Here is a 56,110-nt window from a genome sequence, read left to right as displayed (position 1 = left end):
ATTTGGGCCCGGGGTCAGCGAGCGACGTAGGGCGTCACCAGCACCCGGCTCTCGAAGAGCCCCTTGGCCATGAACCCGCAGCACGCGACGGCGAGGATGGCGACCACAATTGCGACGAAGGTTCGGCGTGCGGCGGCCCGGACGTGCGGCCTGACGCGACGGCGACGGCCCGCATTCCTCTGGCCCCAAGCATGGCGTTCCACGCGAACCGCCCCGTTCCGGCCGACGGGCATCGCGGGCTTGCCCCCGCGACGTTCCGAGGCCTGGGGATACCATGTCGGCGGTCAAGGCCGGAAGGGCCGGCGCTGCCAGCCCCCGGGAGATAAAAAGACAGTACCGCGCGAGGCGAACTCAGACTAGAACGGCCTCGGAAACCAAGAAGCCCACAGGTTGGAACCTGTGGGCTTCACACGGGCCGGAGCCCATGGGTTGCTGACGGCGCACCGTTCAGCGTTGACGGATCGGATATGAGTGCATGGGGCTGGATAGTCAAGCGGAAAAATCGAGGATCCGGGCCGCACTCTACATCGACGGTTTCAATTTATATCATTCCGTCAACGACTTAGGAGAGCCCTTCCTGAAGTGGTGCAACTTCTGGAAGCTGGGGGAGTCGATCATCCCGCGGCAGTCGGAGGAGCTCGTCCGCGTCGTGTTCTGCACGGCCTATTACCCGGGCGACCACAGCAAGAAAATACGCCACGAACGCCTGGTCCGGGCGCTCAAGCTGGTCGGCGTCGAGACCGTCCTCGGCCACTTCAGCCATGAAGACGCCAAGTGCCGGGACTGCGGCTCCATTTGGCAGAAGCCGACCGAGAAGGCCACGGACATCAATCTCGCGCTCAGCGTCTACGACGATGCCGTACAGGACGTCATGGATACTGCATATCTCCTGACCGCCGATACGGACCAAGCGGCGACAGCCAAGCTGTTCGCCAAGCGCTTTCCCGGCAAGAAGCTCGTCAGCGTCAGCCCCCCCGGCCGGACCCACTCGCAGCACATCCTGTCGCACACCCCGCACAAGATCGCGCTCAACCGAGAGCATATCGAGAGGGCGCTGTTTCCGGGGCTCGTCACCGCGGAGGGGCAGGCCTCCGTCATGCGCCCGCACGAGTACGACCCGCCGGCCGGCTACGTGATGTGGGACCAGCGTCCGAAGCCCGCGCCCAAGTCGGGGGCGAAAGCGGCCGCGCCGGCGGCGGCGATGCCCGAGCGCTGAACCCGCCGCGGCCTCAGGCCGGTTCCCCGCCCCGGTACCGCGCGAACGTCGACCGTCCGTCCTTCCCGAACAGGACGACGTCGTAGGTCTCGGGCTGCATGTCCTCGACCTCCATGCCGGGCGAACCGACCGGCATGCCCGGCACGGCCAGACCCGTTCCCTCGGGCCTCTCTGCGAGGAGCCGCTTGATCACCCCGGCCGGGACGTGCCCCTCGATCACGTAGCCGCCGACCTGGGCGGTGTGGCAGGAGAAAAGCTCGCGAGGCACGCCCAGACGGATCTTGAGCGGGTTCACCGGGCCCTCGGTCACCGTGACGGCGAAGCCGGCCTTACGCAGGTGGGTGACCCACCTCTCGCAGCAGCCGCAGCTCGGGTCCTTGTTCACCGCGACCGTCGGCAGCCCCTCCGCCAAGGCGCCCCGTCCGAGCGCCAGCCCCGCCGCCAAGCCCACGAGCACGGCACGTCGGGATGGAATCGCATCGTTCCTCATCGTCATCTCCCGTTCCCTCTTACTCGGCCGCCTGAGGCAGCCGCATCGCCTCAGCGTTCGTCCCCTCGCGGACCGCGCCGGCCGGGGGCAGCCCACGCCCCTTCACCAAGGCGTAGACTGCCGGGATCACGACCAGCGTCAGGACGGTCGAGGAGACCATGCCGCCGATCATCGGCACCGCGATGCGCTGCATGACCTCGGAGCCCGAGCCGGTGCTCCAGAGGATGGGCATCAGGCCCGCCATGATGGCGACGACCGTCATCATCTTGGGCCGCACCCGCTCGACCGCGCCGACCATGATGGCCCGACGCAGGTCCGGGCGCGCGAGAGGGCGTCCCTCGCGCCCGCACTGGGCGCGGACCTCGTCGAGGGCGTGGTCGAGGTAGACCAGCATGATCACCCCGGTCTCGGCAGCGACGCCGGCCAGGGCGATGAAGCCGACCACCACCGCGACCGACAGGTTGAAGCCCATCCACCAGAGCAGCCAGACCCCGCCGACCAGGGCGAAGGGCAGCGACAGCATCACGATGAGCGTCTCGGTCAGGCGCCGGAAGTTCAGGTAGAGCAGCAGGAACACGATCAGCAGCGTCAGCGGCACCACGACCGCGAGGCGCGCCTCCGCCCGCTCTAGGTACTCGTACTGCCCGCTCCACTGCAGGGTCGTGCCCTGGGGCAACTTGACCTCGTCGGTGGCTGCCTTGCGTGCCTCGGCCACGTAGCCGCCGAGATCGCGGCCGGCGATGTCCACGAATATGTAGACCGCGAGCTGGCCGTTCTCGGTGCGGATCGAGGTCGGGCCCCGCGTCAGCTCGACCTTGGCGACCTCGCGCAGGGGGACCGTGCCCCCGGCCAGCAGCGGTACCTGCACCTCGTCGGCGATGGCCCTGGGATCCGAGCGGAAGGCGCGGGGGTAGCGCACGTTCACGGTGTAGCGCTCGCGGCCCTCGACCGTGTTCGTCACGGACTGGCCGCCGAGCGCCGAGGCGACGACGTCCTGTACGTCTCCGACCATCAGGCCGTAGCGTCCGAGCGCCTCGCGATCTGGGGTGATGTCGAGGAAGTAGCCGCCGATGACCCGCTCGGCATAGGCGCTCGACGTTCCTGGCACGGCTCGGATCACCCCCTCGACTTGACGGGCGACCCCCTCCATGGCCTTCAAGTCGGTCCCGAGCACCTTCACCCCGACCGGCGTGCGGATGCCGGTCGAGAGCATGTCGATCCGGGCGCGGATCGGCTGCGTCCAGGCATTCGACACGCCCGGGAACTGGAGCGCCGCGTCCATTTCCGCCTTGAGGCTGGAGAGGGTTACGCCGGAGCGCCACTCCGCCTTCGGCTTCAGCGTAATGACCGTCTCGAACATCTCCATCGGCGCCGGGTCGGTGGCCGTGTTGGCGCGACCCGCCTTGCCGTAGACCGAGGCCACTTCGGGGAAGCTCTTGATGATCCGATCCTGGGTCGCCAGGAGCTCGCCGGCCTTCGTCACCGAGATCCCGGGCAGGGTCGTCGGCATGTAGAGCAGGCTGCCCTCGTCGAGGTCGGGCATGAACTCCGACCCGAGCTGCCGGGCCGGCCATGCGGTCGCCGCCAGCACGCCCAGGGCGAGGAGGATGGTGAGCACCCGGGCCCGCAGCACGCCGGCGATGAGCGGCCGGTACAGCCAGATGAGGAGCCGGTTCAGCGGGTTGCGGTGCTCGGGCACGATGCGCCCGCGCACGAACAGCGCCATCAGGGCCGGCACCAGGGTGACCGAGAGGAGCGCCGCGGCCGCCATGGCGAAGGTCTTGGTGAAGGCGAGCGGCCCGAACAGCCGCCCCTCCTGGCTCTCCAGGGTGAAGATCGGCAGGAAGGAGACCGTGATGACCAAGAGCGAGAAGAACAGGGAGGGACCCACCTCCGCCGCCGCCTCGACCAGGACCTCGACACGCGGCTTTCCCGGGGGCGCCCGCTCCAAGTGCTTGTGGGCGTTCTCGATCATGACGATGGCGGCGTCGATCATGGCGCCGACCGCGATGGCGATGCCGCCGAGCGACATGACGTTGGCTCCGATTCCGAGCGCCCTCATGCCGGCGAAGGCCATCAGGATGCCGACCGGCAGCATCAGGATGGCGACCAGGGCGCTGCGCACGTGCAGGAGGAACACCACGCAGACGAGCGAGACCACGATGCTCTCCTCGACCAACGTGTGCCGCAGGGTGTCGATGGCCGCGTCGATGAGTTGCGAGCGGTCGTAGACCGGCAGGATCTCGGTGCCGGCCGGCAGGCTTTTCGCCACCTCGGCGAGCTTCGCCTTCACCCCCTCGATCACGTTGAGGGCGTTGGCGCCGAAACGCTGCAGGACGATGCCGCCGGCGACCTCGCCCTCGCCGTTCATCTCGGTGATGCCGCGGCGCTCGTCCGGCCCGAGTTCGACCCGGGCTACGTCCCGGACCCGCAGCGGCGTGCCGCCCGAGGTCTTCAGCACGATGTTCTCGATGTCGGCGACGCTGCGGATGTAGCCGCGGCCGCGCACCATGAACTCGAACTCGGACAGCTCGACCGTGCGGCCGCCCACGTCGGCGTTGCTCGCTCGGATGGCGTCCCGGAGCTTGTTGAGGCTAATGCCCTGCGCGCGCAGCCGGTTTGGGTCGACCACCACGTTGTACTGCTTCACGAACCCGCCGACGCCCGCGATCTCGGCGACCCCCTCGGCGCGCGAGGCCCCGAAGCGGACGACCCAGTCCTGGATCGAGCGAAGCTCCGCGAGCGTCCGCTCCTTGGCGACCACCACGTACTGGTAGACCCAGCCCACCCCCGTCGCGTCGGGCCCCAGCGTCGGCGTCACCCCCGCGGGAAGCCGGCTCGCCGCCCCGTTGAGGTACTCCAGCACACGCGAGCGGCCCCAGTACGGGTCGGTGCCGTCCTCGAAGATCACGTAGACGAAGGAGACCCCGAAGAACGAGAAGCCGCGGACCACCTTCGCCTTCGGCACCGTCAGCATGGCGGTGGTCAGCGGGTAGGTGACCTGGTCCTCCACGACCTGAGGCGCCTGCCCCGGATACTCGGTGTAGACGATGGCCTGCACGTCCGAGAGGTCGGGGATGGCGTCCAGCGGCAGGGTCCGCAGCGCCAAGACGCCGGTCGCGACCGCGAACACGGTCCCGATCAGCACCAGGACGAGGTTGCGGGCCGACCAGCCGATGAGGCGGGCGATCATGGCGTCGCCCCCGTGCCCGCCGCCTGCCGATCGTCCTTCGGCGCGGTCAGGGACTGCAGCGCGGCCTTCAGGTTGCTCTCGGCGTCGATCAGGAAGTTCGCCGCCGTGACCACCCGGTCACCGGCCGAGACGCCCTCGCGGATTTCCGTGTAGCCCCGGCCGCGCAGGCCGATCTTCACCGGCTTCGGCTCGAAGCGCCCTTCGCCGTGGTCGAGGAGCACGACCTGGCGCTCGCCGGTGTCGATGACGGCGTCGTCGGGCACCGCCACCACCGGCTTGGCGTCGCCGGTCGCGATCTCGACGTCGGCGTACATCGACGGGCGCAGCGCTCCGTCGGGGTTCGGCAACTCGATGCGCAGCCGGGCGGTCCGGGTTTCCGCCATCAGGTGCGGGTAGATCCGCGTCACGGTCCCGGAGAAGGTCCGCTCGGGGAAGGCCCGGACCCGCACCGTGGCCTTCTGCCCCTCCGCCACCGCGGCGAGGTCGCGCTCCGGCACGTCGGCGAGCACCCAGACGCGGGTGTGGTCGACGATGCGGAACAGGACGTCGCCGGACTTGGCCTTCATCCCGTCCGAGACGTTGCGCTCGACCACGACGCCGTCCCGCGGCGAGGACCAGACGATGGAGGGCGGCACCTTATGGGTGCGCTCGATCTCGTCGATCACCTCCGGCGGGATGGCGAGGTTCTCCAGGCGCCGCCGGCCGCCCTCGTAGCCGATGGAGGTCAGGTACTGGGCCGCGACCGCGTTGATCTCGGGCGCGAACAGGCGCAGCAGCGGCTGGCCTTTGTGGACGTGGTCGCCGGTGGTGACCGGCTCGACCTTCTCGATGTAGGCGTCGGTGCGCATGGCGATGACGGAGATGCGGCGCTCGTCCTCCTCGACGCTGCCTGGCGCCCGAACCGGCAACGACAGGACGCGGCGCTCGGCGACCTCGGTCCGCACGCCGGTGCGCTGGACCTTGCCCGGCGAAATCTTCACGCCGCCGCCCTCGTCCTCGCCCGCGTAGACGGGGATGTAGTTCATCCCCATCGAGTCCTTCTTCGGAACCGGCGAGGTGTCCGGCAGCCCCATCGGGTTGCGGTAATACAGGACGCGGCGATTGCCGGGACCGGCCGCGCCGGCCGCCATCCCACCCTGGCCCATGTCGTGGCCGGTCATGTCTTTACCGGTCACCTCGGCGGGCATGGCTCCGGCCTCGGCATCCTCGCCGTCGAACCGCACGTCCTCGCTGGCGTGGACCGCCCGGAACTCCCGCCCGTCCCCTGTCGCCATCGGCGCGAGCGAATAGGCCGGCTTCCCGTCCGGGTCCCGGTAATAGACGACCGGGCCGGACGCGGCGGCGAGACGGGCCGCAGGCGGCCCCGCCGCGGACGGCATCCAGCGCGCGAACCCGTCCCGCGCCCGGTCGACGAACGCGACCGGCAGTCTCGATGCCGCCCGCGCCGCGAGGTCGGACACGGACGGGCCGTCGCGCCCGACCCAGAGCCCGGTGCCCCAGGCCGCGAGCGCGGCGAGGGACCCGGCGAACCATGCCGACCGGCTCATTTGGTGGCCTGGACGATCAGCTTGTCCTCGACCGTCCCGGTCTCGCCCTGGACCTTCGCGGCCAGCGACAGGCGCCAGCGGCCCTGCATCCCGAGATGGGCCTTGAAGCGGTAGATGCCGGGTTCGGTCGAGGGGACCTGCTCGACCTTGGTGGCCATCTCCTCCATGGCGTCGGGGGCCATGTCGAGGCGCTTGGCGAAGATCACCGCGTCGGGCACCGGCTTGCCGGTGCGCCTGTCGAGGAGCCGGACCGCGAGGACCGCGTCGCCGACCTTCGCCTCCTCCTGGACGAGTTGGAACTGGTAGTCCTTGACGTCGGCGAGCGCCGGCAGGGCCGGGGTCGACAGGGCGACGCCGAGCAGCGCGGCCGCGACGGCGCGCGCGAGGGAATTCCTGGTCACTGGGATGTCTCCTGAACACGATGTGAAGGGCCGCGCGGGGCGCGCGTCACCGTGCCGGCGCACGCGGCGCCGGCGTCATCGGTTCAGGCTCGGGGAGGCTCCGGTAGCGGCGGCGCCCGCACGCTGGCGAGCGCCGCGGCGCCGGGCCAGGTCGGGGATGTGCGGGTCGCGCCCGGGACCGGGACGGCGACAGACGCGGGAAGGAGCGAGGCCGCGGTGGCGAGGCACAGCGCCATCAGCGGGCAGCCCTTGCCGCAATCGGGCTTGGCGGCCTTCTCGTGCGGGCAGCAGGGCATGTCGTCCATGGCCATGCCACCCGCGTCATGACCCATGTCCATGTCGGGCATGGCGCGGTGGTCGACGTGGGCCGATGGCACTGCGAAGGCGTGCATACCCGCGGTCGCCGCGGGGACGGCGACAGGCGTCAGGGCGAAGCCGAGGACCGCGAGAAGCGGCAACAGTCGCCGGAGGGCGAGCCAGAAGGTCACCGGACGATGATGCCAAAATCCGGGCCTCGATGAAAGCCCCCCATCGACCGGGCGGGCAAGATCCGGCGCTTCGCAGGCGCGCGTGAAGTCCGCACGGGGTGGAAGCCGCGCGAAAACGAGGCCACGTCCCGCACACGGGAAACGATTTTCCGCCACCGCCCTTTCCGGCCCGCCAAGAGACCGTTCAGATGCCGGCGCAGCATGAATTCCGGCACCGTCCAAAGCGCGCGTCGGGGCCGCCGGCGGCCGGCAAGTCCGCGCGGAGCGACGATGAACCCAGTTCCGGTCTGTCGTGATCCCGGACGTCCGCCCGCGCGATTCCTTCGGGACACGACCTTCCATCCGCGGCGGGCGCGGTGCAGGCTGGAGGGGATGGGCCCGGGAGAGATGCATGGACGAGGTCGACGAGCGCCGGCTCGCCGCCATCATGGTCGCCGATGTCGTCGGCTATAGCCGCCTCATGGGCGCCGACGAGGCGGGCACGCTGCGCCGGCTCAGGGGCCTGCGCCGGGAACTGCTCGATCCGCGCATCGAGGCGTTCCGGGGCCGCGTCGTGAAGTCGACCGGCGACGGCCTGATCGCCGAGTTCCCCAGCCCGGTCCGGGCAGTGTCCTGCGCCGTCGCGATCCAGCGGGCGATGCTGACGCGCGAGGCCGGCGTGTCCGACGACCACGCGTTCAGGCTGCGCATCGGCATCAACGTCGGCGACGTGGTCGCCGAGCCGGACGGCGACCTCTACGGCGACGGCGTCAACGTGGCGGCTCGGCTCGAACCCTTGGCGGAGCCGGGCGGGATCTGCATCTCGCACACGGTTCACGATCAGGTACGGGACAAGCTCGGCTACCCATTCGAGGATCGGGGCAAGCAGGCGTTGAAGAACATCGCCCGGCCGGTCGGCGTGTTCGCGCTGCCCGCCGCGGCCATACTGTCGATGCCGGCCGAGGAGGACGGCGAGGCCGAACCTGCGGTCCGGGTCCGGCCCGCGGCGCGCCGGTCGTCGAGACGTCCCGCGCTCGCCGGCGGGCTGCTCATCCTCGCCGCCCTCGGCGGCCTCGGGCTTTGGTCCTGGATGACGCCACGCGAGACCGGACAGCTCCCGCCGACGGCCCTTGCCGACGGTCGTGTCCGCGCGGACTGGATGCCGGCCGCGGAGATCCGCCAGAAGCTTTTGGACACGGGCTACACGTCGGTCACGGAGCTCAAACCCGATGACGGGCTGTGGGACGGCAAGGGGATCAAAAACGGCATGGAGGTGAGGTTCCATGTCGATCCGCGGACGGGGGCGATGCTGTCCGAGAGGGCGGATGACTGAGACGCGGCAGTCTGTTGGGGGCGCCACTCCGGTCCCAGGGGTGGCCCTCACCGACCCGTGGCCGGCTAGGGCGGTGCGCCGTAGCGGAACGTCGAGGTGCCCCCGGACCGCTCGGTGAATGCGCCCTCCCCATGGTCGGCCCGCGCCGTCGTCACGGTGCCATGCAGGATGCCCGCTCCGGTGCAGTCGACGCTCACCGGCACGGGCGCATGCTTGAGATCCAACGTGAAGCTGCCGCTGCACGCGACGTACCCCGTCGCGTCGCGCGTGAAGAAGCTGACACGCAGGAGGCGGACCGACGCGTGGCCGGTCAGGACGCTGCCGTCGACGCGTTGGATCCGGAAAGGCAGGGAGTCGAAGCCGACCGTGCTGCCGCCCTCGTCCGAGCCAAGCTGGATGCCCGGTAGCGTTCCTCCCCCACATCCCGATAGGAACGGCAGCAGGATGCTTGCGCAGCCGAGGAGCGCGCGCCGCCCCATCGAAACCTCGTTCGCCATACCGCCCTCCACGTACGCCCGGCGCCTGGACCCGCGCATCGCCCGCTCCGCCTGACGGTCCCGGGTTGCGGCGTCGCCCATCGCCGGTGCCTTCCGCATCTCTCGGCGGTCACCGTACGTCCTCAAGCGGCTGGAGGGTCAAGAGACCGCGGCGCCTTCCGGCCGGAGCCATAACGCGTAGCGGATGCCGTGATGCGTTACGCGTTCCCGGCGGAGTCGCGTACCTCACACGCCGCGACCGGGGCCGACGCCGTCCGGGCCATCCCCTTCCCCGCAGGGAACAAACCCGGTCCAGGGCGCATGAATCCCGAACTTGGCCGGCAACCTGACGGGGGCTTCCATGCGCGCCCGCGCCCGTACCCGCAACGAGAAGCCCGTCACGCCCGCGAAGCCGGCCCCCGGGACGCCTCGCGGCCCGAAACCCGCCGCGGCCCCGCGGGCCAGGGCGGAGAAGCCCGAGGTCCGGATCTTCGTCTCGTACTCGCACCGCGACGCCGAGGCCCGCAGGAGGCTCGGCATCCACCTCGCGCCCCTGGAGCGGGACAGCGTGAGGACCTGGTTCGACGGCGACCTGGACGCGGGCGACAAGCTCGATACCGGCATCGCCCGGGCGCTGCGCGACGCCCACGTCTTCGTCGGCCTGCTCAGCCCCGACTACCTGGCCAGCAACTATTGCTGGAAGATCGAGTACCGCCGCGCCATGAGCCGCCGCGCCCGCGGCACCATGCGCGTGGTCGCCGTGGTCGTGCGCCCCTGCGACTGGAAGTCGACCCCGGCCGCCGGCTTCAAGCTCCTGCCCGAGGACGGGCGCGACGTGACCCGGTGGCGCAGCGCGGACGGGGCCTACCTCGACGTCGCCCAGGGCATCCGGCGCGTCGTCGCGGCGGTTCGCAGGGACATGGCCGCAGCCCCGGCCCGCCCCGTGCGGACGAAACGCGCCGCCCCGAAGACCAGACTGGCTGCCCCGACCAAGGCTGCATCCGCCGTCAAGACGGAAGCTCCACGGGCCGTCACCCGAAGTCCGCGCGGGGCGGCGCTAAAAAAACCCGTGCGCAAGCCGGGCAAGGCCTGACGGGCGCAAGGCCGGTCCGACCCGGCGCGCCCGAGGACGGTTCCCGGCCGATCAGGCCCAGCTCAGCCGAACGGTCGTCCCGTCCACCTCAACCTCCAGGCCGGTGAGGTCCCGAAGCGCCTGCGCCAGCCCTTCGAGGGCTGCGTGGCCCGAGCCGTGCAGCGCCAGTTCCAACGCGCCTTCCCGGCATCCGGCAACCCCGACGGCCTCGTCGACGAGCCGACCGAGATGCGTCCGGGCGAAGTCGGCCCCCGCCTCCCGGCCGTACAGCCTCGCGTCGCGGACCAAGTCGTCGATGCGCGAGCTCCGCCGCCTCTGCATGAGGCGGTTTCCCAGCGCCTCCGCGTGCGCGCCCCTGACCTTGGCCTCGATTTCCGCAGGGGTCACGTCATCGCCTCCGGGCGAGCGGGCAACGGCGCGGCGCGTCACCCGTTCCGCACCGCCCCGGACATCGCGCTCTCGCCGTCCCAGGGCTCCTCCCCGAGCACGGCGGCGAACCGCTCGCCCGAGAGTTCCGCGAACGGCCTGCCCTCGTCGATCCGCCCGCGCAGCTTGAACCGGAGACGCCCGGGCGTGATCCGCTGGAACCGCTCCGAAGCCGCGATCCATTCGGGGTCCATCCGCCTCAGGATCTCGTCCGCCGTCAGCGGCCCCGCCTTCGAGAGCAGGACATGGACCTCGCGCACGAACCGGCGCCAGAACCGGCGCTTGCCCATCTCCCGGACCTCGTCCGCGAGCGCCGGCGCCGCCGGCTCGCCGGGCACCGGTTCGGGCTGCGGCTCCGCCAGACCGAACCGGCCGTCGATCTCGGCCAGCCCCTCGCCAGCCTCCGCCATCCGGAGCAGGTGGTATCGCAGCCATCCCGGCGTCAGCGGCAGGCCCACGCTTTCCCCCTGCCGCCGCAGCTCGGCTGGCAGCGACCGGTAGATCGCGTGGGCCGGCATGGGCCCGCGCTCACGCATCGCCGCCTCGACCGCGTCGCGCACCTGCGCCCAGAACGCGTCCGCTTCCCGGGCGAGCTTTTTCCCCATGAGCGCGTCGACGAAGCCGCGGGCGGCGGCCGCCTGCTGCGCGGCGGGCGCGGCGATCGCCGGAGGGGCGTCTCCGTCCTGGCCGGTCGCGACGTCGGCGGCGCGCAGAAGGGCCAACTCGGACCGCAGCGCCGCGACCTGGTCCTCAAGGTGGTCGACCTGCGCGGCGGCCTCCGCGAGGATTTCCTCGTGCGCCTGCCGGCGGCGCTCGACCTCGGCGAAGTCCGAAAGCCGCTCCCGCGTGGCCTCCACCCGCGCCTGCTCAAGCAGGTCCCGCGCAAGCGCGGCGAGCCGCTGCTCGAAGGCTTCCGGCAAGTCCGCCTGCTCGATGACCGGATGATAGTTCTCGTCGGCCTTCCACTTGGCGAGCGGCCGGGCGATGTCGCCGAAGGAGCCGCCGCCGAGCTCCCTCCTGACAGAGCGGACGGAGACCCGCTCCTTCAGGCTCCCGGGCGGGGCCGACCGCGCGCGTATCCGTGACGCCGCCACCCTCACGTCGTTCTCAGTGACCATGCCCGCCATCCCGACCGCTGCCGGCATGATGGACGCGAGCGATGAAGGAATGGTCGTCGCGCCCGACGTTCCGTGGCCACGGGTGGACGCCGCCGGCCACGATGGCCCGTGCCACCCTGCCGCCGGAAGCCGCAGAGTTCCGCAACCCCCACGCGCGCTCGCCGTTTCGGACCCGTTGCAGGTAACGCGTAGCGCGACGCGTTACCTGTATCCACCGCCTCAAAGCACGCGGCTTCCGACCGAACTCGGCGCGCACGGCGCCGGAGCACCTGCACGGGGGCTTCCGGAAGCAACCAGGCCTTAACCTTGGGGCCAGCAAACCTCTAGTGACTAGAGATTTTGCTGGTCTAATTGACCGGGGCTGCGGTAGTATTCGTCCGTGCCAAGAAGCACGGACTCACTCACGGAGACTTCCCGTGATCGCAGCGTTCTTTGCCGACGATACGTCGGCCAGCCAAGCGGCCCTCCTCGCAAGCAGCGCCCTCGACCGCCGCGTCGACGACGATGACGCCCCGCCGAGCCTCGTGGCCGGCGGCGGCCGGATCGTCGAGGCGCTCCCGAGCTCCCTCGACGCCGCACGGGCCGATGGTCGCCACCTCATGGTCGCGCTGCCGCTGGCGCACCTCGGCGACCGCGCCGTCAGGAGCCGGGTCGACGTCGCGGTGGTCTCGTTCGGGCCGAGGCCGTTGGCGGCGTCCGCGGCGCTGCGCGCGATGGCGGCGGACGCGCTGCCCGACCTTCCCCCGCCCTGGCTGCTCGCCTGTTGCGGCAGCGCCCGTCCGGCCGGCCTGCGCGCGCTGCCGGTGACGCTGAAGGCCCTCCGGCGGGACAAGGCCGCCCGGCTGCTCGCCGGCGAGCCCTGCGCCGACCTGAGGTCCCATTCCGCCGGCCTCGCCGCCGCCTTGTACCTCGTCGCGGCGGACCCGCACGCGCCGCGCCTCGATCCGGGCTGCCTCAACGCGCTGTTCGACGCGGTGGGAACCGCCGCCGACCTGACGCTCCGGACGGCCCTGCTGGAACTGGCCGACGACCTCGACGGCGAAGCGAGCGAGGTCGCCGGGCCATCCGCGCGCAGGATGACGGTCCCGCGGCCGATCGCCCGGCGCAGGCCGCGGGCGTCCGGCCTGCGCAGGTTCGGAACCGCCAAGCCCCACATCGCGCCCCGCCAGACGGCGGGCTGCGCGTGCGCCACCCTTGCCTGATGGAGCCCGCCATGACCGTCCGCACCAAGCATGCCCGGAACGAAACGCCCGCCGCCCGTCCGAGGCCGGGTCCCGGACCGGGCCGCCGCGCGCGCAAACGCTCCGCCGCCCGGAAGGCCCTCGACCGGACGATGGGGCGCCTGGGTGCGCCCGCCAGCCCGGCGAGCGCGACCGGCGCGATCCAGGCCGGCTGGGACGAGCCCCCGCTCCCGCTGCTGCTCGACGGCGACTTCGACCACGACGGCGACGACGGGGCCCTGGCCCTCGCCCTGCGCCTGCACCAGGCCGTCCGCGACGAAGAGGATGGCTGGGCGCTATCGTGAGCGACCCGAACGCCACCTCGACCTTGGTGCGCTGTCGCCGCGACAAGACGATATCCACAGGTTACTGTGGATATTAACCATTTCTGCGCAAGACTACTTGCAACTGCTCTAAATATGTTGCATTGGTCATAGGTTTTGCGCTAATATTCGCTTCCTCAACAATGCATGTCTGACGCGACCGACCGGCGACCGCTTCGCCGTGCGGTCGCGTCCGTGCCTTTCACGGAGGCTCTCGTGATCAGCGCCACCTTCGGATGCTCCGGGCGCACGGACGCCACGCATGCCGCCCTCATCCTCGCCGATGCCCACGCCGCGCTCGGCGAGGCGGTGACCCTCGTTCGCATCACCTTGCCCGGCGAAGCGCACCTCCCCGAGCGCCGTTACCGCCTCGACGAGGTCACGGTGGCGGAGCACGATGCCGCGACGGCCCGCGACGCCGATCCCCTGGTCGCCGGTGGGATCGCCGCCGCGGCCGGCCGTCACGTGATCCTCGACCTGCCCGGGCGGTGCCTCGCGGATCCCGCGCTGCGCGCCCGCGTCGACGCGCCCGTGATCGTCGTCGGCCCGACCCCGCTCGACGAGTACATCGCGGCCCGGGCCCTGGCCGACGACGGCGCCGCCCCGGCATGGCTGCTCGGCTGCGGCCGAGGCGGCGGCGGCGCGGCGGCCTCGGCCTTCGCCGCCGCGATGGGCCGCCTGGCGATCGAGGCCGCGGCCGGGCGACCGCGCGTGCTGCCCGCCATCCTGCCGGCGCTGAGCCGCGCGGAGGCGACCCGCGTCATCGAGGGCGACCGGTCCGCGAGGACCCTGGCGGCCGGCCTAACGCTGCTGGCCGCCTTGCGCATCGTCGCCCGGTCCCCCCATGCGGACGCGGTCGATCCGGAGGCGTACGCGGCCGCGCTCGGCTTGGAATTCGCGGCGGCACGACAGCCCGACCAGCGTGAGGCCGGCGACCGGCTGCACGATCTCGCCGACGAGCTCCAGGGCATCCGGGACGGGATCAAGCCCACGGCCGCCGATCTCGCCGACGTGCCGCGCCTGGAGGAGTGGCGGACCGCGACCCGCGAGGTCCGGATCCTCACCGGTCGCGTCTACGGGCACCCCGACATCCCGGATGGCAGGAGGATCACGACGTCCGACCTTTATGCCTCCGACATGGCGACGTGGGCGAGGACGACGTCGCGCTACTACAGGCTGAGCGCGCCCGCATCGGGCCGCGGCGTGCCGACCTAAGGCCGGACCCGACCGCCCCGAGCCCCGACCCCTCTCATCCCTTCCCGTCCGCCCGGCCGCGCGCCGGATCGCGGAGCCATGTCCAGTCCGGAGGCGAGCGGATGCAGGGGAGCGGAGGCGGAAACGCGAGGCGGGCCGGGGCCGCCGGATCCCGTCCGAAGGCCTGTCCGGCGCTGGGCGTCTGGCGGCGATGCGACCCGGGCGACATCGCGCCCGCGACCGTCGCGGAGGTCGAGCGGTCGGTCGCCGGGGCCGCGCTGCTCCTGCATCACCCGCGCTGGCCGGAGGCCCTGCGCGGGGACCCGGCCGCGACGGTGGCCGCGGCGGTCGACGTCCTTCGCCGCCACCCGCCCGGCACGGCCGCGGCCGACCTCGCCATGAGCGGCCTGCTCGTCCACGCCGCGCGCGGCGACGCCGCCGCGGCCCTCGTGCTCGCCCACGGCCTGGCCGCTCTCGCGCGCCGGCATCCCCGGCCGGGCGCGCTGCTCGACCGGGCCGCGCGCTGGGCGCCCCGCTGGCCCGGCCGGCCCCGCGGGCGCCCGATGCCGCCCGAACGCGGATGAGCCCGGCTCGCCCGCGCCCCGCCGAACAGGAGGTGCAAGGATTGCGTATCTGGACCTTTTCGGACCTTCACCGTCGCGCCCATGCGAGACCCTGGACGCCGGCGGCCATCCCGGACGCGGACGTCGCCGTCGTGGCCGGCGACGTCGGGGAAGGCCTCGCCGACACGGTCGCATGGCTCGCCGCCGCCATCCGCCCCGCCATGCCGGTCGTGCTGGTGCCGGGAAACCATGAATACTACGGCGGCGCCATCGATGCGGAGCTCGCCCACGGGCGGCGGGCCGCGGCGCGCCAGGGCATCGACCTCCTGGAGAACGACACCGTCACGCTCGGCGGCTGCACGTTCTCGGGCTGCTCCCTCTGGACGGACTACGCCCTCGACGGCCTCCCCGCGCGCGCCGCCGCCATGGACGCCGCGCGGATGGGGCTGATGGACCATCGCCTGATCGCCTGGTCCCACCAGCCGCGTTTCAGGCCGTTCCGGCCCGAGGAGGCCCTGGCCCTGCACCACGCGTCGCGCCGCTTCCTTGAGCGCGCGCTGCTGGAGCGCGACCCGCACCCCCGGCGGCGCGGCCCGCACGTGGTGGTCACGCATCACGCGCCCAGCGCCGGCTCGGTCGCGCCGGCCTATGCCGGCCACCGCCTCAACCCGGCCTTCGCCTCGGACCTCGACGCGCTCATCCGCGCGGGTCGGCCCGACCTCTGGGTGCACGGGCATGTCCACACGCCGTTCGACTACCGCCTCGGCGCGACCCGGGTGGTCTGCAACCCGCACGGCTACCCGGGGGAGAATCCCGGTTTCGACCCCGGGATGGTGATCGAGCTCTGAACCGGGCCCAGCCCCGGGCGCCGAAGACGAACGCCGAAGACGAACGCCGACCTGCACGACGGGGAGCCCATGATCGCCGATCTCACCTACTTCCGCGACGACGCCGAGGACGGCGAGGCCGTCCTCGGCCGCCGGGGGCGGCGCGCCCCGTCCATCGACACCCTGGCCCTCTTCGCCCTGGAGGAGGCCATCCCGGCGGCCGACCGTCGCCGCATCGCCCGCGCCACGTCCTTCGCCCTCGTGATCGAGGTCCCCTCGGCGGAGTGGGTCGAGCCGGTCCGCTCGGCCTGCACGACGCTGGGGAACTGGGGGGCGACCAACTTCGCCCGCACCGGCGCCTCGCGGACCGAGGATCGCGCCGACCGCGGCAACGACATTGTGGCGCGGCGCCTGGCCGAGGGCGGGCGGGTGCTCGGGGTCTCGCAGGCCTGCGACCGGTACCTGCCGTCGGCGCTCGTCGGCGCCGCGGACGGGCGCTACCGGATCGCCGTGCCGTCGAACGGGGTCGTCGCGCGCGTGATCCGCGCCGCGACCGGGCAGCGCCCGCCCGCCATGCCGCCGTCCATCGCCGCCGGCCTCGGGATCTGGGACCTCTGCGCCGCGATCCGCGCCGGATCGGCGCGCGCCTGCGTCGAGCGCCTCGCCGCCGCGGCCGAGGCGCGGTCCACGGTCGACGGCCAGGTCGCCGACGCGGTGCCGTTCCCGTCCCTGAGGGGCTATGGCCCGTCCCACGCCTGGGGCATGCGCCTGCTCGAAGAACTCGAAGCCTGGCGCGAAGGCCGCATCGGGTCCTTCGCGGCCATCGACCGTAACGTGGTCCTGGCATCAAATCCCGGATTAGGTAAATCGACTTACGTGCGGTCGTTGGCGAAGTCCGCGCGACTTCCGCTCCTGGTCAGTTCCGTTTCGTCGTGGTTTTCTCAGTCGAACGGATACTTGGATGGCGTAGTAAAGCACATAGATCTGACGTTCGAAGAGGCTTATTCTCGGGCCCCTTCTCTTCTATTCTTAGATGAAATCGATAGTATTCCAAGTAGATCTTCAATGGACGGAAGAAATTCTGCGTGGTGGACCCCCGTGGTCACGCACATGCTTTTGAAAATCGATGAATGCTGCGCGCGCGAGGGTGCGGGCGTCTGCATCATCGGCGCGACGAACCACCCGGAGAACCTGGACGCCGCCCTGGTGCGCCCGGGGCGGTTGGGACCGGTCATCCGCATCTCGCCCCCCGCGGCGCCCGAGCTCGCCGCCATCGTCCGGCAGCATCTCGGCGCCGACCTGCCCGACCTGGACCTGTCCGTCGTCGCCGAGCTGGGCCTCGGCGCCACCGGGGCGCAGGTCGTCGGCTGGGTCAAGGAGGCGCGTGCCAGGGCCCGCGCGGCGAAGCGCCCGTTGGAGGCGGACGACCTGTTGGACGCGGTCGCGCCGCCCGACACCCGGACGGCCGGGGAAAAAATGCGGAGCGCCCTGCACGAGGCGGCCCACGCGGTCGGCGCCGAGGTCCTGGGGATCGCGCATGTCGAGCAGGTGGACCTGATCCTGCGCGAGACCGCCGCGGGCGGCACCAGCATGCGCACGCGCCTCGGCCCCTTGCCCACGCGCGACGACCTGGAGCGGATGGTGACCGGCCTCCTGTGCGGCCGCGCGGCCGAGACCGTGTTCCTCGGCGAGGCGAGCGCCGGTTCCGGCGGCGACGCGACCTCGGATCTCGCGCGCGCCACCGCCTTCGTCGCGGGCATCCACGGCTCGTTCGGGCTCGGGGGCGGCATCGCCTATCGCGGCCCGATGGAGTCGGTCGCCCGCAGCCTCGCCGGCGAACCGGCGCTGCGCGCGGCCGTCGAGGCCGATCTCGCCCGGCTCCTGGGGGACGCGGAGCGCCTCGTCGCCGAATACCAGGACGTGGTGCAGGCCGTCGCCGAGGCGCTGCTCGAACGCCGCGTGCTCGGCGGCGACGCGCTGCGCCGGCTCATCGCCGAGGCGCGGCCCGGTCGTGCCAGGCAGCCGGGGGACGGCCGATGACCCGTCACGCCGATCCCCGGGCCCTCGGACGGGACGCCGTCCCGGCGCCGGAGCCCCGGGGCGCCGCGCCGCCGCGCCCGCCCCGGTACCGCCTCTGGGTGATGTCGGACCTCGTCGTCGACCGCCATCCCTTAACCCTGCCCGATCCCCTCCCGGATTTCGACGCGCTCGTGGTGGCCGGCGACGTCTCCGACGACCTCCGGGCGTCGGTCGCGTGGCTGGCGCAAAGCCTCGACGGCCGGCAGGGCTCCCGGCCCGTCGTGATGGTGCCGGGCAATCGCGAGTTCTGGGGCGGCCGGGACGGCGACGGCGACATCGCGGGGATCCTCGCGCGCGGCCGCGAGCTGGCGAGCCGGGCCGGGATCGCGCTCCTGTCGGACGACGGCCTGCGCGTCGACGACGGTCGCGGGACGGGCCTGTACCTCCTCGGGGCCACCCTCTGGACCGATTGGGCCCTGCACGGATCCCGGAGGGCGACCCTCGCCCGCGGCCACGCCCGGCATCACCTCGGCGACTGCCGCCGCATCCGGCGCGCCGGCGCGCTCCCCTACCTGCCCCACGACGCGGGCGGCGCGCACGCGCGGTCGCGGGCGTTCATCGAGGACGCGCTCGGGTCCGTCGTCGCGCAGGCAACCGGGTTCCGGCCGTCGCCGGTCGCGCTGGTCCAGGACGCGCGCCCCGGCGACCGCGCGGTGGTCGTGACCCACCACGCCCCGTCCGCGCGCACCCTGCCGCCCGAGGTCCTGCCCGAACTCGCCGACGAATGGGTCGGGGCCTCGCTCGCCTCAGACCTGGAGGGGCTCATGTCCGGCTGGGGCGCGCCGACGCTCTGGATCCACGGCAGCGTGCCCGGTCCGGTGGACGTGACGGTGGGGCCGACGCGGATCGTCGCCAACCCGAGGATCTCCGGCTGGGAATGCGGCCGGGCTCCCTTCGACCCGACATTCATCGTGGAGGTGTGAGATGACACTCGACCCTCGCCGGGGCGTGCCCTCGCCCGGCCTGCCGCCGCGCGCGATCGCCGGGGCCGCCCCCGCTCGGCGCATGCCACAGGCCGCTGGCCGGCCGGCCGCGCCGGCGCGGCCCTCGCGAATCCTCTGCCTGGACGTCGAGACCGTGCCGGATGCGGAGCTGGTTCCCGAGGACTTCCCCAAAGACCGCTTTCCCAAACCCGCCTGGCACAGGGTGGTGGCCATCTCCTTCGCCGAGGCGCGCATCGAGGTCGGCGCCGACGGCTCCGAGCGCTACATCCTAGAGTGTTGCCGCAGCGGAGGCGAGGCGGATTGGAGCGAGGAGAGGTTGCTCCGCGGCTTCTGGCGCCACTTCGCGGAGGGTGATTTCAGGTTGGTTTCCTGGAATGGCCGCGCCTTCGACTTGCCGGTCCTTCTGCTGCGCGCATTCCTCTACGGCATCCCGACCGGCGCCTACTTCCTGCGCGGCGACCGCTGGGCCGGCTACGCCAACCGCTACGCCCCGGACTACCACAGCGACGTCATGGAGTTGCTGTCGTCCTACGGTGCCGCGACGCGGATGGGCCTCGACGAGATGGCGGTGGCCATGGGCTTGCCGGGAAAGGCCGGGGAGCACGGCTCGAACGTCGAGGCGATGATTTCGGAGGGTCGGATCGAGCGCGTCAGGGATTATTGCGAGACCGACGTGTTGAATACCTTGGCGCTCTACTGCAGATGGTCTTTGCTGTGCGGAAGGTCCGACGTCGACGGGCACGACGCGAGCCTGTCCGGAATGGTCGAATACCTCTCCGCCGAGAGGGAGGCGCGCCCCCATCTCGGGGCGTTCCTCGACCGCTGGCACGGTTCCGCGCGGCCCGCTCCAATGATGCTCAAGGGGAGCTCGTCCATCCGGACCGCCGGGGATGCGCGGGAGGCCGTGATCGAGGTGCGGCCGTAGGGGCGCCATCCAGGCCCCGCCCGCTCCACCCGCTTCGGCACGGCGGCCCGGTCGCCGGGATGGACAACGCGCGCGGTGGTTTCGCGCCGGACCCCACGGCCAGGGCCATGGTCCGGGGGAACAGCCGCCGGTCGCCATGGGAACGCCATGGCTTTGCGCTTGACTCCTTGGCCCTGGCCTCTATGAAAGCAGGGTGGATGCTCAAGGAGGCGTCATGGGGACCTTCCCCGACCCTGTCGCGGAGAGGATTGAGGCCTGCGACCGCACCGACGCGGCGCTGGAGACCGTTCTGTCAGAGATCCTGAAGTTGCGGGCCGTCCTCGCGGCGCTCCGCGTGGATCTGGTCGCCCAGCGCTCCGGCGAGGTCACTGGCCCGGTCCCCGAACGACCGCAGGGTCGGCCCTCCCGCAAGGCCGGCTCGGTCGCGGCAAAGCAGGCTCCGCGCCTGCGGAGCCGGGTCGCCCAGATCATCGTCGATGCGCTGGTGGCGGCGGGCGATGCAGGCCTTTCCGGGATGGAGCTCAACAAGATCGTCGCCGAGCAAGGCTTTTCGAAAGACAGTAGCGAAAAAGCGAAGGTTTCCATCAAGCGCTTGAAGCTCGCCCGGCATGACCGGATCGCGACACACTGGTACGCCGCCGGAAAAGGGCCGAAGCGCATCCCCGGGGAAGGATAAGAACATGAGCGGCGCGTCGAGGATCTTCCGATGGAAGGGAAAGGAGAACCCCTGATATGCCTGCGAGCGGCGCCGATTATTGGCGCATGACCCACCATGAGAAAAGGCCCGCGCTGCAAGCAACGCGAGCCTTTTAGGCCTCACCAGCCAAAACAAGCCCTCGCCTCGACGAAAGGTGAGAGGGCCTCATCAAGACCACCAAGAACGGAGTCCGCGCCGCTTACCAGGCGGTGCGGACATCAAGGGAGCCGGGTCACCCCATCCCCATCCATTCTCGTCCAAACAAGGTTCGCCTCGAAGTTTCCCTCGAAAACTTTCCACGTTCGGCCACCAGACGACACTGGTCACGACCAGTGCGCCGGAATCTGTTCGTTAGCACCCGGCGGCCGTAGGCGCAAGCGGGGCAGCGGACTTTTTCCCATCCGTCTCGGCGGGTCGTGGATCCTTCCACAGCCGCGAGAGCCATCATGAGAATGCCCCACCCCTATCGGGTCCGCGCGCACTTGGCGCGCCCCGACCCTGTCCAGCTGCAGTTCGATTTCGGGGACCCCGGCCCCGGGGCGGCCCAGCCGCCCCGCCCCGTCATCGACGATCCCCATCCTGCGGAGTCGGACCCGACCGAGTGCCCTGAGCGCGATCCGACGATGGCCGCCGAGGACCGCCAGCTGTCGCTGTTCTGAAGGCCCTCCGCGGATCCATCCCCCGTCGAGCCGAGCCGGCGGGACGAGAGGCCAGGGCCGTTCGCGACCACGCCCCCGGTACGAGGGATGGGGTCCCGGCGCGGTTCCGGGCGATCTCTCCATGAGGACGCCCCGACCGATCCGGGGCGATCGCGGTGAAGGACAGTTCGTCAGTCGTCGGGTCTGGCGCACTGCCTTCGACCAACCGCGTCGTGTGATCTCCGAACGCGAACCTAGCCCGACAGTGCCAGCGCCACAAGCCGACCGGAACCCTGTTCCGGCGGGACGGGAGAACTTTGTCATGGACCGTTCAACGACTTCTTGGACCTCTCACGGGGACGGCGCACCCGACGGCTCGGGCCACCGCCCGGATGAGCCCGGTGCGCCCACGCCCGGCCGCGGGACCGACCCTGCGCCGAACCCGCCGCGGCGGAGGATCCGCACGCCGCGCCCGAAGCGGGCCGCGACGAGGCCGTGCGTCGACTGCTCCGGCGCGGACGCGGTCGCCGACGCGTTCGAGACGCTCCTCGGCTTCGAGCCGCTCGACGTCCTGGTCGTCGGCGAGGACGGCGCCGCCCGCCGTGCCTGGATCGGCGTGAGCATCGATTGCGCCACCGGCGCCGTCGTCGACGCCCATCTCGAATTCCACCGCTGAGGGAGACCGCGGCCATGCAGATCCAGACCGCCGTCACGACCCCCGTCGTCCCGCCCCTCCTCGGCGAGCCGGGCCTCCTCAAGCGCATCGACCTCCCCGCCGTCCCGTCCGGGCCGGGGACCAAGGCCGGGCCCGGCACCTCGTTCGCGGTGCCCGCGGACCTCGGACTGGGCTCCTCGCCCCGGTCGCTCCCGCCGGTCCGGCCGCCCCGCGGCTGGGTCCCCGACGTGCTGCGTCACGAGAAGCTCCCCGGCGGCATGACGGTCACCACGGCGGCCTTGGAGACCGCCGGGCTGACGATGCTCCTGTGCGATCCGGACACGCGGCTCGTCGTGCCGTTCGGGCATGTGCTCGGCTACCGCGAGGTCGCCGCCGACGGCGCCGTCCTGGAGGGACGCCACCGCCCGGAGGCGGTGGTGCGCCGCCGGGACGGCGCCGTCGTCGCCTACACCTTCATCCACAGCTGGGAGCGGGACGCGGCAGCTCCGGACTGGCCGAGGACGAAGGCCGCCATCCGCGCGGGCTATCGCCGCCTCGGCGTCGGCTTCCGCGTGCTGACCGAGCACCCGCTGTTCGCCCGGACGCTCCGGGAGAACCGCGCCCGCATGCTGCGCGAGCGGGCCGGGTGCCAGGATCCCGACGTGGCGCGCGTGCGGGAATCGCTGGCCGGGCATGGGCTGCCGACCACCGTGGCACGCTTCCACCGCCGGGCGCGGCCCTTCCCCGCGCGCCGCCTCGACCGGACCCTCGGCTGCGTCATCGAGCTCGCGCTCGCCGGTGACGTCGCACTCGACCTCAGGAACCCCCTGGGACCCGAGACGCGGATCGGCAGGGGGGACCGCGCATGAGCGCCGCGACCGCCCCGTCCGGGGAACCCCTGCGCCTGAAGTCCTCCGCGCAGCCGGCGAATTTGGGCCTGTTCCCAGGCGCCCCCGTCGTCCGGGAGGTGAAGAAGCGCAACTACCTGTGCGCGGTCGATGGCGACGGCGGCGACCACAAGGCGCTCGGCGACGCCCCGTTCCGCTCGCTTCTGGAACGTGATCTTCGGACCCTCCTCGGGGCCAACCCCGACATCGCGCACTACGCGGTCGAGCCGCACGAACTCACCTTTTTCATCCCGGACGGTCGAGGCGGCCAGGAGAAGCACGTCTACGTCCCGGACGTGGTGTGCTGCTATCGAGCCGGCCCGGTGGTCGTGATCGACGCCAAGGCCCTGTTCATCGCCACGCGGCCGGGCTGGACACGGCGGCAGCCGCACATCGAGGAGGCCTACCGCATCGACCACGGCGTCGCTTTCCTGACCCTGGACGAGGCCGAGATCCGGGCCGAGCCCCGGCTCTCGAACGCCCAGATCATGGAGCGGCACCGCTACATCGTCCCGGACGCCGTCGCCCTGCTGCGCGTCCGCGACGCCTTCGTGGCGCTCGGCCTGCCGACCACGATCGCGGCCGTGGTCAGGGCCGCCCGGCTGAACGACCGGCCGGGCGAGTGCCGCGCCTACACCGCCGTGATGAACCTGGCGCTGGCGGGCGAGGTCGCGCTCGACCTCGCCCGGCCGCTCTCCTTCCAGGCCGAGATCCGCGAGGTGGTGCCGTGAACGCGCCGTTTTCCGTCCCCTCCGTCCAAACCGCCCATGGGCAGGCGGCGACGCTGCGCTTCGACCTGCGCACCAAGGACATCCTCAACCTCAACGGGCGGACCCACGAGTTCGAGCGCCGCCTCGACGGGCGGCTGCAGTTCCTGCGCGTCGAGGACAAGGACGTGCTGTTCCTCACCGACGAGCAACTCGCCTTCCTGTCGGCGAGGGGCGAGGCGCGGCTCGTCGCCGGCAATTTCAAGTACGGCAAGCCGAGAGGCCCGCTGCCGAACCGCCTCAAGCTCACGAAGGAGCAGGTCGCCGAGGCGGCCCGGAAGCTCGATTACGTGAACGCCTGCATCCGGGGCTTCGTCGAGGGCGAGGCGCGGCCCCGCGCGCCCTGGGAGTTCCGACGCTCGAAGCCGGCGCTCGACCCCGTTATCGTGCGGGTGGCGCTGAGCAAGGGCGAGAAGGCGCCGCACTTCACCACGGTGCTCAACTGGTTCGACCTCTGGATGACGCTCGGCGACATCCACGGCAAGGCGTGCCTCGTCGACCGGCACCAGCACAAGGGCAACCGGCGCCGGCCGTTCGGGCATGTGGGCGAGGTCGCGCTGGAGCGCGGCGTCTGGCGCTGGCTCAGCCCGAACATGACCACGGAGGTGGCCTACGCCAAGGTCGTCACCTCGGTCGGGGCCTACAAGCGCACCCTCTCGCGCCATCTCTCGCCGGAGGAACTCGACCAGATCCGGGTCCCGTCGATCCGCACGTTCCAGCGCCGTTGCAAGGACGTCGACAAGTACGTCCGGGATTACTACCGCAAGGGTCCCGAGTACGCCGCGAAGATGCACCGCACCTATGAGGTGCAGCCGCTTCCGGACCGGCCGTACCAGGACGTCGAGGTCGACCACTGCGTACTCGACATCCTGCTCGTCGACGACGACAGCGACGTCGTCCTCGGCCGGCCAGACCTGATTATTTTCCGCTGTCGCAAGACGGGGATGATCGTCGGGGCGTCGCTCGGCTACGAGGCCCCGAGCTTCGCGAGCTTCGTCGCCGGCCTGCGGCACGCGATGTACCCGAAGGACATGTCGCCGTTCCCGGCCGTGCGGATGCCGTGGCCGTGCTTCGGCCGGATCGAAAACCTCTGGGTCGACAATGCTTTGCATTTTATCGGCAAGGACATCGAGGCCGCCGCGCGCGAGCTGAAGATGAACAAGCCGCGGTTCAAGCCGAAGTGCCCCTGGCTCAAGGGCGCCCTCGAACGATTCTTCGGCTACCTCAACACGGGTCTGATCCACCTGCTCCCGGGCACGACGCTGTCCAACACGGTCAAGAGGCGCGAGCCCGACCCGGAGACCCTGGACTGCGCCAAGATCCGGAAATCGGAGTTCGAGGCGCTGCTGATGTTCTTCATCTGCGACGTCCACAACGTCCACAGGTCGAAGGGCCTGGGCCTGCTGCGCGGCATCGGCGACATCCCGCTCCGGGTCTGGAACGAGGAGGCGGCCCGCCATCCCAGCGGCCCGCTCCCGCCAGTCGACCTGTTCGTCGCCCTGTGCGGCGAGTGGGAGGACCGCACGATCCAGAACGACGGGATCGTCTGGGACCACGTCAAGTACGAATGCCCGGAGCTGATCACGCTCATCACCAACCCGGGGCACCGGAACGCGCGGGAGGACGGCGCGGGCACGCGCTACCGGTGCGTCCGCGACCCGAGCGACATCGGCCGGATCTACGTGATCGACCCGTACGACCGGGACGGGCGCATCATCACGGTGCCGGCGACCCGGGCCCATCGCGCCTACGCCGAGGGGCGCCACCGGCACGTCCACGACCTCGCCGTCGAGAATGCCAGGCGCATGGTCAAGGGCGCGTTCGATTTCGATGCGATGGCCCGGGCGCTCGACCTCCTCGGGGACGCGGCCGCCGCAGCGCGGGCGAAACCGGAGCGCAAGGCCATCCATCGCGGCCTCGCCCGTTTCCTCGACGGCGAGCGCAAGCGGCGCTTCCGCAGCGAGGTGCGCACGGGCACGCCGGCGCTTCCCGCCACCACCGCGGGGCACCTCGATCCCCTGGCCATCGCGCGCCGTCCGAAGGCCGCGACGGCGCCGGAGCCAGGGCCCGATCCCGCTGGGTCGCCCCCGGCCCCGAGGCTCCTCGCCGCCGGCGGGCACCGCGATGCGTCGGTCCCGGCGCCGCCACAGGGCGCCATGGCGTCGGCGGACGGTGCCCCCGGCCCGATGCCGCCTGCCCCGGTCCGGGACGAGCCCGAGGAGGCCTCGTCGGCCATCGTGCCGGCACCGGCGCCGGAGGCCCCCATTCCCGCGTCCGGGGCCCCCGGGCCCGACGACGATCTCGACGAGGAACTCGCGGCCCTCAGGGCCGACAGGAAGTGGAGTACGGGCGATGAGTGAGACCCTCCGGGACGACGAGCGGCTTCGCCGCGCCGAGCGCGCGGCGAAGCCGGCTGCCGAGCGGCAGCTCATCATGAAGAACCTCTTCGTGGGGCACGACCGCTTCGAGACCGCGACCGAGGCGGTCGCGCGGTTCCATCTGCCCGTGAAGGACGGCCTGCCGGACACCGGGTCGCTGTTCGTCCTCGCCGGCGATCCGCGGACGGGCAAGAGCTATGCCCTGAAGCGATATGCCCGCGGATTCCCGGCCGACCTGACCGGCTCCGAGGGAATCGTGCGGCGGGTGGCGTACGTCGACCTGCCTGTCGGCTGCAACAAGGCCGGCTTCGTGACCGCCCTCGCGGGAGTGCTGAACGCCGGCGACGTCACCCGAATGAAGGTCGACGCATTGTTCGGCAACGTGCTGAACGCCTTGGTCAAGCAGAAGGTCGAGCTGGTCCTCCTCGACGAGGTCCAGGAAGCCTTCACCACCGCACGACCAGGCGCGCTGAAGGACTGCCTGGGACTCGTCCGCAAGATCCTCAACCTCGGGACGCTCAACGTCGCCGCCGCAGGGCTCGTCGAGACCTACGGGATCATGGCGGCGGACAAGCAGCTGGAGGGGCGGGGCGGCCTGCCGCACCACATCATGCTGCCCTACTCCTGGGACAGCAAGGAGGAGCGCGCCCTCTTCCGCCTGCTCTGCGCCGAGATCGACGGCCGGCTGCCCTTCGCGGCGAAGTCGGGCCTCGGCTCGCAGTGGTTCGCATCGCGGCTCTACTGGGTGACCGACGGCATCATCGGCCGGCTGAAGGACTTCATCTTCGCGGCCGGGTGCCGGGCGCTCAACGACGGCGCCGAGCGGGTCGAGGTCGGACATTTCGCCGATGCCTGGGACCTCGTCAGGCCGGTCGGGATGACCTTCAACCCGTTCCGCGACGACATCGACCAAGCCCCGGCCCGCGCGACACCGCCCGCTAAGCCGACGCTGCAGCCGAAGGATCCGGCGCAGGGCGCCTTCGTCAAGTGAGGCGGCCGGCATGAGGACCTTCACGGACCTGCACGGGCGCTTCGAGCCTCCGCTCCCCGATTGGGGGCCGCCCCATCCGGGCGAGCCCGCCCACGGCTACGTCGTACGCCTCGGAGCCATGAGCGGGATCGGCAGCGTCGCCGTCCTGCTGAACTCGCACGGGCTGAACGGGCGGGACATCCAGCCCGCCGAGTGCCTGGAGTTCGCGCTGTCCTTCCCGCTCTCGGGAAAAGAGCAGCTGATCCATGCCACCCCCGTGGTCTCCCCGACCTCGGTCGTGATCATGGGCCAGGAAGTCCGGCGGCGGCACTGGCAGATCGGCCTGCGCCGCTTCTGTCCGGCCTGCCTCGCCGAGAGCCCGCATCACCGGGCCTGGTGGGACCTGCCGGCGTTCGCGCGCTGCCCGGACCACGATATCGACATCGTCGACCGCGACGCCTCGGGCCACCCCGTCCCATGGTGGTCGGCGTCGTTCACGCACGCCCCGACCGGCTCGCCGCTGCCGCGGCACGGCGTGCCGCGCCGCACGGTCCCGCGGCCGTCCCTGGAGGGCTACATCCTCGCCCGGCTGGGCGCCGCCGGGCCCCCGGCGGTCCCGCTGCTCGATGGCCTCCCCACCTTGGGCGACGTGCTCGACGCGGTGGAGCTCGTCGGCCGGGTCGCCCTCGGCGGAACCCTGCGGACGCGCCCGGTCGTTGGCGTGACCAAGGGTTTCGGCCTGCCCGCCGTGAACCGGGCCGGGTACGACGTGCTGCGCAAGGGGGAGGACGGGCTCGTCACGCTGCTCCACGCGGTCGCGGCCGCGCGCGCGGCCTTCAAGGACGGGCGCGGCAAGCGCGCGAGCTTCGGCTGGCTCGGCTCGGCCCTGAACGCGGAGAAAGGCTCGCACATCGGGATCCTCGCCGGTTGCATGCGGCGGGTGGCGATCGAGCGGGGCGACTTCTCGCCGTCGACCTGCGAGGCTTGGTACGCCGGCGAGGCGGGCTGGCTGCCGGTCCCGACCCTGGCGGCCGAGCTCGGCCTGACGGAGGAGCGCCTGCGGCGCCTGTCCGAGGCGCTCGGCATCCACGAGCGGCAGTTCGGCATCGCGCGTGCGCGGTACCGCTCCTTCAGCCCGGAGCAGGCGGAGTCGGTCAGGCGGACGTTGGCCTCATGCCTCGACCGGGACGGGGCCGCCGACGCGCTGGGGCTCCCGCGCGACACGTTCGACGCCCTCGTCTGCGCCGGCGTCATCACCCACTTCGTCAGGATCGGCACGGGTCGCGACCGCGACCGGTTCCGGCCCGAGGACGTGGCCACGCTCGCCGCGCGCCTGCTGCACAAGGTCGAGCCCGCGACCGACGTGCCGGACGGCCACCTGAGGCTGGCCGACCTCAGGCGGACCTGCAAGACCAACCCGGCGCGGTCGGTCGAGGCGATCCTGAAAGGGTATGCGGTCCCGCGGGGAAGGCTCGGACCGACCGTCGGCGACCTCCTGGTCCTCGACCCGCGCCGGGACCGCGGGGGCGGCATGCGGGCCGCGCGCGCGGCCTTGCGGACGCTCCCCGGCCTCAGCCGCTACCAGGCCGCCACCGTGCTCGGATGCAGGGTCGAGACGGTCGACGGCCTGATCGACGGAGGTCACCTGCGGGTGTGCTCCGGGGGGCGCGGCTGGCGCCGGATCGACGAGATATCCCTCGATGGGTTCCGCAGGATCTGGGCCCCCGCGGACATCTATGCCGACATCGCCGGGGCGGTGCGGTCGGGTCACGAGGCCGGTGCCGCGCTGGAGAAGCTCGGCGTCGAGACGCTGCGGGTTGCCCAGAAGGACGGAACCGTCACGCACATGGTCGACCGTGCCGGCGCGCGCTCGATATTGGTGCTGGCCTGCGACCCCGACGACCCGGCGGGCGGCGGCGTGCTCGCGTTCCAGGCCGCGCTGCTCCGCGCGCTCGGGCGGCGGGGAACGTTCAAGCTCGTCGGGCGAAGCCGCGGCCTGACCCTGTCCAGCGCCTCCGGCGACCTCACGATCCGGATCGAGGTCCAACCCGAGCGGGAGGCGGTGGAAGTCGTCCTGACCCGCGGGGGCCGCCCGCCTCGGGAGGTGGCGATCCAGGCCGCGCTCGGCGGACGCCTGCGTTGGCGCGAGGTGGCCGGACGGCTGGAGGTTGCCGACATCGTCGAGGCATCCGAGCTCTCGGCGCCGCGCGCCTGGCCGGACCTGGTTGCCCGTACGGTCGCCAGCACCGAGCTGTTGCGCGCGACCTTCCCGCAGGTCCGGGGAGCCACCGCGCCCGGTGGCGTCAAGGCGGCGCGGCCGGCCTTCCCGGAGACGGATCGATCCGAGCGGCCCGCGACGTGAACCTGCCGTTCGGTCAACCGGCGGTGTCCCGGTCCAAGCCTTCAGGCGCCTGCCGCTCGCTCGGGCGCCCCCGGCCCGACCGCTCCCGAGGGTTCCGGTGAGGCTGCCACCGGACTTGCGTAGAACGGCTTGAACCGGACGTGGTCGGCCAGCGCCGCGGGACGGTAGGGCGCGACCCCGTCGCACTGGACCACGGACGCGAGCCGGTAGCGCTCGTCGACGCTCGGGTGCACCGTGGCGTCGGGCCTGATCTCCCGGTCCCTGACTTCCCAGGTCTTGCCCTCCGCCCAGCGTCGTACCCAACCCGGCACCCACGAGGCCGAGACGCGCGCCGCGATGGCGTCCCGCATGCCGGCCACCTCGCAGTGCTGCACGCCCGCGGCGGACGGGTGCAGGCGTAGCCGCGGGATCCGCATCACCTCGACCGGGTGGCGCGGATCGGCGACGGGCGGCATCCCGTCCACCTTGAGGCCGTCCGGGACGCCGACGGCCTGCTCCAGCATCCACCGGAGCGCGATGTCGGACAGGCGGGATTCGGTCTCCTCGTAGCCGCCGCCGATGTCGGAGTGGTTGCCGGCGAACCAGAACTGCCGGAACTGGTCGGGCGCGCCGGGCGCCCGCGGCGGTCGGACCTCGGTCGGGCCCCACTTCACGCGGTCGAAGTCCTTGCGCCTCTCGTCGATGGCGATTGCCGCGCGGGCGTAGCCGACCTGGGCGCTGAGGAGGCGGTCGAAGTTCTCGCCCTTCCACTCCGCCACGTGGCTCTTCGACCTTCCCGGCCCGGGCCAGTCCACGATGGTCTTGGTCTTCGCCGCGGCGACGCGCCGCCTCACCACCCCTGCGACCGCGACGGAAGCGGCCACGAGGATGCCCGCGGTGATCAGGTCCGCTTTCCAGAAGGGGCCGTCGAACAGGTAGGAGATGCCCCCGACCAGGGCGGAGGTGACGGCGATGGCGATGCCGAGCGGGATGACGGCCGCGGCCGCCAAGCTGGCCTTGATCAGGGTGCGTTTCGGGCCGGCGACGCCGAGCGCGGCTACCGTGTCGAAGGTCCCGATGAAGTAGGGCTCGACGTTGGACTTGCCGCCACCCTCGGGATGTTCAGAGCCGTACCGCGCCCGGAACCGGCGGGCGAGCTCGTGCCGCTCCGCGTCGAAGTCCGCGCGCGGGTGGCCGGCACCGTGCTCCAGCACCGTCTCGACCGCTTCGCGCGCGATGTCCCGCGTCATCTTGCGGAAGCGCAGCAGAGCGCCGCCGGCACCCGTGGCGGGCACCCCGCAGTACATCAGGAGGTTCGCCACGCAGCGGACCGTGTAGGCCCCCCGGCTGAAGCCGATCAGGTAGATGCGGTCGCCCGGCTCGTAGTGGTCGATGATGAAGCGATAGCAGTCCGCGATGTTCGTGGTGATCCCGCGCCCCGAGAGGGAGGCCGCCATCTTCTGCACGAACCGCACGGGCGCCGTCAGCGCCGTGGCGCCGATGTCGGTGCCCAGCCCCGGGTCGTAGAAGGCGACCTGCTCCGCCGGGTCGATGCCGCTCTCGGGCCCGACCTTGCAGACGCGGTACATCTTGTAGACGTTGCTGACTCGCTGCTCGGGGCGGACGCCGCCATCCTGCCCGGTGCCGTCGGAGAAGACCACGATATTCTTGGGCATCCGCCTGCCTCTGGAACGCCGGGGCCCGGGATGGGCGACAGCAGCCTTTGCGTCCCTGGCAGCGATGCCGCCCGGGACGGGGTTTCAGATTTCCGCCCGCGCTTGCGCCTGCCTCAGGCGACGGGGCACGGGGTGTACGGCTCGACCTCGTCGAGGAGGAGGTTCCGGTGGATCTCGCGCCCGGCGCCCTCGACGAGGACCCGGGCCATGGCCGGCAGCTCCGCCTTCGCGCGCAGGTAGTCGTCCAGCGCGATGGGGTTGGTGCTCTCCGGCGCGTCGATGCGCGTCAGCCGGTCACGGCCGATGAGCAGGCCCGCCTGCCCGATGGCGTTGTGCGACTGCGCCTTCATGGCCGCCTGGATGACGCCGCGCCACTGGATCATGCCGCCGGAGGTCTTGTTCGCATCGACCTTGAAAGCGGTCTCCCCGCAGCCGAGGCTGAGCACCTGGATCTGGCCGCGGTCGATGTCGAAGCAGGCGAGCGCGTCGACCACCGCGTTCATCGTCGGGTTGTTCGACCACAGGCCGCCGTCGACCATCACGTAGCCGTTGTTCGCCAGCGCCTCGAAGTAGGTCGGGGCGGCCGCAGTGCTCAGGGCGACCCTGACCATGCGCTCGGATCGGTCCTTCCTGTAGGCGGGGTGGTGGGGCGTCTTGAAGACGAACGGCTCGCCGTGGAACCCCTCGAAGGCGGGGATGCAGAGCCGGGTCCGGGCCTCGCCGAAGGTGGTCTCCCCGAAGATCCGCAGCAGCTCGTCTTCGAGCGGCTTGCGCTCGTAGACGTAGCGGTAGCGCTGGCGCACGAACCGGGTGAGTCGCTCGATCCGCGACGGGGGCGGGAAGATGTTGCCGCCGCGCTCGACGTAGACGTCGCGGATCTCGCGCGCCGTCAGGCCGTGGGCGAGCGCGAGCGCGATGATGCCGCCGGTCGAGGTCCCGGCGATCATGTCGAAGTGCCGGGCGATCGAGCGCCCTTCGAGAAATCGGCCCTCAAGCTCGGCGAGCACCGCGGCCGGGAGGATGCCGCAGATGCCGCCCCCGTCGACGGAGAGGATCCGGAAGGGCCGATCCTTGGGCCACGGCAGGGGCTGCCTGCGGTCCTGCTGGGTGCCGTCGGAGCGGCGCGGGGGAACGTAGCTCATCGTCCGGCTTCCTTGGCGGCGGGGGGTTCGGCGTGCCGCCCGCCCCCGGACCACCGTCCGGTCGCGCGCCAGCCTTCGTAGCAACCGAGCCAGTCGAGGGCCCAGGGAATGGTCGTCTCGGCGATCAGGCTGAACGGGGTCCACTCGCCGATCTCGTGGTCGAACAGGCACAGGACCGGGTCGCCGGCCCGGTCGACGTAGACGTGCGGCAGCGTGCCCTCGCCGTCCCCGGGGCGGCGCCGGAGGACCGGCGAGATCACCCGGACCTCGGGCTGCTGCCGCAGGGGGGCGATCCGCTCGATGACGAGGGGGACCTGGTACGAGACCCGCACCTCGTAGGCGAGCATGAAGGGCTTGAGCGTGCCGAGCCAGGTCGCCGCCCGCTCGGAGCGCTCGACGAGCCTGAACGACGGCCATGACGCCCGGATGGCCCGGTCCTGGTCGGCGATGGAGGGGAAGACGCTCACCACCGGCGCCCCCCGCGGAAGGTGTGGGCGCTCGCCCGGGCCGGTGCCGCGGCGGCCGCGCCGCCGACGCCGACCAGCGCCGGGCGGCTCGGGACGTAGAGGCCGCCCCGCGGCGTGTAGGCGTGGAGCCCGGACTGGACCGCCCGGCCGGTCCGGTCGTTGAACCGGCGGACCGAGGTCGAGACGACGTGGCCGCCGAAGCGCTCCCGCAGCCAGTCCTGGATGTCCTCCAGGCTCGAACCGTGCTGCTTGATCCACGCGAGGCCGTCCGCGAGGTCCGTGAGCTTGGCGGCGTACGCGTCCTGCTGGGCGAGGTTCTCCGGCCAGCGGTCGGTGAAGCAATCCTCCGCGTGAACGGGGTTGACGACCCTGATGGGCTCGCGGCGGACGCTGGCCGCCCGCAGGGCGCTCGCCACCGAGCGGGCGAGGCGGATCACCATGTCGGCGAGCGGCAGGCCCGGATGCGAGGCCTGCCCCGCGAAGCAGGAGAGCATCACCGAGGGCGGGATGCGCCCCGTGGCCCCGGCGTAGGCCACGTTGCGGTGGCGCTTGAGCAGCTGCAGGGCGACGGTCGCCACCGCCTTCACGATGATGGGCACCTGGTCGAGGATCTCGTCGACCTCGGCGTCCGCCCGCACCTCCATGCCGTAGGCCTCGTGCAGCCGCTTGTTGAAGGCGGCCGCGAACCGGCGCTCCAGCGGCGTGCGCGCCCGGTACCACTCGGCGAAGCCGTATGCGTTCATCGGCACGTGGAAGTGCTCGGACACGGGCTTGTCCGGGTGGGCGTGGAAGATGTGGCTGACCCGCTCCGCGCCGTGTCCCAGGCGCACCGCCGGGGTCACGTCGACGTGCATCCGGTCGGCGTAGCGGACGGTCACGCACCGAGTCTGGCGCTCGACCTTCTGACCGGTCGGATATCCTTCCAGCGAGCGGTACAGCAGGTCGAGAACCGCGTCCGGCCCGGAATGCGGATCGAGATCTAGCGCCGCGACGATGTCGAGATCGTACTCGTCGTCCGTGCCGCGCGTCGACGTCGTCGCGTCGATGGCCATGCTGCCCTGCGGGTAGAAGCGCAGGATGCGCCCGTTCAGCGGGCTGCCGGGACGTTCCGCGAAGTCGCGGATGGCCTCGTAGCGGCCGCCTGCCTTCGCGTGCAGGCCGGGCGGCAGCTGCACCGAGATGGCGATGTCGGCCATGACCGCGTCGAGCGCGCTGGCGAAGGGGTCGAGGCCGGGGGGGTGTCGGAAGTGGTTCATGGGGTCGCTCCTTGGCTGGACGCTCGTCAAGGTTGAAAACCCCTGCGTCCGTGGCATCCTGCCGAGGTATGCCGGCCAAGCTCGCGTCTCAGAATTTGGCCGGCGCGGATTCTGAAAATCGCGGGCGGGGGGCATAGGGGATGTCGGTCGGACGTTTGGCCGGGCGGTCGGCTGCGGAGGCGAGCCGGGGGCGAACGGGTGGGCGATGACCTCAGCCCGGAGGAATTCGGGGCGGCCTACCGCGACCTGTCGCGCGACGACCGCAAGAAACTGGTCGTCATCGCGAAGCGGTTGTGCGGGGGCACCACGCTCAACCCGGGCGACCTCCTGAACGAGGCGATCTGCCGGACCCTGCTCGGCACGAGGCAGTGCGGCCGGGAGCTGAACATCGTCGCCTACCTCGTGGGCGTGATGCGCAGCCTCGTCTCGCACGAGCGGGAGAGGCAGAAGCGGTCGGTCACGACCGACGACGCGGAGGAGGTCGACGCCCACATGCGCGCCCGGCTTGGCGAGAAGCCGAGGGCCGGTAGCGCGGAGGACGCCATCATCGACACCCAGGAGAGGGTGAGGATCATCGCGGAGGTGTTCGAGATGTTCCAGGACCAGCCGGAGGAGCTCGCGGTGCTGGAAGCCCTCAGGGACGAGCTCGCCGGCAAGGCGCTGAGGGAGCGCACCGGGCTGGCACAGGGCGATCTCGACTACGCGAAAAAGCGCATCAGGAAGGCGCTCTCCCTCCGCTACCCGAAAGGATGGAGATCATGAACCGAGAGATGACCAAGGACGAGAGGTTCCTGGACGCCCTGGATGACCTCTACATCGAGGGGATCCTGGCGGCCTCTCCCGAGGAGCTCAAGGCGGAGCTGCTCGCCATCGGGGAGGACTCGGACACACTCGTCGCCATTGCGGACGCCGCTTTCGAGCGCGCCCACGCCGCCTGCGCCGCCGACGCGTGCCCTGCCCCAACCGCTGCCCCACCGGCCGCGTCGACGACCGAAGGCGGGATCGACCCCTTCGCCGCACGGGCCGACGGAGGATTGCGCGGGGTGGCGCGCCGCTTCGGCTGCAACCTGAACTTCCTCGGGCGGCTCAAGGACCGGCTCATCCGCGTCGAGGATCTGAGCGCCGGTTTCCTGGCACGTCTGGCCGAGGCGCTCGGGACCGGCGCGGACGAGCTTGCCCGCTTCCTCGCGGGGCCCGCGCGGGTGCCCGTGGCCGCGCGGTTCAAGTCGGACGGCAAGCCGGAGGCCGTCGAGAAGCAATCGCTGGCCGAGGCGATCGAGAGCTCGGGGTTGAGCGACGAGCAGAAGCGGTACCTGGCATCGCTCTAGGAAGGACATCGCCGCCGTGGACGCGTTCGAGGTTGTCAGGGCGAGGGCGGCGCAGGTCCACGCGGCGGCGGTCGAGGGCGGCGCCGATCCGTTCCGCCCCCTGGATCTCGTGGTCGCGGCCATCGACGCCCACGAGATCGATCTCAGCTGGTTGCGCCCCGGCGATGCCTACCTTCGCGGCGGGCGCGGCCTCTACGACCCGAGCCTCCCGGCCATCGCCTGCGAGGATCGCGGGGACCCGACGGCCAAGGCGTTGCTCGCGGGGCACGAGCTCGGACACGCCGTCCTGCACGATCCCGATGACGTCATCGTCGACGGCGACATCGACCCGAGCCGCGCCGTGGAGGCCGCCGCCACGGGCGTGGAGAAGGTCGAGGGTTACGGCCGGCGCGAGCGTCGGGAGTTGCAGGCCGACCTGTTCGCCCGCGAGCTGGTCCTGCCGCGGGCCTCGGCGCGCCGCCTCTTCCTGGAGGATGGGCACGGTGCCGAGGACATCGTCCGCCTCACCGGGCTGCCCCAAGCCCTCGTCTTCCAGCAGTTGGCCGATTGCCTGCTGCTGCCGGAGCACCGGCCGCGTGCCGAGCCCGGTGCCGGGGCCGGGCGTCCGCTCGACGACAGCCAGCGGGCCGCCGCCTTCCACGAGGGTACTCCGTTCCTGCTGCAGGCGGGTCCCGGTACGGGGAAGACGCGCACGCTGGTCAGCCGCATCGAACGGCTCCTCGACCGGGGCGCGACCGCATCCGAGATCCTCGTCCTCACCTTCTCGAACAAGGCGGCGGGCGAACTCGTCGAGCGGTTGACCGCTCGCCTGCCCGAGGCGGCCGCCGCGGCCTGGATCGGCACGTTCCACGGCTTCGGCCTCGACGTCCTGCGGCAGTTCCACGACCGCGAAGGGCTGCCCGACGACCCGCGGCTCGTGGACAAGGCCGACGCCATCGGCATGCTCGAAGATCTCGTTCCGCGGCTGCCGCTCCATCACTTCCGGAACCTGCACGACCCCACGCTCGAACTGAGCGACATCCTCGCCGCGGTGTCGCGGGCGAAGGACGAACTCACGCTTCCGGACGCGTACATGGCCCTCGCCGAGCGGATGGCTGAACGGGCCGGCGACGACGGGGAGGCCCGGCTGCGCGCCGAGAAGGCCATCGAGGTCGCGGCGGTCTACCGCGTCTACGACGCCGAGATGCGGCGGCTCGGCCGGCTCGACTTCGGCGACCTCGTCATGCGGCCGACGCTCCTGCTGGAGCGGGACCGCGGCGCCCTGGACATCCTGCGCGCCAAGCACCGCCACATCCTCGTCGACGAGTACCAGGACGTGAACCGGGCGAGCGTCAGGCTGCTCAAGGCATTGGCGGGCGGAGGCGAGCGGCTCTGGGTCGTCGGCGACTCCCGCCAATCGATCTATCGGTTCCGCGGCGCCTGCTCGGCCAACATGACGGCCTTCGAGGCCGATTTTCCCGGGCGCCGGATCGGGCGCCTGACGGTGAACTACCGCTCGTCGGCGGAGGTCGTCGCGGCGTTCTCGGCCTTCGCGACCGACATGGCGGCCTCGCGCGGCGTCCTCCCGCTCGACCTCACCGCCCACGCGGGTGCCTCCCACGCGCACCCCGAGACGCGCACGGTCGAACGCCCGGAGGACGAGGCCGCCGCGGTCGCCGCCCGCATCCTCGAACTTCGGCAGGTTCACGGCGTGGACTTCCGGGACCAGGCCGTCCTGTGCCGAGGCAACGCCCGCCTGGCCGCGGTCGCGGCGGCGCTCGAACGGCGCGACGTTCCCGTGCTGTTTCTCGGCACCCTGTTCGAGCGGGACGAGATCCGCGACCTGCTCGCCGTCCTGGCGCTGCTGGTCGATCCCAAGGCCGGCACCCTGGCCCGGGTCGCGCGCATGCCGCGGTACGCGATGCCGCTCGAAGACGTCGGTCGTCTCCATCGCGTCCTCGCGCGGCGCGAGGAGCCGATGGCATGGGCGACGGAATCGGCGGCCCCGCTCGGCGCCCCGGCGGCGGCGGCGCTGGCGAACCTCCGCGCCGACCTTCAGGGCCTGGGCGCGGCCAGCCACCCCTGGGAGGCGCTCTGCCGCCTGCTGTTCGATCGCCGGCACCTGCTGCCCGATCCCCGCCCGCCGCTTCGGACCCGGGACCGGATGCGGATGGTGGCCCTCTGGCAGTTCCTCGCGTTCTGCCGCGAGCTGCCGCCGGGCCAGGGGCTCCCGATCCAACGCCTGCTGGACCGCACGAGGCGGTTGGTCCTCCTGTCCGAGGAGCGGGATCTCCGCCAGATGCCCGCGGCCGCGGCCGCGATGGACGGGGTCAGCCTGATGACCGTCCACGCCAGTAAGGGCCTGGAGTTCGAGGCCGTGCACATCCCCGGTATGGTGGGTCAGGGATTTCCGAGCGGCGGCCGGACCCCGCGCTGCCCGCCCCCGGACGGGCTCGTCGCCGGCGCCGAGGGCTTGTCGGGAGTGGACGCGATCCGGCGCGGGCATGCCGAGGAGGAGGAATGCCTCTTCTTCGTCGCGGCTTCCCGGGCGCGCCGCCACCTCACCCTCCTCGCGGCGCGCCGCAAGGCGAACGGAAGCGGGCGCCCGCTCTCGCCCTTCCTCGACAAGGTCGCCGAGGTCGTGCGGGACGTGCCCGATCCGCCGTTGCACCTGCGCGAGGCGCCCGAGCCCGACCGTCACCGGATCGGCGTCGCGTGGGAGGGGCCGCCCTCCTTCACCGCCGAGCAGATCTCACTCTACGACCGGTGTCCCCGCCGCTTCTTTTACACGCACGTGCTGGGCGCGGCCGGCGGTCGCCGCTCGACCCCCTTCGTCAGGATGCACGACGTGGTGCACGAGGTCCTGCGCTGGCTCAGGGAGGACGCGCGGAATTGGGGCCTCCCGCTTGAGGCGGTGCGGGCGTGCTTCGACGCGGTCTGGTCAGAGAAGGGGCCGACCGAGGGATATGCCGAGGAGCTCAGACGGATGGGGTTCGAACTGGTGGAGGCGCTCATGCGAACCCGGGAAGGACATGTCCCCGGGCTGCGCGAGCCCGTCGCCATCGATCTCGGCGGCCTCGGCCTCGTCGTGTTGCCCGACGAGGTGCGCGGCGATGGGGCTGCCACGGTCTACCGAAGGGTGCGGACCGGCCGGAGGAGGAAGGAAGAGGAGGACGACCTCGTCTACGCCGCCTATCTCATGGCGGCCGGCCTGCGCCACGGCCCGGGTGCGCGGGTCGAGGCCATCCACCTGAGCGGGGACGGCGTGATGGACATCCCGCTGACCCAGAGGAAGCGAACGAACCGCGAGCGCAAGCTGCGACTGATCGCGGAGGGTATCCTCGCGGGCGACTTCCCCCCGGAACCCGACGAGAGGGCCTGCCCGCGGTGCCCGCACTACGTGACCTGCGGGCCCGTGCCGGCGGGCATCCTCGCGGCTCACCGTCCCGATGAGGCGTAGCCGACGGCTGGACAAGGTCGTGATTACGCTGCGGACGATGCCGCGGCCGCCTGCGTCGGGCTCGGCTGAGGTGCTTGATATGAAAACCATGAGCCGTGGCAGTTATTTGACTGGTAAAGTGCCGACCGCACGCCACGACGTACCCGATCAGCCGTCACCTGAGCTGCGACTTGGCGGCACCATTCGTCTGAACCGCGGTCAGACCAGATCGGCTTGATCGCATGAGGAGCCGTTTCCGACTTATTTCAAACCTGCGGAGGGGCCGCTTGCCGAAGGCGTGATCGTCCCTGGCTAACCCCGAAGGCCGGAAGCGGAGTGCCCGCTTCGGAGAAGGCCCGCTGCAATGCCGGACGGGCTCCTACCGACCCAACTGCGCCGTAGAAGCAGTCCGACGTCGTTCTCGAAAGCAGACATCGAAACTGGGCTCGCGCCGCCAAGGTACTCTTATGAGTGTTCGCCTTCCGAACTAGCGCCCCCCACTCGATCAATCCACAGTCTGCATCTGGACGACACTGCCGAGTTCACCGGGCTTGCCCGAGACCACCACGAGGTAGCGCCGGCTAGCGCCGGCATCCGTGCGGGTGACCTGTCGGATCGGGCCGATCGCGTTGACGATGGCCGCGCCGGCCGGGTTGGTCATGAAGGCGGCGAGCGGCTCCAGGCCGGTCGCTCCCTTCGGATTGGCGGCGAGCGCCAGCACGAAGGGCATTTTCGCGGGCAGTCCTGTGACCGCGGCCTGTAGCGTTTGCAGCACGCCTTGGTCGAACAGGGTGACCTGCGTCGCCGGCTTGTCATCGGAACCGGTGAGCGTCAGCGCGCTGGTCTTGCCGGCAGCACCCAGCGGCTGGAGGTTCTGCTTTCCGTCGCCCTCCGGCACGGCGTTCGGGACGTAGGCGACGCCCTGCGGACCCTGCCCGATCGGCACCTCAGCGATCACCGTGTTCGACGCCGTGTCGATCACCGCCGCCATGTCGGCGTTCTCCAGGCCGACATAGACGCGGCTGCCGTCGCCCGAGGGCCAGAGCCCGTGCGGCAGGGCGCCGGTCGCGATGGTGGCGACCTGAGAGAAGTCGTCGGTGCGGAACACCTTGAGCTGGTTCAGGCCGCCGATCGTCACGTAGGCGAACTGGCCGGCCTTGGTCGAGACGATGTTGACGTGGTTGGTGATCGGCCCGGTCTCGATCGTCTTCAGCGGCGCGAAGGGCGGACGCGCCGAAAACACTTGGGTGCGGCCGACATCCTTAAGGGTGAACCACACCTGCTTGCCGTCCGGCGTCGCGGCGATGTCGGGGCAGAACGGGCTCTCTTGCTTCACGCGGCCGACGATGGTGTGGGTCTTGGTGTCGATGACGACGGTCTCGGGGCTGAAGCTGGAGCAGACGTAGCCGTAGGCGCCGTCCGGCGAGAAGATCGTCATGCCGGGCCCGTTCGGTACGGTGATCCGGCGGGTCTCCTTGGCGGTGGCGGCATCGAGCACCGCGATATGGTCCTCGCCGCGCACGCTCACCCAAACCTCTCGGCCGTCCGGCGTGAAGAAGGCTTCGTGCGGCGAGCGGCCGACATAGGCGGTGTGGCGGACCGCGTTGGTCGCCGTGTCTATGAAGCTCACGGAGTTCGAACCGATCGAGACCGCGAGCAGGGTCCTGTGGTCCGGCGAGAAGCCCATGCCGTGAACCAGAAGCTGCCCGCGATAGAGCGGGCTCAGGTTCATCGGCGTCGGGTCGCCGAGCCGGATCACCCCGAGCAGGGTGTTGGCGGCGGGATCGACCACCGAGACCGTGTTGGAGAACTGGTCGGAGGTGTAGAACCGATCCTTGCCGCTAACCGGCACGTCCGGGGCGGAAGCTGCGCCCGGGGCCTGCCCGGCGAGCGCCGGGCCGGAGAGCAGCGCGAGGGCGAGGATAGTCAGGGCGGTCTTCATCGGCGGGTCTCCGAGGGCATGGCGGCGGGGGCTGCACTGTGGTCGTGGGAATGGGCCGCACCAGTCGATGGCTGCGGCGCTTTAGGAAGACTGGCGAGCGCACGGCGCATCACATCGATCTCCTGGCCCTGCTCGACGACGATTCCCTGCGCGAGGCGACGCAGGACCGGATCCTTGCCGTAGAGCAGCTCCGCCTTGGCCATCGCGATCGCGCCCTCGTGGTGGGGGATCATCATCGCGGCGAAATCGCGGTCGGGATCGCCCGAGGGCGGGACCATCATGTCGGCGTGCATCCGCGTCATCGACTGCGCCATCATCGCGTCGAACGACGTTGACGACGCGGCCGGAGGCTCGCTGGCGGCCAGCGTCGGGCGCATCATCATCCGGCCGCCGACGAGGCCGCTCGCCATCAGCGCCGACGTCACGGCAAATCCCAGTGCTCCGCGCATGCGGCCTCCTCGCGATCCGGTATCAATGGAAGGGATGCCAGCGGACCGCCTTTATTCCGCGGCGGGGCCGAAAAAGCGTTCGCGCCGATGGGATCGCCTTTTTTCGTGTGTCAGCGGAATAAAGGCGCCCGTTTCGCATCCCTCCCGATGCGGTCATGCTCGACCGCGGGAGACTTCACCCATGCGCAATCTGCTGATCCGCACCGCCTTCGCGGCTATCGCCTTCTCCGCCGTGGCCGCCCAGGCCGCCGCGCCCGCCATGACGGCCGAGACCGCCAAGGGGCCGGCGCTCGTGGATGCCAAGAGCATGACCCTCTACACCTTTGACAAGGACATGGGCGGCAAGTCGATGTGCAACGGCCCCTGCGCCGCCAACTGGCCGGCCCTGACGGCTGCCTCCGGATCGGCGGCCTCCGGCGATTGGACGACGGTGACCCGGGACGACGGCACGATGCAGTGGGCCTACAAGGGCAAGCCGCTCTACACCTTCGCCAAGGACACCAAGCCGGGCGACACCACCGGTGACGGCTTCCTCAACGGTGCGTGGCACATCGCAAAGCCCTGATCGGTGAATGCCCGGATCGGCTCCCTCTGATTGGGACACGTCGTTGGACGAGATCGCCCCCCTGATCGAACCGCAGATCCCGGCCCTGCGGCGCTACGCGGTCGCGCTTCTTCGGGATCGCGAAGCGGCGGACGACCTCGTCCAGGACACCCTGGAGCGGGCATTGTCCGCCTGGTCCGGGCGTCGCCGCGACGGCGACCTGCGGGCGTGGTTGTTCACGATCGAGCGCAACCTGTTCCTCGCCGCCGTCCGACGCCGGGGCCGGCGCGGCGCCGATCTCGGCGCGGAAGCGTTGGAGCAGGTGCCCGATCCGAGCGCCGACCCGGGGGCAGCTTTGGGAGCCCGTGACGTACTCGCAGGGCTCGACACCCTGCCCGAGGAGCAGCGCTCGGTGTTGCTCCTCGTGGCGGTGGAGGACCTGTCCTATGCCGAAGCGGCACAGGTGCTCGGGGTGCCGCTCGGCACGGTGATGTCACGATTGAGCCGGGCGCGCACGCGGATGCGCGGATTTGTGGAGACGGGCCGGACAGGCCTGCTGAGGAGGGTTAAATGAGCGGGGATCCGCGCCCGGTCGGCGAGGACGATCTGCACGGCCTGATCGACGGCCGCCTTGAACCGGAGCGGCAGGCGCTGGTCGAGGCGTGGCTCGTGGGGAACCCCGCGCGTGCGGCTGAAGTCTCGACGGACCGAGTTCTGCGCGAGCGCCTGCGCGCCCGCCTCGCGCCGATCGCCGAGGAGGCGATCCCGGCGCGACTGCGGGTGGCCAACATCCGCTCGCGACACCTGTACCCTGGCGCACGCTGGTTCCCCATGGCGGCTGCGGCCGTGCTCTGCCTCGCGCTCGGCAGTGCCGGCGGCTGGGTTGGCCATGCCCTGCACGGTGTGCCCGCGGCGGCGGCGGTGGCGGAGGCACCGGCGACGCAGGACGCGGTCGCAGCCTTCCGCACCTTCGTGGTCGAGGCGGTGCATCCGGTGGAGGTGCGCGCCGACGAGAAGCCCCACCTCGTGACGTGGCTCTCGAAGCGTCTCGGTCACGCGGTCGCGGCCCCCGACCTCTCGGCGCAGGGCTTCCGGCTGATGGGCGGGCGCCTGTTGCCGGCCGGCACCGAGCCCGCGGCGATGTTGATGTACGACGACGACCGCGGCACCCGGCTGACGCTCTACAGCCGCGTCGGTGACGGCGACGGCCGCACGCTCTTCCGCTTCGCCCGCGAGGGCGACATCGCTGCCTTCTCCTGGGTCGATGGTGGCATGTCATACGTCGTCACCGGCCGCACCGACGAGGCCCGGCTGCTCTCCGTCGCGCAGGCGGTCGATGCGCACGTCCGCGGCCTCGCGCCGGATCGTCGGCAGCCATGACCCTCGATCAGCTTCGCATCTTCGTGGCGGTGGCCGAGCGACAGCACGTGACGCGGGCCGCCGAGGCGCTGAACCTCGTCCAGTCGGCGGTCAGCACGGCGATCGCCAACATCGAGGGGCGGCACGCGACGAAGCTGTTTCACCGGGTTGGCCGCGGGATCGAGCTGACCGAAGCAGGGCGCGTGTTCCTCGTCGAGGCCCGCGCCGTGCTCGCCCGGGCCGAGGCCGCCGAACTTGTGCTCGCCGACCTCAGCGGCCTACGACGCGGGACGCTGGCGCTTTTTGCCAGCCAGACCATCGCCAGCGACTGGCTGCCTCGCCACCTCGTCGCCTTCCGCCGGGCCTACCCTGAGATCGCTATCCGGTTGGCGGTGGGCAACACCACCGACGCCGCCGACGCGGTGCGCGCGGGGCAGGCCGAACTCGGCTTCGTCGAGGGGGCGCTGGACGACCCGACGCTCGCAAGCACGACCATCGCCCAGGACAAACTCGTCCTCGTGGTCGCCCCAAACCATCCCTTCGCCGGGGCGGCTGCACTCGCACCCGAAGACCTCGCCGGGGCCGACTGGGTGCTGCGCGAAGCGGGATCGGGAACCCGCTCGGCCTTCGAGGCGACCCTGGGTGCGGCCGGCCTTGCCGCGGCCCAGCTCCGGGTCATGCTCGAACTGCCCTCGAACGAGGCAGTGCGCGCCGCCGTCGAGGCCGGGGGCGGGGCCGCCGTCCTGTCCGAGACCGTGGTCGCCGCAGCGCTTCGAACCGGGACCCTGGTGCGGGCGGCGTTCGACTTACCGAGCCGGCCGTTCCGGGTGCTGCGCCACAAGGAGCGCTACCGCAGCCGGGCCGCCGACGCGCTTCTCGACCTGATCGCGACGGCGAACATCAAATGAGCGAGCCCGCGAAACCAGTGCCCCCCGACGACCCGCGGGTGAGGCTCGCCGAGGACCGGACGGTGCTGGCAGCCGAGCGTACGTTCGTGGCGTGGCTTCGAACCGGGCTCGCCTTTCTGGGCGTCGGCTTGGCCGCGCAGCGCTTCCTGCGGGAGGTGCTGGCGGTCTGGCCGCTGAAGGTGCTGTCGCTCACGTTGATCGGCTGCGCGCTTGCCTCGTTCGCCGGCGCCGCATGGCGGGACCGGGCGATCCGGGCGCGTCTCGCCCATGCCGAGATCCCGATGATGCCGCGCATCCTCACCATCGGGATCGCGGCCTTGCTGATCGCGATCTCGGGCCTCGCGGCCACCGCCTTGCTCTGGGCGTGATGATCAGGCCACGGTGACCCGCACCCGGTGCCATGCGGCGCTAAGGTAGCCCTTGTAGTTCCAGGTGTCGTCGGGGGCGGCCGGCTGGGTCTGGCCGGCGGAGTCCCAGGCCCGCACCGCAAGTTCGTGCTCGCCGGCCGTCAGCTCGCGCTCGATCTCCCAGAATGTCCACGCGTAGGGCGCGTCGGCATCGCGGTCGATCCGGGCCTGCGCCCAGCTGCGGCCGCCATCCGTCGAGACGTCGACGCGGGCGACCGCGCGGTCGCTGGCGATGGCATAGCCGCGGATCGCGTGCCGGCCGGCCTTCAACGCCGCGCCGCGGGCGGGCTCGCAGATCGCGCTGTTGAGCGGCATCGCCTCGATGGTGATGCCGTGGGCGGGGTCCGCGGTCTCGGCCGTCACGTCGGGCGGAAACAGCTTGTAGTCGTCGGCCTGCATCGGGTTGTCGGAGGGCCGGTCCTGCACCGTGATCCGGGCGAGCCATTTCGGGCTGCGGATGCCGGCAAATCCCGGCACCACCACGCGCAACGGATGGCCGTGCTCGGGGGCGAGAGGCTCGCCGTTCATCGCGAAGGCAAGCAGCGTCTCGGGCGCCAGCGCCTTGGCGAGAGGGATCGAGGCGCCGAAGCGCGTGTCCGTGTCCGCGATCCGGTCGTGGCTCTCGAAGGCGACGTAGCGCTCTTCATCTGCATCGATGCCGGCCGCGCGCAGCACCTCGGCGAGCCGCACGCCGGTCCATTCCGCGTTGCCGATGGCACCGGGCGCCCACGGGTCACCGGAGACCGGCGCCACCGCCAGCATGTCGGCCCGTCTGTTGCCGGCGCATTGCATCACCGCCGTGACGGTGGCGTGCGCAAAGCGCGCCTTGAGTTCCGCGAGGGAGAGTTCGAGCGGCATGGTGACCATGCCATCTACCGTCAGGCGGTAGCTGTCGGCGTCGAGGTCCGGGATGTCGCCGTGGCTGCGGACGTAGAAGTCGGCCTGTTCGGTGAGGAACGCCGCCCGCAGGCGATCGAGCGGCGGCTCGGCGTTGTAGGGCGCCTTTCCGTGGACGATGAGGCGGTCCTTGCGCTGGAACAGGCGGAGCATGGGGTCTTTGTCCTGCGTACTTGACATGTCGACGACGAGAACGCGCCGGGGGCGATAAGGCCCCCGGCGCGCGTCGCCTCAGGGCTTCATTGTCGAGACCACCGCATTCTTCGCGCGATCGACCACGGCGACGCTGAGATCGCGGTTGAGGACGTAGGCGCGGGCGTTGTCGGCCGAGAACGCGATCGCCTGGCGCGGCTCGTTCAGGCCGGTCACCGTGGCGACAACCTTGAGGGTGCCGGTGTCGATCACTGAGAGTGAGTTGTCCTTGAGGTTGCCGGAATAGACGAAGCGACCGTCCGGTGTCAGTGCGGCTCCGTAGGGGTCCTTGCCCACCTCCACCTCGGAGGTGACTTTGCGGGCGGCGATATCGACCACGCCGATGGTATTGCGGCCGCTGTTGGCGGCAAACAGCGTCTTGCCGTCCTTGGTGATCGAGATGGCGCGCAGCTTGTCGAACCCAGCGATCTCGCCGGTGATCTTGTTGGTGGCGGTATCGACCAACGTGATTTTGTCGCCGAGGAAGTTCGTCACGAACACGGTCTTGCCGTCGGGCGACAGCTTCACGCCCTGGCGCGGCTGCGCGAAGCCGGGAATCACGGCATCTGCCAGCATAGTCTTGGTGTCGAACACGGTCAGCGTGCTCGCGGCCTCGTTGTTGACGTAGAGCTTGCCCCCGTCGGCCGAGAGCACGGTGCCGAAGACCCCGGGCCCGGCGGCGAGAACGCCGGCTTCCTTGCCGGTGGCGGTCTCGTAGACCGTGATCCGGCCGGTGCCGCTGTCGGAGACGTAGAAGCGGGCGCCGTCCGGCGCGAACACGATGTTGCGCGGCGTGACGAAGCCGTCGAGGCGGCGCAGCACCGTGCCCTTGGCGACGTCGTAGACGACGACGGCGCTCTCCTCGCTGTTCGATACAGCGGCGACGGTCCCGGCAGCGTTCAGCGCCAAGGCGTTGTTCTTGATCGCGCCGTCGAAACCAGCGGCGGACCCGGGCTGGCCCTGGGCGAGAAGCAAGGCAGCTCCGGCGAGGAAGGCGCGGAGACTGGTGCGGATATGGGTCATGAAGCGGGTCTCTTGGGCATGCGCGCTCGTTCGGCGGCCGGGGCCAGCCGTGCGGGCGGGTTCGAAATCGGATTGCGTCGTGCGGGACCGGTCCGGCCATGCATCGCCTTAAGGAGATGCCAGCGAGGGCGGTCTATTCCCCGAGGCCGGCGAAAAAACGCGGCGGCCTCGGGATTCGGGAGTTCAGGGGGTCGGCTTCAACGCCGTGAGGTAGTCGACGATGGTCTGCACGTCGGCCTGATCGACCGGAGCCTTGTAGATGTGGACCATCTTGTTCACGGTCTCGGTCCACTGCGCCTTCGTGAGCTTGGGCTGGGTCAACACCATCCCGGCCGAATGGCAGGCGAGGCAGTTGTTGTTGACCGCCTCGGCCCCGGGCCCGTCGGGGAAGATCCGGTCGGAGGTCGGCATCTCGATCGATTGCGAGGTGAAGCGCATCGGCTCGGGAGCCGGGGCGGCGAGCGCCACCAGGGGAGACAGTATGAGCGCGACGCTGAGGGCTGCAGAGCGGATCGGGGTCATGGCTGTTCTCCTCAAGCGGCCTGGAAGGACACGGTTTCTATACCGTTCTGCATGAAGCCGGCCCCGTTCCAGACCCGGTCCGTGGGCTGCGCGACGCCGTTGGTGTTGGTGCAGCGGACCTTCACCGTGTGGGTGCCGGCGGCCAACGCCGGCAGGCTGCCCTCGAAGCGGCGGAAGCTGTAGGGGCCCTCGTCCGCGCCGAGCTGTGCTGGAAACCACGTCGCGCCGCCGTCGCCGGAGAAGTCGACCGCCTTCACCCCGCAATCGCCGCCGAAAGCGATGCCGCGCAACGCCACCGGCGCGCCGGCCGTCACCTTGGCGCCATCCTGCAGGTTGGTGACGAACGAGCGCGGTACCATCTTGTTGATCGGCACCGTCTTGAAGCCGGTCTGGCCGGGCTTGATGTTGGCGCCCGGCACGTCCGGGATGCGGTAGGCGGTCTTCATCCAGTACTGGTCGTCGGGCTTGTCCAGCACCTCGATCTCCGACAACATCTTGACCCAGTAGGTCGAGTACCAGCCCGGCACCACGAGGCGAAGCGGGAAGCCGTTGAGAAGCGGCAATTGCTCGCCGTTCATCGCGTAGGCGATCATCACCTCACCGTCGTTGGCGTGGTCGAGATCGAGCGACTTCTTGAAGTCCGGCGCGTCGTCCACGACCGGCTCATCGAGGCCGCTGAAGCGCACCTGCACGGCACCGGCCTTCACCCCGGCCTTTTCGAGCACGTCCTTGAGGCGCACCCCGGTCCAGCGGGCGTTTCCCATCGAGCCGTTGGCCCATTGCGCGCCGGGAACCCGCGGCTCGAACAGCCCGCGGGAGTTGCCCGAGCACTGGTTGACCGCGGCGATCTCGAAGCGCGGCAGGCCGGCGATGGCATCGAGGGAGAGCGAGAGCTCCTTCTCGACATGACCGTGGACCTTGAGACGGAAGGTGCCGGCATCAACCTCGGTTGGGATCGAGGCCCAGTGCCAGCGCACGTAGAAGCGGTCGTTGGGGGTGAACACGCCCTCATCGAACACCGCAAACGGCGTCTCCAGCAGCGGCGGATGGGTACGCTGGAGGATCATCTCGCCCTTGCCGGGAAAGGCCGTCGTGAGATCCCGCACATCCGGGCCGCCGGGTAGCGGCAGCTTCACCGAGCCCGCGGCCCAGGCCGGCATCGCGGCGGCAAGGCTGCCGAGCCCGAGCCCGCCCAACAGGAGGCGGCGGTTCGTCGGTCTTTCCAATCCGTGCATCGTCTCTCCCTTCAAAGTTCGTCGGCGTCGATGCGTTCGAGGGCACCGGACCCGTGGCGATTCCTTGCGACTAGGGAGATGCTACGGGATGCGTTTAATTCCCACCAACGGTCTTTCGCGATGCGAACGATCTCCCAATGCGATGATTTGAGAATTTTGGATCTCCGCGCCGGTGGTGCCAGATATCGTCTCGACGTCAGACCGCCGGTGCTTCGACAGGCGCGGTCCTGCGACACCCGAACAAGGCGTGACGCTCGGCGAAACCGCGAAGGGCGACAATGCCGAGCGGTTCGAGGGCATGCGCCAGGCCGTGGAGGAAGGTGTCGGTGGCGATCAGCGGCGTGTCGTAGGTCTTGCACAGGCGCTCGACGCGAGCGAGCACGTTGAGATCGCGGCCGATCGCCGTGAAGTCGACCCGGTCGCCGCCGCCGATATTGCCGTAGGCGACCTCCCCAACATGAAGTGCGACGCCGACCTCAAAGGCAGCCCTGTCACCGTCGCGCAGGGTCGCAAGCGCATCGAGTGCGGCCTCGGCGGCACGCAAGGCGGCACGGCGCGCCTCGGCCTCGTCGCGATCGGCATCGAACACGGCCAGCAGCCCGTCACCAATATACTTTAGCACCTCGCCGCCTTCCGCCTCGACGGCCGGCACGATGGCATCGAACATCCGGTTGAGGGCGGCCACGACATGGTCGGGGCTTTGCCGGTCGGACAGTTCACCGAACCCGCGCAGATCGGTCAGCATCATCGCGGCCCGCATGAGGCGTACGTCGCCGCGCCGCACTGTGCCGGCCAGGATTTGCCGCGCCGGGTCGCGCCCGACATAGGCGCTCAGGACCGCGCCAAGCATGTCGTCGAGCGCCTTGATTTCGAACAGCAGCGAGAACGGCTCGACCAGCGCTAGCAACGTCTCGATCTCGATCGGCGTGAAGCCGCCCGGTCTCGCCGTGGCCCAGGAGGCGGCACCCATGCGTCCACGCGCGGCATGCAGCGGCGCGATGAGGTAGTCGGTCAGACCCTCGTTGCGAAGCTCGCCAAGCACGGGAAACGGCAGCGGCCCATCCCCGTCGAGACGGCATTGGAGTGGGGTCCGCGTCTCGACCACGTGCTCGACGGTGTTGCCGTGGAAGGTCGGCGTGCCCTCGATGCCGTGGCGGCGACGCAGGGCTAGGCTCGACGTTCCTGGATGCCAGACGCGCATCACCCACCGGAACGACGGATGCAGGGTCGGCGCGTGGGTGGTGGCGCGGGCCAGCGGCAGGCCAAGCCCCGAGAGGCACGCACTGAACCCATCGAGAAGGGCTGCCGCGTCCACCGCTTCGCGACCCGGCCCCATCAACCATCCCGTCGCCTGCGCGACTGCCTCGGATGAAGATTGGGACGAACGTGTCACGGCAATTCTTCCATCAAGGGGTCGGATCGATGCCATAGCGTGGATCAGACGAGGCCGAGCACATGGATCAGGCCGAGGCTGACGGCGCCGAGGGCAAGGAGCGAGGCGACCACAGCGAGGGTCACCCGCGCCCCGGCCTTGGCGACGCTGCGCACGTCGACCCCGAGGCCGAGTGCCGCCATCGAGACTACGGTCAGCACGTTGGCGGTCTCCGACATCGGCGCGAGCGCGACTTGCGGGATCAGCCCGGCCGAGCGGAGTCCCGCGAGCGCCAGGAAGGCGAGGATGAACCACGGCACCAGGCGGTGGATCGCGAGGCCGCCGGGGGCCGGGCGGTCGCCGGTTGTGACGCCGGGGGCGGCCTCGTCGGTCTCCTCGCGCAGCCGGCTCGCGCCGAGGGAGAGCATCAGAACGACCGGCCCGAGCATCAGCACCCGGACGAGCTTCACCAGGGTTCCGACCTGGACGCTGAGCGCCGCGACCGGCGCGGTGGCGGCGAGGACCTGCGGCACGGCGTAGACGGTGAGGCCGGCGAGCACGCCGTACTGCATCGGCGACAGGCCGAGCAGCGGCACCAGCAGCGGCAGGCCGAGCACCACCAGCACGCCCAGCACCGCGGTGAAGGCGATGGAGGCGGCGACGTCCTCGCCGTCGGCGCCGATCACCGGGGCGGTGGCGGCGATCGCCGAGTTGCCGCAGATCGAGTTGCCGCAGGCGACGAGGATCGCCATGCGCGAATGCAGTCCGAGCGCCCGGCCGATGCCGTAGCTCGACAGGATCGCGACCACGACGACGCCCGCGATGCCGAAGAGCAGGCCCGGGCCGGCGGCGAGGATCGTCGCGAGGCTGAGCGACGCGCCTAGCATTACGACCGCGATCTCCAGCACGGTCTTGGCCCCGAAGGCGATGCCGGGAAAGAAACGCTGCGACGGGGTCCAGGCGGTGCGGATCGCGCTCCCGAGGAGGATCGCCAGCACCAGGGCTTCGAGCCAAGCGCGACCGAACAGGTGCGTCTCGACGGCTTCGAAGCCGACCGCTGCGGCGGTAACTGCCACGCAGAGGCCCAGTCCTGGAAGGATGGCTCTCGTGCCGGCCAGGGCACGCATCGATCGAGGGTGGGAGACAAGTCTGGGGGCGGACATGGGTGGCTCCGATGTGATGCCGGAGAATCCCACTTCCCTTTCATTCACTCCAACGGAATGATTAGATAATTCCAATCACTTAATTAGATCAAATGGGGATCCCTTCGAAGCGTGAGGCGACCCATTCTTGGGGGCCTACAGGCGGATTCAACCGTCGATCCAGCGGGCCTCGATCGTCGTGTCCGCAGCAAACTCATAGATCCTGACGGAGCCCGTCGCGAGTTCGAGTTGCTCGACCTCCGCCGGGCTGAGGTCGTCGAGCGCCATAACGAGCGCCCGCAGGCAATTACCGTGGGCGACGACGAGCACGTCCCCGCCCATGACCGCCGGTAGGATGGATCGGAGGTAGCATGGCACGATGCGGGCGACGGTATCGCGCAGGCTCTCACCGTTCGGCGGCGCCTCGGCGTAGGAGCGCCGCCAGGTCTCGATCCGCTCCGCCCCCCAGCGCGCATCGGCGGCGGTCTTGTCGAGCCCGCTGAGGTCGCCGTAGTCTCGCTCGTCGAGCGCGGCGAAGCGTTGAGGGATTAATCCGGGTTGCCCGAGCGTATCGAGGATAAGCCGGCCGCTCACGACGGCCCGCGTCAGCGTCGAGGTGAAGGCATCGGAAAAGCGCCAGCTGCGCTCGGCCAAACGCCGCCCGGCTGCCACGGCTTCTATCCGACCCTGCTCGGTCAAGGGCGAGTCCAGCAATCCCGTGAACAGACCGGATCGGTTGGCTACGCTCTGGCCATGCCGGACCAGCACGAGACGTCGCGTGATTGGGGCTTTGCGATCGTGAATCACTCTGTCTCCCAAGGCAACGCACTTTCGCGTCGGTCGCATCGCCTCTGATGAAAACGGCATCCGGCTTTAACGAACTTCGACCCTGAGATGGGTTGGACCGTCCATCCGGAGACGGCGATTCATCCTAGGTCCGCTTTAGAACGTCTTGCGACCGAAAGCAGCCAAGCTGCTTCCCACCCATGCCAGCCCTAGGGATAGCTCACGTAGCATCTCGAACGTAGCGCGCCCCTACACCATCGCGGAGTGCATGGAGGTTATGGCCTGAACCGACCGGCGGAAGCGTAGAGGCTTGGGACCGCGGACTTGATCCTTGATGCGGCCCTCTCAACCGTCGCCGGAAACGAGCTTCTGCGCGGTCTTCCCGAAGGTGCAGACAAGCACCACCCCCCAAAGGCATCGAGGTGACACTGACGGCATCCCCCGCGTTAGGTCTATTCGACCGACCTACGGCGTGAACTCGTCATCCGCCCATCAGGTGACGTCGCGGACCAAGCCTGAAGTCCCGGGCTCCGGTCTGGCGCCTTCTGCCGGCTTTAGACCCGCGGGGCATCCGCTTGTCGCCTAGTGCGGTGCCGGCGCCCGGGCGTGAGCCGTCGCCAGCCAGCTGCGCAGCGCGTCCGGGTTGATCCACTCCGCCTCCATGGCCGCGGTGAGAGCCGAAGCTTAAGCGCTGGCAGCCATTTGACAGGAAAAGGAGCGACCGTACGTCACCATCGACCTTATCGACCGCCACCTTCACCACGACCGGGCGCCACCATTGGCCCGACATAGTTTTGCCTTTCCCGGTGGCCGGTTCGCCGGGAAACCCGTGATGTCGCGGGGGGCGAGCCGTGGCACTCACAGGGCCTAACCGCCAACCCCGGACGATGCCACGAATTTGCTGCCCGGGTTATGGAGCGGTCGGGGTGGCCGACGGAGAAGAGGTGGTTGTGACGCTGTCGACGGGCCTCCGTCAGCTGACCCAGCTCACCGAGCGGATGCGAGGGAAGGAAAGCCCGACGTCCCGTCGGCGTGGAAGCAAGGTCGGTGGCGTGCCGGAGGATAGGTGTGCGTGGCTGTCGGGCGCAGTTGCTCGGTGCTGAAACAGTTTTCCATCGAACTTTAATGATTTACACCCATATGGTTTGATCTGCCGCCCGCTGAGATCCGATCTGGCGCCAACAGAGGTTCTATCTTCGAGTTCGGCGGCGTGCTCATCGATGTGCGCCTTGATGCAGGCAGCTGAGCATCCTCGTGGACCGATCTTCGAGCCGTGTAGGCCCAGCCAACCGGGAGTCGGGTGTTTGATGGCGCAGAGGCGTAAAAGTCGGCTCTTTGTTGGCGCGAAGTCGGGCTTAGAGTGCTTGGCGCTGACGCTAAAGGGTTGATATTGTTGAGGGGGTAGTCGCGCGTTATCTGACGTCCTAGAATCTTCTCAATGACTTAGCTCGATCGCGAGCTTCTTCCGTCCAAGCGTTGTCCAATAAACGCCCTTGGAGCGCGGTGGAGTTTGCCGTTTGCACCGGATGCGCGAGTGGCGTTCGGAAGGCTGCGGAGCCCGACAGATTCCCCTGTCGACAACCTCGCAAGCCAGAAACTTCAAGGCCTCCTAGTCGCTACTCTCCAGCGCCGCCTTGGCGGGTGTGGAGTGCGTAAACGATGGCCTCGATCAAGATCCGCGCGGCAGGTGACGGCTCATTCAGCGTCTACCGGAACGGAGCGGCCGTCGTGTCCGGCCTGACCCGGGCTCAAGCCGAGCGCTGCGCCACAGTCCTGGGCTGGATCGCCTGAGCCCGCCGGTCACCCTTTCGCAAGAATGCCCGACTATCACCCGGCTCGCCGGCGGGTTGAGACGGTCCCGCTGACGATCCACGCTCGCCCGCAGATATGCCCCTCAGCTGTCGAGGGCGGGCGTGGATGCTTCCCTATTCCTTTCTTACTGTTGGTCGCAGGATCGCCCGCACCTCTGCGACGTACTCAGGTTCGGGGACGCCCGGCAGCATGGCGCCGATCTCCTGATGTAGTGCCAGCCACCGCCGCATGAGGCGCAACAGCCGGTCATCCGAGAAGCCGGATCCCTGCCGAACCACGACGTGCATTCGGGCGTCATGGAGGCGCACGCGCGCCACCAGGGCCAGGAAGCGAACCGTCTGAGGTAGCGATAGGCGCGGCTCTGACGGCGGCCTAGATGGCAGCAGCGTCGGCATCACTCGGCCTCGCAGTCCCGATCCCCGCCCCGGAACCACACCACCTGCGAACCGTGATGGTTTTCCGGAGCGCCGAGGCTGGGTTCGCTATCCCCGCCGTCCTCGTGGTCGGGATCCCCGTCGCCCTCATCCAAGATGGCGACGATGCGGTCCACGATGTCGAGGGCGAGTTCTGCCAGCCGCTCGAACTCCTCCCGGGGGATCGGCTTGGCGGCAGGCAGGCTCGGGCGGCCCGGGAAGGCTACGATCTTGCTCATGGTCAGGGTCTCGGGGTGTGATCTGGAAGCCCGGCGTGATCCGGCCGGGGCGGTACGCACCGCGACAGGAAGGCGGAGGGGCTAGGCCCCTCCGATGTCGTCGGGAGCGCCCTCGCGCACGGCCAGGGCGGCGATGCCGATCATGCGGCGGTCGAGAACAGCTCGGGCGAACCGAGCGAGTTGGTCGAAGTTGCGCGCAGCGATGTTCAGGTTGTGCCCAAAATCGTCGGCCTGCTGGTCGTCTTCCGCGAGCAGCGCATCGGCCAACTCGTCCCGGTCGAGACTCAGGTACAGCCAGCCCAGGCGCAGCCACGGCAGCGCCATATCGGCGTCTCTGATCCAGTCTTCGCGGGACGGGACCGGGCAAGGTGTGGCCGAGCGGTCCACGGGCTCGAACGACATGGCCGCTAGCTCGGTGACCGGCACCCTCGACAGGTTGGGGCGATCATCGCCGCGCTTATCGAGGGCCGCCCACATCACGCGTTCGGCGTCGGCCGCAATCTTGGCCATGATGTCGTCGGCGTCGAGACACTCATCAATGCCGTAGTGGTCGCTTGCCCACTGCTGGGCGTGCCGGACCACGGCAACGAAGCCCGGCAGCGTCGTCGGGCGCGTCTCGAACACCGCATTCCACGCGGCGATTTCGGCCTCGTGGGCGACCTTCCATGCCGCCTCTGGCGCGGCCATCGCCTCATCGGACATGTCTAGGCCCCGCTCTCGCCGCCACGCCTTGTCGGTTGGATTAACGGTGAGACCAAAGGCGTCCCACGCCGCGAGATGCGCCCGGATCGCCTCGAACACCGGATCGGTGCTGTCCTCGCTCATGACTGGAGCGCGGCACATCCGGTCGAGGTCATCGCTAAACGCGAGCAGGCGCGCGATGTGATCCCGGCCATTCACGTCCGGCAGAACGCGCGGCAGCAGGTAAGTTAGCTTGGCCCGCAGATCCGCGAGGGTGCTGGAGAGAACCGCGTCGATCGCATCCGCGGCCCGGTCGATCCCGGCATAGTGCCGGTCCATGTTGTCATCGCTGTCGTCGGGGTCGCTGCGAGAAGCTGTGAAAGCGTCCCGATGCGCCAGGATCGCGGTGCGCAACGCGGGCGACACGGCAGTGGTCAGCGCCTTGGCCGCCGCAGCGGTGTTGGTCTGTTCGTGCTCCCGGTCGATCGGATGCACGTGCGCGAGAGTATCGGTCGCGGTCGCCAGGCCGGGCTGTGCCTCGGTCGCTACTGCCGGGGTAGCTCTTTGCTGCGGTACCAGCACGCCGACGACGGTGCCGACGATCCGCTCACGCATCTGCGCTTCGGTGTAGGGGCCATCGCTGGTGTACCATAGACCGGGGGCACCGGAGGCCAACCGGCGCTCAAGCATGGCGCTGTTGCTCGGCCGGTTCACCGGATGGGCGAACCAGCCCTCCTCATCCCATCCCCCGACAGGGCGCCGTTCCGTCTGCATGGCAACGCGGTTGCCGCTGTTCCATTGCAGGATGCACAAGGCTCCGTTGGTCGGCTCGCGCCGCATGCCATCATAAACGACGGTCTCGCCCGGCCGGACCAGCGGATAGGCGACAGCGTCATCAACGACGTAGGTGCCCATGCCTTCGGGGCATTCGACCATCTCAGTCAGCGCGGCAGGCGCCGAGCGGTGCTGCGCGATAATCTCGGCTGACGTGGACACGCCGCGCACCTTGTGGATCGCTGCCACGCGGTCGGTGCGGATATGCCCAATCTGCCCCGTAACCGGCTCGCATACCCTGATCAGCGGCATGACCTCGGACCCGGGCGCGAACGGCGCGGTATGGTCAGGCTGGAAGCCGCGAGCTAGGTCGAAGATAGCCGGGCTGGGCTTCCCCTTCATGTAGAACACAGCCAGCCCTGCCTTGGCCGGCATGACGGGCTCCACGATGATCCTAGCGTCCGGCGCAGCGTGCAGGCCCAAGCCGTTCTCATCAACCACGAGGCCGTAGGCGTCAGGATGCGTGCCGTGCGGTACGGCGATCGTGCCGAGCGGCGCTACAGGCTCCTGCGAGGCGTTGGGTTGCGCGGGCTTGCGCTTAATGAACCGGCCTGCGGCGTCCCGCATCTGGGCGGCGCGCTGCTTGAGGCTCGGCTTGTCGACCGACTGCTTCGGCGCCTTGATGGAGTTACGAGAGGACATGAAGCCTCCTAAATCGCTGTGCGAGAGGGGAAGCGCGGCAGGGCTCGCCGCGCGGTGGCGGCGGGTCAGAGCAGGGTGGCGAGGCCGGTGAGCACCATGCCGCCGCCGACGATGGCGACGGCGGCCAGCAGCTCGCCCGTGGCGTCGAGGAAGCGCAGGGACCGGCTGTGTACGGTGTCCGGCCGGATTGGGGTCACGGCCTGCCAGGGCTCGATAGCGCCCGGGATCGGCTCGTCCGGTAGGTTGCGATAGCGAC

The 56,110-nt window shown here is 70.5% G+C and carries 54 protein-coding genes; 28 read left to right on the top strand and 26 right to left on the bottom strand.

Features of this window, described 5'->3' with window-relative positions; all coding sequences use genetic code 11:
* Positions 1–14: 14 nt before the first annotated feature.
* The gene (locus MKK88_RS09150) at positions 15–203 is read right to left on the bottom strand and encodes a hypothetical protein (protein WP_243998932.1); all 189 of its coding nucleotides are present in this window, start codon (positions 201–203) and stop codon (positions 15–17) included.
* Positions 204–475: 272 nt separating this feature from the next.
* On the opposite strand from MKK88_RS09150, the gene MKK88_RS09145 reads away from it, so the two are divergent.
* Entirely contained in the window at positions 476–1,216 is a 741-nt protein-coding gene (locus tag MKK88_RS09145) for an NYN domain-containing protein (RefSeq protein WP_007557645.1), read from the top strand.
* Between the two features lie 13 nt (positions 1,217–1,229).
* Here MKK88_RS09145 and MKK88_RS09140 read toward each other — a convergent pair whose 3' ends face one another.
* The 5 genes from MKK88_RS09140 to MKK88_RS09120 all read right to left on the bottom strand — a co-directional run bounded on the left by MKK88_RS09140 (position 1,230) and on the right by MKK88_RS09120 (position 7,335).
* A complete protein-coding gene (locus MKK88_RS09140) occupies positions 1,230–1,706 on the bottom strand; it encodes a DUF411 domain-containing protein (protein WP_039901829.1) in 477 nt (158 codons plus the stop codon).
* A gap of 19 nt (positions 1,707–1,725) precedes the next feature.
* Positions 1,726–4,899, bottom strand: a complete 3,174-nt coding sequence (locus MKK88_RS09135) for an efflux RND transporter permease subunit (protein ID WP_007557647.1) — start codon at positions 4,897–4,899, stop codon at positions 1,726–1,728.
* Complete coding sequence (locus MKK88_RS09130) at positions 4,896–6,446, bottom strand: efflux RND transporter periplasmic adaptor subunit (RefSeq protein ID WP_007557649.1); 1,551 nt, start codon at positions 6,444–6,446, stop codon at positions 4,896–4,898. The genes MKK88_RS09135 and MKK88_RS09130 overlap by 4 nt, the downstream gene beginning before the upstream one ends.
* Positions 6,443–6,847, bottom strand: coding sequence for a FixH family protein (locus MKK88_RS09125; protein ID WP_007557650.1), 405 nt, complete (start codon positions 6,845–6,847; stop codon positions 6,443–6,445). Before MKK88_RS09125 ends, MKK88_RS09130 begins: the two co-directional genes overlap by 4 nt.
* 83 nt (positions 6,848–6,930) lie before the next feature.
* Positions 6,931–7,335, bottom strand: coding sequence for a hypothetical protein (locus tag MKK88_RS09120; RefSeq protein WP_230365422.1), 405 nt, complete (start codon positions 7,333–7,335; stop codon positions 6,931–6,933).
* Positions 7,336–7,726: 391 nt separating this feature from the next.
* Between MKK88_RS09120 and MKK88_RS09115 the strand changes: the two genes are divergently transcribed.
* A complete protein-coding gene (locus MKK88_RS09115; protein ID WP_370881368.1) occupies positions 7,727–8,647 on the top strand; it encodes an adenylate/guanylate cyclase domain-containing protein in 921 nt (306 codons plus the stop codon).
* A 65-nt stretch (positions 8,648–8,712) separates the two neighbouring features.
* On the opposite strand, the gene MKK88_RS09105 is transcribed toward MKK88_RS09115, so the two are convergent.
* A complete protein-coding gene (locus tag MKK88_RS09105) occupies positions 8,713–9,144 on the bottom strand; it encodes a hypothetical protein (protein ID WP_230365423.1) in 432 nt (143 codons plus the stop codon).
* Positions 9,145–9,484: 340 nt separating this feature from the next.
* Here MKK88_RS09105 and MKK88_RS09100 point away from each other — a divergent pair, with 340 nt between their 5' ends.
* Complete coding sequence (locus MKK88_RS09100; RefSeq protein WP_230365424.1) at positions 9,485–10,216, top strand: toll/interleukin-1 receptor domain-containing protein; 732 nt, start codon at positions 9,485–9,487, stop codon at positions 10,214–10,216.
* A 51-nt stretch (positions 10,217–10,267) separates the two neighbouring features.
* Here the strand turns inward: MKK88_RS09100 and MKK88_RS09095 are convergent, their stop codons facing one another.
* Both MKK88_RS09095 and MKK88_RS09090 read right to left on the bottom strand, forming a co-directional pair.
* Positions 10,268–10,603 carry a hypothetical protein gene (locus MKK88_RS09095; RefSeq protein ID WP_230365425.1) on the bottom strand — a complete coding sequence of 112 codons (336 nt, stop codon included), beginning with the start codon at positions 10,601–10,603 and terminating at the stop codon, positions 10,268–10,270.
* A gap of 38 nt (positions 10,604–10,641) precedes the next feature.
* Complete coding sequence (locus MKK88_RS09090) at positions 10,642–11,760, bottom strand: DNA-binding protein (protein WP_230365426.1); 1,119 nt, start codon at positions 11,758–11,760, stop codon at positions 10,642–10,644.
* Positions 11,761–12,176: 416 nt separating this feature from the next.
* On the opposite strand from MKK88_RS09090, the gene MKK88_RS09085 reads away from it, so the two are divergent.
* From MKK88_RS09085 to MKK88_RS09010, 16 genes are all read left to right on the top strand, one after another.
* Positions 12,177–12,962: a hypothetical protein gene (locus MKK88_RS09085; RefSeq protein WP_230365427.1), complete on the top strand. Its 786-nt coding sequence runs from the start codon at positions 12,177–12,179 to the stop codon at positions 12,960–12,962.
* Between the two features lie 11 nt (positions 12,963–12,973).
* On the top strand, positions 12,974–13,285 hold the full coding sequence (locus tag MKK88_RS09080; protein ID WP_230365428.1) for a hypothetical protein: 312 nt from the start codon (positions 12,974–12,976) through the stop codon (positions 13,283–13,285).
* Positions 13,286–13,519: 234 nt separating this feature from the next.
* Positions 13,520–14,518 carry a DUF6634 family protein gene (locus MKK88_RS09075; RefSeq protein ID WP_230365429.1) on the top strand — a complete coding sequence of 333 codons (999 nt, stop codon included), beginning with the start codon at positions 13,520–13,522 and terminating at the stop codon, positions 14,516–14,518.
* 101 nt (positions 14,519–14,619) lie between these two features.
* The gene (locus MKK88_RS09070) at positions 14,620–15,081 is read left to right on the top strand and encodes a hypothetical protein (RefSeq protein WP_230365430.1); all 462 of its coding nucleotides are present in this window, start codon (positions 14,620–14,622) and stop codon (positions 15,079–15,081) included.
* Between the two features lie 32 nt (positions 15,082–15,113).
* The gene (locus MKK88_RS09065) at positions 15,114–15,908 is read left to right on the top strand and encodes a metallophosphoesterase (RefSeq protein ID WP_230365431.1); all 795 of its coding nucleotides are present in this window, start codon (positions 15,114–15,116) and stop codon (positions 15,906–15,908) included.
* Positions 15,909–15,977: 69 nt separating this feature from the next.
* A complete protein-coding gene (locus MKK88_RS09060; protein ID WP_230365432.1) occupies positions 15,978–17,927 on the top strand; it encodes an AAA family ATPase in 1,950 nt (649 codons plus the stop codon).
* Positions 17,924–18,889 (top strand): metallophosphoesterase, encoded by a 966-nt coding sequence (locus tag MKK88_RS09055; protein WP_230365433.1) that lies wholly within the window; start codon positions 17,924–17,926, stop codon positions 18,887–18,889. Before MKK88_RS09060 ends, MKK88_RS09055 begins: the two co-directional genes overlap by 4 nt.
* Position 18,890: 1 nt before the next feature.
* A complete protein-coding gene (locus MKK88_RS09050) occupies positions 18,891–19,835 on the top strand; it encodes a 3'-5' exonuclease (RefSeq protein ID WP_230365434.1) in 945 nt (314 codons plus the stop codon).
* Positions 19,836–20,049: 214 nt separating this feature from the next.
* Complete coding sequence (locus MKK88_RS09045) at positions 20,050–20,511, top strand: hypothetical protein (protein ID WP_230365435.1); 462 nt, start codon at positions 20,050–20,052, stop codon at positions 20,509–20,511.
* 467 nt (positions 20,512–20,978) lie between these two features.
* Positions 20,979–21,191 (top strand): hypothetical protein, encoded by a 213-nt coding sequence (locus MKK88_RS09040; RefSeq protein WP_230365436.1) that lies wholly within the window; start codon positions 20,979–20,981, stop codon positions 21,189–21,191.
* A gap of 301 nt (positions 21,192–21,492) precedes the next feature.
* Complete coding sequence (locus MKK88_RS09035) at positions 21,493–21,846, top strand: hypothetical protein (protein ID WP_230365437.1); 354 nt, start codon at positions 21,493–21,495, stop codon at positions 21,844–21,846.
* 14 nt (positions 21,847–21,860) lie between these two features.
* Positions 21,861–22,694, top strand: a complete 834-nt coding sequence (locus MKK88_RS09030) for a hypothetical protein (protein ID WP_230365438.1) — start codon at positions 21,861–21,863, stop codon at positions 22,692–22,694.
* Entirely contained in the window at positions 22,691–23,443 is a 753-nt protein-coding gene (locus MKK88_RS09025) for a hypothetical protein (protein ID WP_230365439.1), read from the top strand. The genes MKK88_RS09030 and MKK88_RS09025 overlap by 4 nt, the downstream gene beginning before the upstream one ends.
* Entirely contained in the window at positions 23,440–25,839 is a 2,400-nt protein-coding gene (locus MKK88_RS34065) for a Mu transposase C-terminal domain-containing protein (RefSeq protein ID WP_230365440.1), read from the top strand. The genes MKK88_RS09025 and MKK88_RS34065 overlap by 4 nt, the downstream gene beginning before the upstream one ends.
* A complete protein-coding gene (locus tag MKK88_RS09015; protein ID WP_007557718.1) occupies positions 25,832–26,848 on the top strand; it encodes a TniB family NTP-binding protein in 1,017 nt (338 codons plus the stop codon). The genes MKK88_RS34065 and MKK88_RS09015 overlap by 8 nt, the downstream gene beginning before the upstream one ends.
* 10 nt (positions 26,849–26,858) lie before the next feature.
* Entirely contained in the window at positions 26,859–29,189 is a 2,331-nt protein-coding gene (locus MKK88_RS09010; protein ID WP_230365441.1) for a TniQ family protein, read from the top strand.
* A 41-nt stretch (positions 29,190–29,230) separates the two neighbouring features.
* Here MKK88_RS09010 and MKK88_RS09005 read toward each other — a convergent pair whose 3' ends face one another.
* From MKK88_RS09005 to MKK88_RS08990, 4 genes are all read right to left on the bottom strand, one after another.
* Positions 29,231–30,844: a DUF2235 domain-containing protein gene (locus MKK88_RS09005; RefSeq protein ID WP_007557723.1), complete on the bottom strand. Its 1,614-nt coding sequence runs from the start codon at positions 30,842–30,844 to the stop codon at positions 29,231–29,233.
* Between the two features lie 113 nt (positions 30,845–30,957).
* Positions 30,958–31,986, bottom strand: a complete 1,029-nt coding sequence (locus MKK88_RS09000) for a CBASS cGAMP-activated phospholipase (RefSeq protein ID WP_007557725.1) — start codon at positions 31,984–31,986, stop codon at positions 30,958–30,960.
* The gene (locus MKK88_RS08995) at positions 31,983–32,453 is read right to left on the bottom strand and encodes a hypothetical protein (RefSeq protein WP_230365442.1); all 471 of its coding nucleotides are present in this window, start codon (positions 32,451–32,453) and stop codon (positions 31,983–31,985) included. The genes MKK88_RS09000 and MKK88_RS08995 overlap by 4 nt, the downstream gene beginning before the upstream one ends.
* On the bottom strand, positions 32,450–33,709 hold the full coding sequence (locus MKK88_RS08990; RefSeq protein WP_007557730.1) for a nucleotidyltransferase: 1,260 nt from the start codon (positions 33,707–33,709) through the stop codon (positions 32,450–32,452). The genes MKK88_RS08995 and MKK88_RS08990 overlap by 4 nt, the downstream gene beginning before the upstream one ends.
* A gap of 198 nt (positions 33,710–33,907) precedes the next feature.
* Here MKK88_RS08990 and MKK88_RS08985 point away from each other — a divergent pair, with 198 nt between their 5' ends.
* The 3 genes from MKK88_RS08985 to MKK88_RS08975 are packed head-to-tail and all read left to right on the top strand — an operon-like array spanning position 33,908 to position 38,476.
* A complete protein-coding gene (locus MKK88_RS08985; RefSeq protein WP_007557732.1) occupies positions 33,908–34,471 on the top strand; it encodes a hypothetical protein in 564 nt (187 codons plus the stop codon).
* An 8-nt stretch (positions 34,472–34,479) separates the two neighbouring features.
* Entirely contained in the window at positions 34,480–35,037 is a 558-nt protein-coding gene (locus MKK88_RS08980) for a hypothetical protein (protein ID WP_128754885.1), read from the top strand.
* Between the two features lie 16 nt (positions 35,038–35,053).
* Complete coding sequence (locus MKK88_RS08975) at positions 35,054–38,476, top strand: ATP-dependent helicase (RefSeq protein WP_007557735.1); 3,423 nt, start codon at positions 35,054–35,056, stop codon at positions 38,474–38,476.
* A 484-nt stretch (positions 38,477–38,960) separates the two neighbouring features.
* Here MKK88_RS08975 and MKK88_RS08970 read toward each other — a convergent pair whose 3' ends face one another.
* Both MKK88_RS08970 and MKK88_RS08965 read right to left on the bottom strand, forming a co-directional pair.
* A complete protein-coding gene (locus MKK88_RS08970; RefSeq protein ID WP_007557737.1) occupies positions 38,961–40,397 on the bottom strand; it encodes a YncE family protein in 1,437 nt (478 codons plus the stop codon).
* Positions 40,394–40,846: a DUF305 domain-containing protein gene (locus tag MKK88_RS08965; protein WP_007557739.1), complete on the bottom strand. Its 453-nt coding sequence runs from the start codon at positions 40,844–40,846 to the stop codon at positions 40,394–40,396. The genes MKK88_RS08970 and MKK88_RS08965 overlap by 4 nt, the downstream gene beginning before the upstream one ends.
* A 181-nt stretch (positions 40,847–41,027) precedes the next feature.
* Between MKK88_RS08965 and MKK88_RS08960 the strand changes: the two genes are divergently transcribed.
* The 5 genes from MKK88_RS08960 to MKK88_RS08940 are packed head-to-tail and all read left to right on the top strand — an operon-like array spanning position 41,028 to position 44,025.
* Positions 41,028–41,411: a hypothetical protein gene (locus MKK88_RS08960; protein WP_007557741.1), complete on the top strand. Its 384-nt coding sequence runs from the start codon at positions 41,028–41,030 to the stop codon at positions 41,409–41,411.
* Positions 41,412–41,454: 43 nt separating this feature from the next.
* Positions 41,455–41,964 carry an RNA polymerase sigma factor gene (locus MKK88_RS08955; RefSeq protein ID WP_007557743.1) on the top strand — a complete coding sequence of 170 codons (510 nt, stop codon included), beginning with the start codon at positions 41,455–41,457 and terminating at the stop codon, positions 41,962–41,964.
* Complete coding sequence (locus tag MKK88_RS08950) at positions 41,961–42,770, top strand: anti-sigma factor family protein (protein ID WP_007557745.1); 810 nt, start codon at positions 41,961–41,963, stop codon at positions 42,768–42,770. Before MKK88_RS08955 ends, MKK88_RS08950 begins: the two co-directional genes overlap by 4 nt.
* Positions 42,767–43,657: a LysR family transcriptional regulator gene (locus MKK88_RS08945; RefSeq protein ID WP_007557747.1), complete on the top strand. Its 891-nt coding sequence runs from the start codon at positions 42,767–42,769 to the stop codon at positions 43,655–43,657. Before MKK88_RS08950 ends, MKK88_RS08945 begins: the two co-directional genes overlap by 4 nt.
* The gene (locus tag MKK88_RS08940) at positions 43,654–44,025 is read left to right on the top strand and encodes a YidH family protein (protein WP_007557749.1); all 372 of its coding nucleotides are present in this window, start codon (positions 43,654–43,656) and stop codon (positions 44,023–44,025) included. The genes MKK88_RS08945 and MKK88_RS08940 overlap by 4 nt, the downstream gene beginning before the upstream one ends.
* A 3-nt stretch (positions 44,026–44,028) precedes the next feature.
* Here the strand turns inward: MKK88_RS08940 and MKK88_RS08935 are convergent, their stop codons facing one another.
* The 7 genes from MKK88_RS08935 to MKK88_RS08905 form a co-directional block, all read right to left on the bottom strand.
* Positions 44,029–45,114: a sulfite oxidase gene (locus MKK88_RS08935; RefSeq protein WP_007557751.1), complete on the bottom strand. Its 1,086-nt coding sequence runs from the start codon at positions 45,112–45,114 to the stop codon at positions 44,029–44,031.
* A gap of 78 nt (positions 45,115–45,192) precedes the next feature.
* On the bottom strand, positions 45,193–46,176 hold the full coding sequence (locus MKK88_RS08930) for a beta-propeller fold lactonase family protein (protein WP_007557753.1): 984 nt from the start codon (positions 46,174–46,176) through the stop codon (positions 45,193–45,195).
* Positions 46,177–46,359: 183 nt separating this feature from the next.
* On the bottom strand, positions 46,360–46,698 hold the full coding sequence (locus MKK88_RS08925) for a c-type cytochrome (RefSeq protein WP_007557755.1): 339 nt from the start codon (positions 46,696–46,698) through the stop codon (positions 46,360–46,362).
* A gap of 11 nt (positions 46,699–46,709) precedes the next feature.
* A complete protein-coding gene (locus MKK88_RS08920; RefSeq protein ID WP_007557757.1) occupies positions 46,710–47,933 on the bottom strand; it encodes a molybdopterin-dependent oxidoreductase in 1,224 nt (407 codons plus the stop codon).
* 196 nt (positions 47,934–48,129) lie between these two features.
* Complete coding sequence (locus MKK88_RS08915) at positions 48,130–49,269, bottom strand: adenylate/guanylate cyclase domain-containing protein (RefSeq protein ID WP_007557758.1); 1,140 nt, start codon at positions 49,267–49,269, stop codon at positions 48,130–48,132.
* A gap of 101 nt (positions 49,270–49,370) precedes the next feature.
* On the bottom strand, positions 49,371–50,432 hold the full coding sequence (locus MKK88_RS08910) for a YeiH family protein (protein ID WP_047170696.1): 1,062 nt from the start codon (positions 50,430–50,432) through the stop codon (positions 49,371–49,373).
* A 183-nt stretch (positions 50,433–50,615) separates the two neighbouring features.
* Complete coding sequence (locus tag MKK88_RS08905; protein ID WP_193375331.1) at positions 50,616–51,230, bottom strand: 2,3-bisphosphoglycerate-dependent phosphoglycerate mutase; 615 nt, start codon at positions 51,228–51,230, stop codon at positions 50,616–50,618.
* Between the two features lie 1,662 nt (positions 51,231–52,892).
* On the opposite strand from MKK88_RS08905, the gene MKK88_RS33785 reads away from it, so the two are divergent.
* Complete coding sequence (locus MKK88_RS33785) at positions 52,893–53,024, top strand: hypothetical protein (RefSeq protein ID WP_279602180.1); 132 nt, start codon at positions 52,893–52,895, stop codon at positions 53,022–53,024.
* Between the two features lie 134 nt (positions 53,025–53,158).
* Here MKK88_RS33785 and MKK88_RS08900 read toward each other — a convergent pair whose 3' ends face one another.
* The 4 genes from MKK88_RS08900 to MKK88_RS08885 all read right to left on the bottom strand — a co-directional run.
* Positions 53,159–53,440 carry a hypothetical protein gene (locus MKK88_RS08900; RefSeq protein WP_243998930.1) on the bottom strand — a complete coding sequence of 94 codons (282 nt, stop codon included), beginning with the start codon at positions 53,438–53,440 and terminating at the stop codon, positions 53,159–53,161.
* On the bottom strand, positions 53,440–53,697 hold the full coding sequence (locus MKK88_RS08895; RefSeq protein WP_243998928.1) for a hypothetical protein: 258 nt from the start codon (positions 53,695–53,697) through the stop codon (positions 53,440–53,442). The genes MKK88_RS08900 and MKK88_RS08895 overlap by 1 nt, the downstream gene beginning before the upstream one ends.
* An 81-nt stretch (positions 53,698–53,778) precedes the next feature.
* Positions 53,779–55,854, bottom strand: coding sequence for a hypothetical protein (locus MKK88_RS08890; protein ID WP_243998926.1), 2,076 nt, complete (start codon positions 55,852–55,854; stop codon positions 53,779–53,781).
* A 65-nt stretch (positions 55,855–55,919) separates the two neighbouring features.
* A partial coding sequence (locus MKK88_RS08885) for a hypothetical protein (protein ID WP_243998924.1) occupies positions 55,920–56,110 on the bottom strand: 191 nt, incomplete at its 5' end.

It is taken from the genome of Methylobacterium sp. E-005, from assembly GCF_022829725.1.
In the GTDB taxonomy this organism is placed as follows: domain Bacteria; phylum Pseudomonadota; class Alphaproteobacteria; order Rhizobiales; family Beijerinckiaceae; genus Methylobacterium.
This window is presented reverse-complemented; position numbering and strand designations above follow the sequence as displayed.

Bases quoted from the DNA above. Each gene is read 5' to 3' on its own strand.
- MKK88_RS09145 (WP_007557645.1), top strand. From the start codon at position 476: ATGGGGCTGGATAGTCAAGCGGAAAAATCGAGGATCCGGGCCGCACTC.
- MKK88_RS09140 (WP_039901829.1), bottom strand. From the start codon at position 1,706: ATGAGGAACGATGCGATTCCATCCCGACGTGCCGTGCTCGTGGGCTTG.
- MKK88_RS09135 (WP_007557647.1), bottom strand. From the start codon at position 4,899: ATGATCGCCCGCCTCATCGGCTGGTCGGCCCGCAACCTCGTCCTGGTG.
- MKK88_RS09130 (WP_007557649.1), bottom strand. From the start codon at position 6,446: ATGAGCCGGTCGGCATGGTTCGCCGGGTCCCTCGCCGCGCTCGCGGCC.
- MKK88_RS09115 (WP_370881368.1), top strand. From the start codon at position 7,727: ATGGACGAGGTCGACGAGCGCCGGCTCGCCGCCATCATGGTCGCCGAT.
- MKK88_RS09105 (WP_230365423.1), bottom strand. From the start codon at position 9,144: ATGGCGAACGAGGTTTCGATGGGGCGGCGCGCGCTCCTCGGCTGCGCA.
- MKK88_RS09100 (WP_230365424.1), top strand. From the start codon at position 9,485: ATGCGCGCCCGCGCCCGTACCCGCAACGAGAAGCCCGTCACGCCCGCG.
- MKK88_RS09090 (WP_230365426.1), bottom strand. From the start codon at position 11,760: ATGGTCACTGAGAACGACGTGAGGGTGGCGGCGTCACGGATACGCGCG.
- MKK88_RS09080 (WP_230365428.1), top strand. From the start codon at position 12,974: ATGACCGTCCGCACCAAGCATGCCCGGAACGAAACGCCCGCCGCCCGT.
- MKK88_RS09070 (WP_230365430.1), top strand. From the start codon at position 14,620: ATGCAGGGGAGCGGAGGCGGAAACGCGAGGCGGGCCGGGGCCGCCGGA.
- MKK88_RS09060 (WP_230365432.1), top strand. From the start codon at position 15,978: ATGATCGCCGATCTCACCTACTTCCGCGACGACGCCGAGGACGGCGAG.
- MKK88_RS09055 (WP_230365433.1), top strand. From the start codon at position 17,924: ATGACCCGTCACGCCGATCCCCGGGCCCTCGGACGGGACGCCGTCCCG.
- MKK88_RS09050 (WP_230365434.1), top strand. From the start codon at position 18,891: ATGACACTCGACCCTCGCCGGGGCGTGCCCTCGCCCGGCCTGCCGCCG.
- MKK88_RS09045 (WP_230365435.1), top strand. From the start codon at position 20,050: ATGGGGACCTTCCCCGACCCTGTCGCGGAGAGGATTGAGGCCTGCGAC.
- MKK88_RS09040 (WP_230365436.1), top strand. From the start codon at position 20,979: ATGAGAATGCCCCACCCCTATCGGGTCCGCGCGCACTTGGCGCGCCCC.
- MKK88_RS09035 (WP_230365437.1), top strand. From the start codon at position 21,493: ATGGACCGTTCAACGACTTCTTGGACCTCTCACGGGGACGGCGCACCC.
- MKK88_RS09030 (WP_230365438.1), top strand. From the start codon at position 21,861: ATGCAGATCCAGACCGCCGTCACGACCCCCGTCGTCCCGCCCCTCCTC.
- MKK88_RS09025 (WP_230365439.1), top strand. From the start codon at position 22,691: ATGAGCGCCGCGACCGCCCCGTCCGGGGAACCCCTGCGCCTGAAGTCC.
- MKK88_RS09015 (WP_007557718.1), top strand. From the start codon at position 25,832: ATGAGTGAGACCCTCCGGGACGACGAGCGGCTTCGCCGCGCCGAGCGC.
- MKK88_RS09010 (WP_230365441.1), top strand. From the start codon at position 26,859: ATGAGGACCTTCACGGACCTGCACGGGCGCTTCGAGCCTCCGCTCCCC.
- MKK88_RS09005 (WP_007557723.1), bottom strand. From the start codon at position 30,844: ATGCCCAAGAATATCGTGGTCTTCTCCGACGGCACCGGGCAGGATGGC.
- MKK88_RS09000 (WP_007557725.1), bottom strand. From the start codon at position 31,986: ATGAGCTACGTTCCCCCGCGCCGCTCCGACGGCACCCAGCAGGACCGC.
- MKK88_RS08990 (WP_007557730.1), bottom strand. From the start codon at position 33,709: ATGAACCACTTCCGACACCCCCCCGGCCTCGACCCCTTCGCCAGCGCG.
- MKK88_RS08980 (WP_128754885.1), top strand. From the start codon at position 34,480: ATGACCAAGGACGAGAGGTTCCTGGACGCCCTGGATGACCTCTACATC.
- MKK88_RS08970 (WP_007557737.1), bottom strand. From the start codon at position 40,397: ATGAAGACCGCCCTGACTATCCTCGCCCTCGCGCTGCTCTCCGGCCCG.
- MKK88_RS08965 (WP_007557739.1), bottom strand. From the start codon at position 40,846: ATGCGCGGAGCACTGGGATTTGCCGTGACGTCGGCGCTGATGGCGAGC.
- MKK88_RS08960 (WP_007557741.1), top strand. From the start codon at position 41,028: ATGCGCAATCTGCTGATCCGCACCGCCTTCGCGGCTATCGCCTTCTCC.
- MKK88_RS08950 (WP_007557745.1), top strand. From the start codon at position 41,961: ATGAGCGGGGATCCGCGCCCGGTCGGCGAGGACGATCTGCACGGCCTG.
- MKK88_RS08945 (WP_007557747.1), top strand. From the start codon at position 42,767: ATGACCCTCGATCAGCTTCGCATCTTCGTGGCGGTGGCCGAGCGACAG.
- MKK88_RS08940 (WP_007557749.1), top strand. From the start codon at position 43,654: ATGAGCGAGCCCGCGAAACCAGTGCCCCCCGACGACCCGCGGGTGAGG.
- MKK88_RS08935 (WP_007557751.1), bottom strand. From the start codon at position 45,114: ATGCTCCGCCTGTTCCAGCGCAAGGACCGCCTCATCGTCCACGGAAAG.
- MKK88_RS08930 (WP_007557753.1), bottom strand. From the start codon at position 46,176: ATGACCCATATCCGCACCAGTCTCCGCGCCTTCCTCGCCGGAGCTGCC.
- MKK88_RS08925 (WP_007557755.1), bottom strand. From the start codon at position 46,698: ATGACCCCGATCCGCTCTGCAGCCCTCAGCGTCGCGCTCATACTGTCT.
- MKK88_RS08920 (WP_007557757.1), bottom strand. From the start codon at position 47,933: ATGCACGGATTGGAAAGACCGACGAACCGCCGCCTCCTGTTGGGCGGG.
- MKK88_RS08915 (WP_007557758.1), bottom strand. From the start codon at position 49,269: ATGGGGCCGGGTCGCGAAGCGGTGGACGCGGCAGCCCTTCTCGATGGG.
- MKK88_RS08910 (WP_047170696.1), bottom strand. From the start codon at position 50,432: ATGCGTGCCCTGGCCGGCACGAGAGCCATCCTTCCAGGACTGGGCCTC.
- MKK88_RS33785 (WP_279602180.1), top strand. From the start codon at position 52,893: ATGGCCTCGATCAAGATCCGCGCGGCAGGTGACGGCTCATTCAGCGTC.
- MKK88_RS08900 (WP_243998930.1), bottom strand. From the start codon at position 53,440: ATGCCGACGCTGCTGCCATCTAGGCCGCCGTCAGAGCCGCGCCTATCG.
- MKK88_RS08895 (WP_243998928.1), bottom strand. From the start codon at position 53,697: ATGAGCAAGATCGTAGCCTTCCCGGGCCGCCCGAGCCTGCCTGCCGCC.
- MKK88_RS08890 (WP_243998926.1), bottom strand. From the start codon at position 55,854: ATGTCCTCTCGTAACTCCATCAAGGCGCCGAAGCAGTCGGTCGACAAG.